The organism is Streptomyces sp. B6B3 (assembly GCF_039871525.1).
Lineage (GTDB): Bacteria > Actinomycetota > Actinomycetes > Streptomycetales > Streptomycetaceae > Streptomyces.
Genome location: NZ_JBDPLU010000032.1, coordinates 1 through 56860, shown reverse-complemented (window position 1 = coordinate 56860; position 56860 = coordinate 1). Strand labels below are relative to the sequence as shown.

The 56860-nt window shown below is 75.0% G+C and carries 49 protein-coding genes and 1 riboswitch (1 of these 50 cut by a window edge); of the genes, 33 read left to right on the top strand and 16 right to left on the bottom strand.

Annotated elements, in window-relative coordinates:
• The 4 genes in view from ABGB06_RS36735 to ABGB06_RS36720 are tightly spaced (at most 52 nt apart) and all read left to right on the top strand, a layout consistent with a single transcriptional unit that may run on beyond the window.
• Positions 1 to 665: the 3' portion of an SGNH/GDSL hydrolase family protein gene (locus ABGB06_RS36735; RefSeq protein WP_347599072.1), read on the top strand. 259 nt of this gene lie to the left of the window's left edge; the window shows 665 of its 924 coding nt (coding positions 260-924); its start codon lies beyond the left edge, outside the window; its stop codon occupies positions 663 to 665.
• Positions 666 to 717: 52 nt separating this feature from the next.
• A complete protein-coding gene (locus tag ABGB06_RS36730; protein WP_347599069.1) occupies positions 718 to 2259 on the top strand; it encodes a hypothetical protein in 1542 nt (513 codons plus the stop codon).
• Complete coding sequence (locus ABGB06_RS36725; protein ID WP_347599066.1) at positions 2256 to 3161, top strand: hypothetical protein; 906 nt, start codon at positions 2256 to 2258, stop codon at positions 3159 to 3161. Before ABGB06_RS36730 ends, ABGB06_RS36725 begins: the two co-directional genes overlap by 4 nt.
• Positions 3162 to 3193: 32 nt before the next feature.
• Entirely contained in the window at positions 3194 to 7906 is a 4713-nt protein-coding gene (locus ABGB06_RS36720; RefSeq protein ID WP_347599063.1) for a hypothetical protein, read from the top strand.
• Between the two features lie 49 nt (positions 7907 to 7955).
• Here ABGB06_RS36720 and ABGB06_RS36715 read toward each other — a convergent pair whose 3' ends face one another.
• A complete protein-coding gene (locus ABGB06_RS36715) occupies positions 7956 to 8219 on the bottom strand; it encodes a hypothetical protein (RefSeq protein ID WP_347599060.1) in 264 nt (87 codons plus the stop codon).
• 270 nt (positions 8220 to 8489) lie between these two features.
• Between ABGB06_RS36715 and ABGB06_RS36710 the strand changes: the two genes are divergently transcribed.
• Both ABGB06_RS36710 and ABGB06_RS36705 read left to right on the top strand, forming a co-directional pair.
• Positions 8490 to 10940, top strand: a complete 2451-nt coding sequence (locus ABGB06_RS36710; RefSeq protein ID WP_347599057.1) for a nitrate- and nitrite sensing domain-containing protein — start codon at positions 8490 to 8492, stop codon at positions 10938 to 10940.
• A 20-nt stretch (positions 10941 to 10960) separates the two neighbouring features.
• Positions 10961 to 11437, top strand: coding sequence for a roadblock/LC7 domain-containing protein (locus ABGB06_RS36705; RefSeq protein WP_347599054.1), 477 nt, complete (start codon positions 10961 to 10963; stop codon positions 11435 to 11437).
• Here the strand turns inward: ABGB06_RS36705 and ABGB06_RS36700 are convergent.
• Positions 11373 to 12293 (bottom strand): M15 family metallopeptidase, encoded by a 921-nt coding sequence (locus ABGB06_RS36700; protein WP_347599051.1) that lies wholly within the window; start codon positions 12291 to 12293, stop codon positions 11373 to 11375. The two genes, ABGB06_RS36705 and ABGB06_RS36700, sit on opposite strands and share 65 nt — an antisense overlap.
• A 216-nt stretch (positions 12294 to 12509) precedes the next feature.
• Here ABGB06_RS36700 and ABGB06_RS36695 point away from each other — a divergent pair, with 216 nt between their 5' ends.
• Both ABGB06_RS36695 and ABGB06_RS36690 read left to right on the top strand, forming a co-directional pair.
• Complete coding sequence (locus ABGB06_RS36695; protein WP_347599048.1) at positions 12510 to 14576, top strand: acetoacetate--CoA ligase; 2067 nt, start codon at positions 12510 to 12512, stop codon at positions 14574 to 14576.
• Between the two features lie 9 nt (positions 14577 to 14585).
• Positions 14586 to 15611: a hypothetical protein gene (locus ABGB06_RS36690; protein WP_347599045.1), complete on the top strand. Its 1026-nt coding sequence runs from the start codon at positions 14586 to 14588 to the stop codon at positions 15609 to 15611.
• A 7-nt stretch (positions 15612 to 15618) separates the two neighbouring features.
• Here the strand turns inward: ABGB06_RS36690 and ptsP are convergent, their stop codons facing one another.
• Complete coding sequence (gene ptsP, locus ABGB06_RS36685; protein WP_347599042.1) at positions 15619 to 17289, bottom strand: phosphoenolpyruvate--protein phosphotransferase; 1671 nt, start codon at positions 17287 to 17289, stop codon at positions 15619 to 15621.
• A 160-nt stretch (positions 17290 to 17449) separates the two neighbouring features.
• On the opposite strand from ptsP, the gene ABGB06_RS36680 reads away from it, so the two are divergent.
• The 6 genes from ABGB06_RS36680 to ABGB06_RS36655 all read left to right on the top strand — a co-directional run bounded on the left by ABGB06_RS36680 (position 17450) and on the right by ABGB06_RS36655 (position 24465).
• Positions 17450 to 18058 carry a CDP-alcohol phosphatidyltransferase family protein gene (locus tag ABGB06_RS36680; protein WP_347599039.1) on the top strand — a complete coding sequence of 203 codons (609 nt, stop codon included), beginning with the start codon at positions 17450 to 17452 and terminating at the stop codon, positions 18056 to 18058.
• A 139-nt stretch (positions 18059 to 18197) separates the two neighbouring features.
• Positions 18198 to 20693, top strand: coding sequence for a mannose-1-phosphate guanyltransferase (locus ABGB06_RS36675; RefSeq protein WP_347599036.1), 2496 nt, complete (start codon positions 18198 to 18200; stop codon positions 20691 to 20693).
• Positions 20694 to 20972: 279 nt separating this feature from the next.
• Positions 20973 to 21668 (top strand): FHA domain-containing protein, encoded by a 696-nt coding sequence (locus tag ABGB06_RS36670; RefSeq protein WP_347599033.1) that lies wholly within the window; start codon positions 20973 to 20975, stop codon positions 21666 to 21668.
• Positions 21669 to 21745: 77 nt separating this feature from the next.
• A complete protein-coding gene (locus ABGB06_RS36665) occupies positions 21746 to 22219 on the top strand; it encodes a bifunctional nuclease family protein (RefSeq protein ID WP_347599030.1) in 474 nt (157 codons plus the stop codon).
• A 224-nt stretch (positions 22220 to 22443) separates the two neighbouring features.
• Positions 22444 to 22962 carry a MerR family transcriptional regulator gene (locus tag ABGB06_RS36660; RefSeq protein WP_347599080.1) on the top strand — a complete coding sequence of 173 codons (519 nt, stop codon included), beginning with the start codon at positions 22444 to 22446 and terminating at the stop codon, positions 22960 to 22962.
• A 54-nt stretch (positions 22963 to 23016) separates the two neighbouring features.
• Positions 23017 to 24465, top strand: coding sequence for a DNA polymerase IV (locus tag ABGB06_RS36655; protein WP_347599027.1), 1449 nt, complete (start codon positions 23017 to 23019; stop codon positions 24463 to 24465).
• Here ABGB06_RS36655 and ABGB06_RS36650 read toward each other — a convergent pair.
• Positions 24381 to 24758: a PRC-barrel domain-containing protein gene (locus ABGB06_RS36650; protein ID WP_347599078.1), complete on the bottom strand. Its 378-nt coding sequence runs from the start codon at positions 24756 to 24758 to the stop codon at positions 24381 to 24383. The two genes, ABGB06_RS36655 and ABGB06_RS36650, sit on opposite strands and share 85 nt — an antisense overlap.
• A gap of 237 nt (positions 24759 to 24995) precedes the next feature.
• A riboswitch (glycine riboswitch) is annotated at positions 24996 to 25093 on the top strand.
• 186 nt (positions 25094 to 25279) lie between these two features.
• Between ABGB06_RS36650 and gcvP the strand changes: the two genes are divergently transcribed.
• Positions 25280 to 28189 (top strand): aminomethyl-transferring glycine dehydrogenase, encoded by a 2910-nt coding sequence (gene gcvP / locus ABGB06_RS36645; protein ID WP_347599024.1) that lies wholly within the window; start codon positions 25280 to 25282, stop codon positions 28187 to 28189.
• Between the two features lie 75 nt (positions 28190 to 28264).
• Here gcvP and ABGB06_RS36640 read toward each other — a convergent pair whose 3' ends face one another.
• Positions 28265 to 28822, bottom strand: a complete 558-nt coding sequence (locus ABGB06_RS36640) for a hypothetical protein (protein WP_347599021.1) — start codon at positions 28820 to 28822, stop codon at positions 28265 to 28267.
• A 305-nt stretch (positions 28823 to 29127) separates the two neighbouring features.
• On the opposite strand from ABGB06_RS36640, the gene ABGB06_RS36635 reads away from it, so the two are divergent.
• The gene (locus tag ABGB06_RS36635) at positions 29128 to 30624 is read left to right on the top strand and encodes a glutamate--cysteine ligase (RefSeq protein ID WP_347599018.1); all 1497 of its coding nucleotides are present in this window, start codon (positions 29128 to 29130) and stop codon (positions 30622 to 30624) included.
• Between the two features lie 92 nt (positions 30625 to 30716).
• Complete coding sequence (locus ABGB06_RS36630; protein ID WP_347599075.1) at positions 30717 to 31514, top strand: type II CAAX endopeptidase family protein; 798 nt, start codon at positions 30717 to 30719, stop codon at positions 31512 to 31514.
• Between the two features lie 28 nt (positions 31515 to 31542).
• Here ABGB06_RS36630 and ABGB06_RS36625 read toward each other — a convergent pair whose 3' ends face one another.
• Both ABGB06_RS36625 and ABGB06_RS36620 read right to left on the bottom strand, forming a co-directional pair.
• On the bottom strand, positions 31543 to 32181 hold the full coding sequence (locus ABGB06_RS36625; RefSeq protein WP_347599015.1) for a DUF4232 domain-containing protein: 639 nt from the start codon (positions 32179 to 32181) through the stop codon (positions 31543 to 31545).
• A 78-nt stretch (positions 32182 to 32259) separates the two neighbouring features.
• Entirely contained in the window at positions 32260 to 32979 is a 720-nt protein-coding gene (locus tag ABGB06_RS36620) for a pyridoxamine 5'-phosphate oxidase family protein (protein WP_347599012.1), read from the bottom strand.
• A gap of 64 nt (positions 32980 to 33043) precedes the next feature.
• Here ABGB06_RS36620 and ABGB06_RS36615 point away from each other — a divergent pair, with 64 nt between their 5' ends.
• Both ABGB06_RS36615 and ABGB06_RS36610 read left to right on the top strand, forming a co-directional pair.
• Entirely contained in the window at positions 33044 to 34375 is a 1332-nt protein-coding gene (locus ABGB06_RS36615; protein ID WP_347599009.1) for an aminotransferase class I/II-fold pyridoxal phosphate-dependent enzyme, read from the top strand.
• A gap of 55 nt (positions 34376 to 34430) precedes the next feature.
• Positions 34431 to 35330: a LysR family transcriptional regulator gene (locus tag ABGB06_RS36610; RefSeq protein WP_347599006.1), complete on the top strand. Its 900-nt coding sequence runs from the start codon at positions 34431 to 34433 to the stop codon at positions 35328 to 35330.
• Between the two features lie 113 nt (positions 35331 to 35443).
• Here ABGB06_RS36610 and ABGB06_RS36605 read toward each other — a convergent pair whose 3' ends face one another.
• The 4 genes from ABGB06_RS36605 to ABGB06_RS36590 form a co-directional block, all read right to left on the bottom strand.
• Positions 35444 to 36070, bottom strand: a complete 627-nt coding sequence (locus ABGB06_RS36605) for a helix-turn-helix domain-containing protein (RefSeq protein WP_347599003.1) — start codon at positions 36068 to 36070, stop codon at positions 35444 to 35446.
• A gap of 179 nt (positions 36071 to 36249) precedes the next feature.
• Entirely contained in the window at positions 36250 to 36942 is a 693-nt protein-coding gene (locus ABGB06_RS36600) for an HAD-IA family hydrolase (RefSeq protein ID WP_347599000.1), read from the bottom strand.
• A gap of 51 nt (positions 36943 to 36993) precedes the next feature.
• Positions 36994 to 37935 carry a M56 family metallopeptidase gene (locus tag ABGB06_RS36595; RefSeq protein WP_347598997.1) on the bottom strand — a complete coding sequence of 314 codons (942 nt, stop codon included), beginning with the start codon at positions 37933 to 37935 and terminating at the stop codon, positions 36994 to 36996.
• A 51-nt stretch (positions 37936 to 37986) separates the two neighbouring features.
• Positions 37987 to 38559, bottom strand: a complete 573-nt coding sequence (locus ABGB06_RS36590; RefSeq protein ID WP_347598994.1) for a DUF5134 domain-containing protein — start codon at positions 38557 to 38559, stop codon at positions 37987 to 37989.
• Between the two features lie 133 nt (positions 38560 to 38692).
• Between ABGB06_RS36590 and ABGB06_RS36585 the strand changes: the two genes are divergently transcribed.
• Entirely contained in the window at positions 38693 to 39259 is a 567-nt protein-coding gene (locus ABGB06_RS36585) for a GNAT family N-acetyltransferase (protein ID WP_347598992.1), read from the top strand.
• Here the strand turns inward: ABGB06_RS36585 and ABGB06_RS36580 are convergent.
• A complete protein-coding gene (locus tag ABGB06_RS36580; protein ID WP_347598989.1) occupies positions 39248 to 39958 on the bottom strand; it encodes a glycerophosphodiester phosphodiesterase family protein in 711 nt (236 codons plus the stop codon). The two genes, ABGB06_RS36585 and ABGB06_RS36580, sit on opposite strands and share 12 nt — an antisense overlap.
• A gap of 130 nt (positions 39959 to 40088) precedes the next feature.
• Between ABGB06_RS36580 and ABGB06_RS36575 the strand changes: the two genes are divergently transcribed.
• From ABGB06_RS36575 to ABGB06_RS36565, 3 genes are read left to right on the top strand one after another with little or no spacing between them, the layout of a single operon-like run.
• Positions 40089 to 41486: a DUF6421 family protein gene (locus ABGB06_RS36575; protein ID WP_347598987.1), complete on the top strand. Its 1398-nt coding sequence runs from the start codon at positions 40089 to 40091 to the stop codon at positions 41484 to 41486.
• A gap of 53 nt (positions 41487 to 41539) precedes the next feature.
• Positions 41540 to 42322, top strand: a complete 783-nt coding sequence (locus ABGB06_RS36570; protein ID WP_347598984.1) for an SDR family NAD(P)-dependent oxidoreductase — start codon at positions 41540 to 41542, stop codon at positions 42320 to 42322.
• Positions 42319 to 43389 (top strand): low specificity L-threonine aldolase, encoded by a 1071-nt coding sequence (locus tag ABGB06_RS36565; protein WP_347598981.1) that lies wholly within the window; start codon positions 42319 to 42321, stop codon positions 43387 to 43389. Before ABGB06_RS36570 ends, ABGB06_RS36565 begins: the two co-directional genes overlap by 4 nt.
• Positions 43390 to 43412: 23 nt before the next feature.
• Here ABGB06_RS36565 and ABGB06_RS36560 read toward each other — a convergent pair whose 3' ends face one another.
• The gene (locus ABGB06_RS36560) at positions 43413 to 44126 is read right to left on the bottom strand and encodes a lysophospholipid acyltransferase family protein (protein ID WP_347598978.1); all 714 of its coding nucleotides are present in this window, start codon (positions 44124 to 44126) and stop codon (positions 43413 to 43415) included.
• Between the two features lie 196 nt (positions 44127 to 44322).
• On the opposite strand from ABGB06_RS36560, the gene ABGB06_RS36555 reads away from it, so the two are divergent.
• From ABGB06_RS36555 to ABGB06_RS36545, 3 genes are all read left to right on the top strand, one after another.
• Positions 44323 to 44658, top strand: a complete 336-nt coding sequence (locus ABGB06_RS36555) for a thioredoxin family protein (protein ID WP_347598975.1) — start codon at positions 44323 to 44325, stop codon at positions 44656 to 44658.
• 175 nt (positions 44659 to 44833) lie between these two features.
• Entirely contained in the window at positions 44834 to 45631 is a 798-nt protein-coding gene (locus ABGB06_RS36550; RefSeq protein ID WP_347598972.1) for an electron transfer flavoprotein subunit beta/FixA family protein, read from the top strand.
• Between the two features lie 57 nt (positions 45632 to 45688).
• Positions 45689 to 46651: an electron transfer flavoprotein subunit alpha/FixB family protein gene (locus tag ABGB06_RS36545; RefSeq protein ID WP_347598969.1), complete on the top strand. Its 963-nt coding sequence runs from the start codon at positions 45689 to 45691 to the stop codon at positions 46649 to 46651.
• A gap of 27 nt (positions 46652 to 46678) precedes the next feature.
• On the opposite strand, the gene ABGB06_RS36540 is transcribed toward ABGB06_RS36545, so the two are convergent.
• Positions 46679 to 46891: a hypothetical protein gene (locus ABGB06_RS36540; protein WP_347598966.1), complete on the bottom strand. Its 213-nt coding sequence runs from the start codon at positions 46889 to 46891 to the stop codon at positions 46679 to 46681.
• A 231-nt stretch (positions 46892 to 47122) separates the two neighbouring features.
• Here ABGB06_RS36540 and ABGB06_RS36535 point away from each other — a divergent pair, with 231 nt between their 5' ends.
• From ABGB06_RS36535 to ABGB06_RS36525, 3 genes are read left to right on the top strand one after another with little or no spacing between them, the layout of a single operon-like run.
• The gene (locus ABGB06_RS36535) at positions 47123 to 48403 is read left to right on the top strand and encodes an aldolase/citrate lyase family protein (RefSeq protein WP_347598963.1); all 1281 of its coding nucleotides are present in this window, start codon (positions 47123 to 47125) and stop codon (positions 48401 to 48403) included.
• Positions 48404 to 48457: 54 nt separating this feature from the next.
• Positions 48458 to 49423, top strand: coding sequence for an ROK family protein (locus tag ABGB06_RS36530; RefSeq protein WP_347598960.1), 966 nt, complete (start codon positions 48458 to 48460; stop codon positions 49421 to 49423).
• A gap of 28 nt (positions 49424 to 49451) precedes the next feature.
• Positions 49452 to 50474 carry an NUDIX domain-containing protein gene (locus tag ABGB06_RS36525; RefSeq protein ID WP_347598957.1) on the top strand — a complete coding sequence of 341 codons (1023 nt, stop codon included), beginning with the start codon at positions 49452 to 49454 and terminating at the stop codon, positions 50472 to 50474.
• Between the two features lie 109 nt (positions 50475 to 50583).
• Here the strand turns inward: ABGB06_RS36525 and ABGB06_RS36520 are convergent, their stop codons facing one another.
• Complete coding sequence (locus tag ABGB06_RS36520) at positions 50584 to 51960, bottom strand: dipeptidase (RefSeq protein ID WP_347598954.1); 1377 nt, start codon at positions 51958 to 51960, stop codon at positions 50584 to 50586.
• A gap of 185 nt (positions 51961 to 52145) precedes the next feature.
• On the opposite strand from ABGB06_RS36520, the gene ABGB06_RS36515 reads away from it, so the two are divergent.
• The 4 genes from ABGB06_RS36515 (at position 52146) to ABGB06_RS36500 (ending at position 55952) form a co-directional block, all read left to right on the top strand.
• Positions 52146 to 53450: a geranylgeranyl reductase family protein gene (locus ABGB06_RS36515; protein WP_347598951.1), complete on the top strand. Its 1305-nt coding sequence runs from the start codon at positions 52146 to 52148 to the stop codon at positions 53448 to 53450.
• A gap of 101 nt (positions 53451 to 53551) precedes the next feature.
• Positions 53552 to 54829: a sensor histidine kinase gene (locus tag ABGB06_RS36510; protein ID WP_347598948.1), complete on the top strand. Its 1278-nt coding sequence runs from the start codon at positions 53552 to 53554 to the stop codon at positions 54827 to 54829.
• Complete coding sequence (locus tag ABGB06_RS36505) at positions 54826 to 55491, top strand: response regulator transcription factor (protein WP_347598945.1); 666 nt, start codon at positions 54826 to 54828, stop codon at positions 55489 to 55491. The genes ABGB06_RS36510 and ABGB06_RS36505 overlap by 4 nt, the downstream gene beginning before the upstream one ends.
• Before the next feature lie 65 nt (positions 55492 to 55556).
• Positions 55557 to 55952, top strand: a complete 396-nt coding sequence (locus tag ABGB06_RS36500; RefSeq protein ID WP_347598942.1) for a MarR family transcriptional regulator — start codon at positions 55557 to 55559, stop codon at positions 55950 to 55952.
• A 32-nt stretch (positions 55953 to 55984) separates the two neighbouring features.
• On the opposite strand, the gene ABGB06_RS36495 is transcribed toward ABGB06_RS36500, so the two are convergent.
• A complete protein-coding gene (locus ABGB06_RS36495) occupies positions 55985 to 56728 on the bottom strand; it encodes a maleylpyruvate isomerase family mycothiol-dependent enzyme (RefSeq protein WP_347598939.1) in 744 nt (247 codons plus the stop codon).
• Positions 56729 to 56860: the final 132 nt, after the last annotated feature.

Here is a 56860-nt window from a genome sequence, read left to right as displayed (position 1 = left end):
ACGACACCCTGCGCTCCGCCTTCGACATCGGGCACGCCGCCCGCGCCCTGGACAGCGCGATCGGCGCCCTGTCCGCCGACGGCGCCGTGGTCCTCACCGCGTGTCTCCCCGACCCCGGCCGGATGCTGCGCCTGCCGCACGCCCTCGGCGTGCCACTCGCCCGCCGGATGGCTGCGCTCAACGAGGTGGTGCACGCGCTGAGTCAGCGCCACGGCACGGTGCACGCGCACCTCGCCGGCCATCCGATGGTCGCCGATCCGGCGGCCTGGAGCGTCGACCGGCTGCACCCCAGCGAACTCGGACACCGGCTGCTGGCCCGGCAGTTCCACGCCCTGCTGACCGCCCACGGACGCGCCGCCGGGCCGCCGCCCTCGCCGCTCCCGGAACGGCCCCCGCCGGGCCGCGCGGCCGGCACCTGGTGGATGGCCACCCGCGGCACCCGCTGGGTGGTGGCCCGCTCCGTCGACCTGATCCCGGGCCTGGTGCGACTGGCATGCGTCGAGGCGAGGCACCGGCTCGCCGGCACCGAACACACCCTCGACCGCGCGGCCCGCGCGGCCACCGCCGCCGCGCTCCGCACCACCGGATGCCGGCCGGCGCACCCGGCCGAGGCGTCGACGTCCGCCGCCGCGGCACCGCCCGCGCGCGCCCCGGCCGCTGGCTGATCTGGCCCGCGTCGTCGCCGGGTTGTCAGTGGCACCGCCTAGTCTGTGGCACGTGACCGAGACCCTCCCGCCATCCGCCGGCGGGTCCCTGACGGCCCCGCGCCCGGCGCCGGGGCCCGCCGCCGACGAGGGGCTGGCCCGCCGGCTCCGCGCGCTGGCCTGCACCGCGCCACTGCACGACCTGGACGCCCGCAAGGCCAACCTCGCCGGCGAGTACAGCACGTACGCGATGGCGGAGGTGGCGCTCGCCGCCATCGATCTGGTCACCCTGAGCATGGACTTCGACACCGGCGCCGACCACGAGCGGATCGTCGCGCGGCTGGTGCCGCGCGTCGCCGCCCAGGCGCCGCGGCGGCCCGCCGCCGAGCACGAGCGGGTCGCCCGCTGGGTGCTGGACAGCCTGATCAACGTCGGCAGCGTCGACCGCGGCTTCCGCGCCGTGTACGGCACCTTCGCCCCCGACGGCGGATACGTGCGCCGGGACTACGACTTCAAGCTCGTCGAGGAGGTCCCGGGACCCGACGGCGAGGTGTACCTGCGCACCACCGACGAGGCGGTCAACGTCCTGGTCGGCGCGCTGGACACGGACGTCACCAGCGCCCAGATCGCGGCCGAGGTCAAGCTGGAGGTGCTGATCAGCCGCGGCCGGCTCGCCGACGCGCAGCTCGCCGCCGAGCAGGCCAGGTACCGCACCGTGCAGTACGCCGAGGCGCTGCGCCGCGCCCTGGAGACCACCCGACGGGACGTCCGCGCCGTCGACTGGCTGCAGGCCGTCCCCGACCTGATCACCGAGGCGCTCGACCACATCGCCGACCGGTACCGCCACGAGAACGCCATCCTGACCAACATCCGCCGCGCCCGCGACGAGGCCGCGGACCCCGGCCACCGGATGCGCGCCGCCGAGCTGGTGGACATCGTCAAGGACTGCATCCGCCGGCACACCCAGCTCCAGTCGCGCCTTCTGCAGGCCGGGCCGATGTTCCGCGCCGAGCAGGACCGGCAGGCGTTCCGGCCGCCCGCCGCCCGGGCCGGCACCGACCTGTACGGCCAGCTGCTCGCGCCGCTGCTGGACCTGCCCGTGGGCTCGGCCACCCGGGTCACCGACGCCTTCTTCGCCCGTGGCACGGCCCCGCGACCGCCCGGCGCCGTGCGCCTGGCCGATTTGGCGGAGCTGCTGCTCACCCCGCCGGCGCCGCGCGAGCATCTCGGCGCCGAGCTGCCGGATCCCGACCTGGTCGCCACCCCGGACGACAGCCGCTTCAGCGAGGAGCAGCTGGCCGCCGCCACCGAGCTGCTCACCCTGCCGTCCGACGCGCCCCGCCGCCTCTCCGGACTGCTCGCCGACGCCCGCCGCGCCGACCCCGACCTGCCCCATCTGGTCGCCCTGCTGGCCGTCCACGCGGCCAGTCCGCCGGTCGGCACGGCCTACCGCCAGGGCGAGCCGCGACTGCTCTTCGCGGTGGACGACGGCACCGCGCTCGACGACCCGGAGTTCGGCGGCGCCGACCTGGTCGTGGGCACCGCCCTGCTCGACGCGGCCGGCATGGCCGCAGGCCGCTCGGATCGTGCGGACCGTTCGGAGGGCGTCGGATGACCGGCCCCGTCCCCCAGCAGACCCGCGCCGAGGACGGGTTCGCCGCGGAGCCGGGGCCCGGCGGCGGCCGGCCGGCGCCCGCCCTCACACCGGCGGACGCCGCCGACGCCGCCCGCCTGGTCTCCCTCGGCCTGCAGCCCCGGCTCCAGCCCGCCCGCGACGTCGAGTACGCGACGCTGCTGCGGCGCCACCAGGAGGACCCCGGCTTCGCCCGGCTCGCGGACGCCGTCGCCACCGGCCTCGGCCTCGTCGTGCTCGAGGTCTCCACCCGGGCCGGCATGGTGCTGGCCGCCGCCGAGGACTCGGTGTTCGCCGTCCGCATGGGCGACTACGCCCGCCGCGCCGCGGCCGACCCCACGGACCGCTTCCTGCACGGCCTGGCCCATCTGGCCGTGGCCGCCCTCGCCTTCCCCCGCCCGGCCGACCTCGCCGACGACGGATACATCGGCCGCATCACGGTGAACGGCGTCGAGGCGTTCGTCCGCCAGGCGTGCCTCCGGCTCCAGGAGCGGTCCGCCGAGCGCGGGGAGAACACCGACCCCACCACCGACGCCCCCGGCCTGGAGGCCGCCTGGCGGGTGTTCGCGCGGCGCAGCGCCACCGGCGCCACCAAGGACGCCCGCCGCCTCGCCGGCTCGACCACCGGCATCGTCGGGAAGGCCGTCGCCTTTCTCACCGAGTGCGGCTTCCTGCAGCGCACCGGCGACGAGTCCGGCGGGGCCTACCGCACCACCGCCCGCTACCAGCTCCAGGTCCGCGACATGGCCGCCGGCGCCGCCATGACGGAGCTGCTCGAGCTCGGCATCGTCCCGGTCAGCGACGGCGGCGGCACGCTGCTGCCGGCCGCGGACACCGACGAGCTCGACCTCGTCGAGGGCGCCGGCCTGCCCTTCCACAGCTGACCCGCCCGCACGACCACGAGAGCCCTGTCGCCATGTACGAGCTGTCCCGGATCCGCCTCTACTCCATCGGCCCCGCCGGTGCCCGCTACGCGGACACCGTGCTGGACCTGCGAGGGGTCGGCGACCCGGTGCCCAGCCCCGCCCCGGCCCAGGCCGACTTCTTCGAGGACGAGCCCACCGGGCCGCCCCGCCGTCCGGCCCCCGCCGCCGTCCTCTTCCTGGAGAACGGCGGCGGCAAGTCGGTGCTGCTCAAGCTCATCTTCTCGGTGATGCTCCCCGGCCACCGGAACACCCTGGGCGGCGCCAGTTCCGGAGTGCTGCGCAAGTTCCTGCTGGCCGACGACTGCGGGCACGTCGCCCTGGAGTGGCAGCACACCCGCACCGGCGAGACGGTCGTCGTCGGCAAGGTGAGCGAGTGGCGCGGCCGTCAGGTCTCCGGCGACCCACGCCGGTTCACCGAGGCGTGGTACTCCTTCCGGCCGGGGCCGGGACTGGCCCTCGACTCGTTGCCCGTCGCCGAGTCCACGGCCCTGCGCCCCCGGGGCGACGGCGCCTCGGGGGCCCGCGGCCGGCGGCGCACCATGAAGGGCTTCCGCGACGTCCTCACGGAGACCGGCAAGGCGTACCCCAACCTGGACGTCGCCTGGGAGGAGGTGCACGAGCGCTGGATCGAGCACCTCGGGCGGCTCGGCCTCGACCCCGAGCTCTTCCGGTACCAGCGCGAGATGAACGCCGACGAGGGCGAGGCCGCCGGCCTGTTCGCGGTGAAGAACGACGCGGACTTCACCGACCTGCTGCTGCGCGCCGTCACCGACACCCGGGACACCGACGGGCTGGCCGACCTGCTGCACGGCTTCGCGCACAAGCTCGGCCGCCGCGCCGAGCTCACCGCGGAACGCGACTTCACCGCGGGCTCGCTCGACCTGCTGGCCCGGGTCACCCAGGCGGCCGCCGAGCGCGAGACCGCCCGCGGCGGACACCGGGAGGCCGAGCAGCGCGCCCGCGGCCTGGCGCGCCGGCTGACCGCCCGCGGCGAGGCGGAGCGCGAGCGCGCCGCCGCCCTCGCGGAGCGTGTGTCCGCCGCCGGCCGGGCGGTCGCCGAGGCGGACCGCTCGGTCGGCCGCGCCGCCCGGGTCGCCGCCGAGCTCGCCTACCGGCACGCCTCGTTGGCCCTCGCCGCCGCCGAGAAGTCCGCCACCGCGCAGCGCCGCGAGCTCGGCGACGCCCGCACCCTGCACGCCGCCTGGCAGGCGGCCGAGACCGTGCTGCAGCACCGCGCCGCGGCCGACCGCGCCGCCCGGGTCGCCGCCGCCATTCGGGACGCCGAGCGGGACGCCGCACCCGCACTCGCCGCCCGCGCCCGCGCCGCCGCCGCCCTGGTCCGGGCGCTGCTGGCCGCCGCCGAGGACGGGGAGCGGACGGCGGCCGGACACGAGGAGCGCTCCGCCGGACTGCAGGCCGCCGGCGAGGACGCGCACGGCGAGGCCACCACCGCGGCCACCGAGGCGCAGCGCGCCCGCAGCGAGGCGGAGCACCTGCGGCAGCGGCTGTCCGAGGTCGAACAGGAGACCGCCCAGGCGGTCCAGGCCGGATGGCTCAGGGACGAGGGTGCGCACGCCGACCCGGCGCGCGCCGCGCTGGCGGCCAGCGACGCCGAGCAGGCCGCCACCGCCGCCCTGGAGACCGCCGCGGAGGCCGCCCGGCAGACGGCGGACCGGGCCAGGGCGGCGACCGCCGACCACGCGCAGGCGGAGCTGGCCGCCGCCCGCGCCGCGGACGCCGCCGAGGCCGCCAGGGTGGCCTGGACCGGCGAGCACGCCACGGCCGCCGCCCTCGCCGCCGAGGAACGCCTCGCCGCGCTCCTCGGGTTGCCGCCCGCGGCCTCCCCGTCCGCGCTCCCGCCGCCCGCGCCGGACGGCGACGTCGACCAGGACGGCCGCCCGGGCCTCACCGCCGAGGACGTGGACCGCGAGGCGGAGACCCTCGCCCGCCTGCTGGAGGAGGGCGTCGCCGACGCCGAGCGCCAGCTTTTCGATCTGCGCACCGCCGCCGCCGACGACGCCCGCATCCTCGCCGCGCTCGGCGACGGCGGCCTGCTGCCGCCGGCCCCCGACGTGCTCGCCACCGTCGAGTTCCTCGGCGAGCACGGCATCCCCGCCCTGCCGGGGTGGCGCTACCTCGCCCAGGCCGTGCCCGCCGCCGACCACGCCACGGTGCTCGCCGCCCGCCCCGAACTGGTCGACGGCGTGGTGATCACCGACCCCGACAGCCACGCCCGAGCCCGGGACGTGCTCTCCGGCGCCGCCCTGCTGCCCCGCTCCGCCGTGGCCGTGGGCACCGCCGCCGCCCTGCTCGCCCCCACTCCGCCGCCCGGCACCGGGGACAGCGGCGTCTTCCTGGTGCCGCCGAACCCGGCCATGCACGACGAACGCGCCGCGGACGCCGAGCGCCACGCGCTGCGCGAGCGCACCGCCGACCGGGACGAGCGGATCCGGCGGCTCGCCGGCCGGATCGCCACCGACCGGCGGCTCGCCGCCCGGCTGGCCTCCTGGCGCGCCGGCTGCCCCGTCGGCCGCCTCGCTGAGCTCGCCGCCGCGGCCGAGCGCACGGCCGGCGAGGCAGCCGCCGCCCGGACGCGTCTGGCCGCCACCTCCGCAGCCCGCGCCGAGGCCGAACAGACCGCCGCCGAGACGGCGCGCGCCCGCGACGAGCGGCAGGAGGCCGCCCAGCGGGCCAGTCGCGGCGCCGACGCGCTGGCCGGCCTCGCCTTCCGGCTCAGGGAGCGGACCCGCTGGCGGACCCGGCTCACCGAGCTCGGGGAGGAGACCGCGGAGGCCGAGGAGCGGGCCGCCGCGTGCCTCGCCCGGGCCCGGGCCGCCGATGAGGACCGTCGTGCCGCCCAGCGCACCGCCGACGACGCCCGCCGCACCGCCCGCGCGCTGCGCGCCGAGCGCGCCGAGATCTCCGGCGTCCCCGACGAGGAGGCGTCCGGCGGGGCGCCCTCCGACGGTCCGTCCGCCGACACCGCGCCCGCCGCCGGCGCGCGCGCCTCCCTGCCCGCGCTCCGCGAGTCCTACCGCTCGGCCACCCAGCTCTACGAGAAGGTCGGCGTCGGCGCCGACCTGCGCGCCGAACAGGCCCGGGCCGAAGGCGACGAGAGCGCCGCCCGCGCCGCGCTCGACCGGCTCAGCGCGAAGGTGCGCACCCGCGCCGCCCGACTGCTGGACGGCCCCGAGGGCGCCGACGGGCCGTCCCGGCAGGCCGCCGCGGCCCGCGCCGAGTCGTTGGTGCAGCTGCTGGAGTCCCGGTCCGCCGCCGCCAGCGAGCAGCTCGGCCGGCTGCGCGGCGAGGCCGAGCGGCTGGCACCCGCCGAGGGCGAGGCGCATATCGAGCTGCCCGAGGACCACACCCCGGGCGACGCCGGCAGGGCACGGGAGCTGCTGCGCGCCGCCACCACCGAGCGGTCGGCCCGCGAGGCGGAGCTCGAGTCCGCCCGCGCCGCGCACGAGGACCTGCTCCGCGACCACGGACTGGCCCAGGACGCGGCCGGCGGCTTCGAGGAGGCCGCGGCGCTCCTGCGCGACCTGCTGCGCGAGCCGCAGCGGACCGGCCAGGACCAGGATCCCGGCGGCGACGGCCCCGAGGGCGCGGACAGCGGGGAGCGCCCGGCCGACACGTATCCGGGCGGCCTCGCCGAGGCCCGGCAGGACGCCACGGAGCACCGCCGCGCCCTGCGCGACCGCGCCGCGGTCCTGTCCTCCGCCGAGGCCGCCGTGCGCGAGGCCGCCGACCGCCTGGTGCGGCACGCCAACGCCACCCGCTTCGAGCAGGTACGCACGCCGGCCCGCCAGCAGATCCGCGAGCTGCCCGCCGCCTCCCTGCCCGACCACGCCGCCGCCTGGTCGGAGGCGTTCGCCCCCCGACTGCGGGTGCTCACCGACGAGCTGGCGCAGCTGGAGCGCAACCGCGAGGGCATCGTGGACCGGCTGCGCGGCCTCGTCGAGTCCTCGCTCGACACCCTGCGGGCCGCCCAGCGCCTGTCCCGGCTGCCGGAAGGGCTCGGCGAGTGGTCAGGCCAGGAGTTCCTGCGGATCCGCTTCGACGACCCCGACCAGGCCACCCTCACCGAGCGGCTCGGCGAGGTCGTCGACGACACCACCAGGGCCGCCGTCCAGAAGAACTCCGACCTGCGCCGCGACGGCATGTCGCTGCTGCTCCGCGGCGTGCATGCCGCCCTGCGCCCGCGCGGCGTCAGCGTGGAGATCCTCAAGCCCGACGCCGTGCTGCGCGCCGAACGGGTGCCGGTCGGGCAGATGGGGGACGTCTTCTCCGGCGGCCAGCTGCTCACCGCCGCCATCGCCCTGTACTGCACCATGGCCGCGCTGCGCGGGAACGACCGGGGCCGCGAGCGCCACCGGCACGCCGGCACCCTCTTCCTGGACAACCCGATCGGCCGCGCCAACGCCACCTATCTGCTGGAGCTCCAGCGCGCCGTGGCGGACGCCCTCGGCGTGCAGCTCCTCTACACCACGGGCCTGTTCGACACGACCGCCCTCGCCGAGTTCCCGCTGGTCATCCGGCTGCGGAACGACGCGGACCTGCGCGCCGGCCTGAAGTACATCAGCGTCGAGGAGCATCTGCGCCCGGGGCTGCCGCGCCCCGACGACCCGGACGCCGAGCCGGCACACGGCGAGATCACCGCGACCCGCGTCTTCCGCCAACCCGCCCCCGAGGGCGCGTCCTGACGAGGGCCTGGCCGGGGCCTGACGGCGGTCTGACGGGGGAGCGGCCCGGTCAGTCGCGGCCCAACGGCCGCCGCCGGGCCACGCTGCTGGGCACCGACACCACCCCGTGCCGCTGTCGCCACTGCTGCCGGGTGATCCAGATGTCCAGCACCGCCCACGTCGCCACCACCGTGCTGGCCACCGTCGACAGCGACATCCAGAACGCGAGCCAGGACCCGGCCAGGGTGCACAGCAGCACCACCACCAGCTGACTCAGGGTCAGCGCGAGGATGATGACGGCCCGTACCGCCGCGGCACGCACGGGATCCGGCATCCGGGGTCTCGCATACACTCCGCCGTCGCTCCCCCCACCGCTGAGATAAGCGGAAATGTCCTTTGCCCCTCCATGGTAGAACGACCCTTGCATGCCGGGCGCCGAGCAGCGAGGATGAGCCGCCCCGAGGTGAATCCGGCCGGCCGCCCGGGGCATTCCTGCCCCGCCGGACCTGCCGCGCGATGGACTCCCGGGACCCGTTACCAGTAGTAGGCTCGCGCTGTTGGACGGTGGGTCAGACCACCGCGCGGTGGGATCATAGGGGAGGGCATGCGCTTTCGCGGCAAGTCGATCCGGCGGAGGATAGGGGCGCTGGTGCTGGTGCCCCTGCTGTCGCTCGTGTCGGTCTGGGCGTACGCGACGGCCATCACCGTCGGCGACGCGCGACGACAGCTCGCCGCCTCGTCCGCCAGCGACGCTCTGCGGCCGGTCACCCTGGAGCTGCTCCAGGCGATCCAGCGCGAGCGCAGACAGACCCTCGTCTACCTCGGAGACACCCGCCGCACCGGCCTCGAGGCCATCCAACAGGCCACCGACGAGGCCGTGACGGACGTCGAGTACGCCGAGTCGGACGTCCGCGACGACCTCAGCGGGTCCGCCGAGGAGGCCCTCGGAAACCTGACGACCGCCCTGGACGACCTGGACCGGCTGCGCCTGCAGGTGCATGACAGCACCATCTCGCTCACCGGAGCGTTGGACGCGTACAACGCGATCGCCGCGCCCGGACTCCGGCTCGCCGCCGCGTTGGAGCCCGTCGCGGACGTGTCGATCGACCGGTACGGCCGGGCCATCGTCGGGATGGCCCAGGCGCGCGAGTACCTCTCCCAGGAGGACGCGATGATGGCCGGCGCGCTCTCCGCGGGCCGGATCACCCAGTCCGAACTGCGGTCCCTCACCGAGCGGATCGTGGAGCGGGAGCAGGCGTACGACCTCTACCTGCCGAACCTTCCGCTGGAGGACCGGCAGGACTACGCGAGCATGTGGGACAGCGGTTCCGGCCGGCTCCTGCGGAGCACCGAGCAGAGCCTGCAGGCGGGCGACCCCCGGACGGTGACCGCCGAGCAGTGGAAGCAGGCCACCTCGGACGCGCTGGAGGAACTGCACCAGCTGGGCGTGCGGGCGGAGGAGGGCTACCAGGAACAGGTGGGCCCGGAGAACTCGGCGCTCGTGCGGCGTGCCGTCCTGGTGGGCGGCGTCGGGTTCCTCGCGGTGCTGCTCTCCGTGTTCGTCGCGCTCCGCCTCGGCCGACGCCACCTGCGTGAGCTGCGCACCGTGGCGAGGGAGGCCGAGGACGCCGCCGAGGTTCGGCTGCCCGGGGTGATGCGGCGGCTGGAGGCCGGGGAGCGGGTCGACGTGGAGACCGAGGCGCCGTGGCTCGAGTACGGCCAGGACGACCTGGGCCGCGTCGGCCAGTCGCTCAACACCCTGCAACGGGCCGCGGTCTCGGCCGCCGTGGAGCGGTCGAGCACCCGACGCGGCATCTCCGAGGTGTTCGTCAACCTGGCCCGCCGCAACCAGGTGCTGCTGCACCGTCAGCTCAACCTGGTGGAGACCGTCGAACGCGGCGTCCAGGACTCCGGACAGCGCACCGACCTGGTCCGGCTGGGCCACCTGACCTCCCGCATGCGACGGCACGCGGACGGGCTCATGGTGCTCTCCGGCGCCGTCCCGCCCCGCCAGTGGAGCCGGCCCGAGCAGCTGATGGACGTGGTCAGGGCCGCCGCGGACGAGGTCGAGGAGTGCGAGCGCATCGAGCTGCGCCGGCTGCCCACGCTGGCGGTCGCCGGCGGCGCCGTCGCCGACCTCACCCACCTCGTCGCCGAGCTCATGGAGAACGCGACGATCTTCTCGCCGCCGCACACCGCGGTGCAGGTGTCGGGCGAACGGGTGCCGCACGGCTTCATCCTGGAGATCCACGACCGGGGCCTGGGCATGACGGCCGAGGCGCTCAAGGAGACCAACCAGCGGCTCGCCGAGCCGACCGACTTCGAGCTGACCGACACCGACCGGCTCGGCCTGTTCGTCGTCTCCCGGTTGGCCGAACGACACGGCGTGCGGGTGTCCTTGAGGGACTCCCCGTACGGCGGGACCACCGCGATCACGCTGATCCCCGGCGAACTGCTCAGCGAGACCGACGAGACCGAGCACGACGTGCTGCCGGGGCGCCAGTCCCCGCTGCCCGCCGAGCTCGACCTCCCGGTCGACGGCGGTCCGGTGGAGCTGGAGTCCTCCCCCCTCGGGCCGGATCCGGCACTGCCGTCGGGCGGCGGCCCGTTGGCCGCCGTCGAACACGCGGCGCCACCCGACCCCGAACCGCCGCCGCGGATACCCCGCCGGCCGCACCCACCGGTGCTGGTCAGCGACCACGGGCGGACGGTCGGCCAGCCGCCCGACAGCTCACCCGACACGGCGCCGGGCGGGCCGGTGCAGCACCAGCGGCCGGCCGAGGGTGAGGGCGGCACCGACACCACCAGCGCCGGCCTCCCCCGACGAGTACGGCGCGCCGGCCGGATGCCGGGGAACGGCCCGGGCACGGCCGGCACCGGAGCGGAGCCCGAGGGCGCGACGAGCGCCGGCGGCCATCCCGCCGCCGGTGCCACCGCGGACCTGGACGCCGAGGCCATACGCACCCGCATGGCGGCCCTGCAACGGGGTTGGCGACGCGGGCGGCAGCAGACAGACGTCCGGCAGGGGGAGACCCCGCCAGGACCACGACCATAGACAGACACAGAGGCGTACCGATGACCGCACCGGAGGCCGCGGCCCACGGCGGCACACCATCCCATCACGAGCATCAACGAGAGCAGCGGCAACAGGAGAGCGGCCAGCTCGACTGGCTTCTGGACGAGCTGGTCCAGCGCGTTCCCAGCGTGCACCACGCCCTCGTCCTCTCCAGCGACGGTCTCGCCCGCGGCGCCTCACGCACCCTCGGCCGGGAGGACAGCGAGCAACTCGCCGCCGTGGCCTCCGGGCTGCACAGCCTCGCCCGGGGCGTGGGCCGACACTTCGACACCGGGGGAGTGCGGCAGACCCTGGTCGAGCTCGACGACGCCTTCCTGATGGTGGCCTCGGCCGGCTCGGGCAGCGCGCTGGCCGTCTTCACGGACGCCGAGGCCGACATCGGCCAGGTCGCGTACGAGATGACCCTCCTGGTCAAACGGGTCGGCCCGCACCTGGCCACCGCCCAACGCGGCCCGCGCCCCGACGCCGGCGGCTGACCCGCCGGCGCGGTTCTTCTTCGTGCCGCTGCGCGGATGTCCCGAACGGGTGACAAGGCCGCGGACGGTGAACCGGCGTCCGGCGTCCGGCGTCGGTGACCAGTGACAGCGGCGGCCCGGGACCCACGGGGGTGGCTCCGGAGCCGCCGCTGTCGTGCGTTCCGCCGCCCGCCAGTTCGGTTCTGGCCACCGGGAAGTCGAAGGAGCGTTCGGGAAACGGCTCGGGTTCGTAGGAGAAGTGCCACCACTCCGTGGGTAGCGGCACGAAGCCCTCCGCCACCAGCGCCGCCCGCAGCGTCTCCCGCGCCGCCCGCTGCTCCGCGCCCACCGCCGTCGACCCCGGATGCGAACGCGGGTCGAAGAAGTCGAACGGCGTGCCCATGTCCACCGCGCCGCCCCCGGCGCGGACCAGCGTGACGTCGACGGTGCTGCCCCGGCTGTGGCCCGACCGCTCGGCCAGGTAGCCGCGCTCGAACAACTCGGCCTTCGGCACCCGCGGGTGGTACGCGGCGCGGGTGTCGTCCCGTTCCGGCTCCGTGGCCCAGCGCAGGAAGTGCCGCACCGCCCGCCGCGGCCGGTAGCAGTCGTAGACGCGCAGGCCCAGGCCGCGCGCGGCGAGCGCCCGTTCGGCCCGGCCCAGCGCCAGGGCCGCGTCCCGGGTCAGCAGGCACACCGGCTCCCGGTAGCCGTCGACCACCTCGCCCACGAAGTTGTCGCGGCCGGCGTACCGCATGTCCTCCGCGACGCCCGGGGCGACGTCGCGCAGCGCGACGAACTCAGGCGGCGCCCCGCCCCCGGCCCGGGCGACGACCGGCGCGCCGGACCCGGTGAGGACGCAGCCCAGCCACGCCGTCACCGCGACGAAGGCGGCGATCCGGGGCCCTCGCCGTGAGGGCCGTGGGAGAGCGGTGTGGGCACGGCGTACACGACGGCCAGATCGGGCAAATCCCCTCATAGGATCACTCCTACCAGCGTCGGCCCGGCCCGGCCACGGGAGAGCCCGGCCCGCCCTGGCGCACCCCGTGCGGAGCTGGCATCGTCCTGCCCACCTCGTCCGCGTCCCGGAGCCGCCATGACCTCAGCACGCCCCACCCCGCCGCCCACCCCCGAACCCCTGTGGCGGCCGGCCCCCGACCGCGTCGCGGCCGCCCGGCTGACCCGCTTCCACGAGTTCGCCGCGGCCGTCCACGGTGCCCCCGAACCGCTGCCCGACGACCCGGAGGCCAGCTACGCCGCGCTGCACCGCTGGTCGGTCACCGAACTCGGCACCTTCTGGGAGGCGGTCGCCGACTTCTTCGGCGTCGACTTCGCGGCCCCCCACCGGGTCGCGCTCGCCGACCGGGTCATGCCGGGCGCCCGCTGGTTCGACGGCGCCCGACTCAACTACGCCGAGCACGCGCTACGTCCGGGGCTGGACCCGGACAACGCCGCCCGCCCGGCGTTGCTGCGGGTGGACGAGCGGCATCGCCCCGAGCCCGTCAGCTGGGCCGAACTGCGCCGACAGACCGGCGCCCTGGCGTCCACGCTGCGCCGCCTGGGCGTGCGCCCCGGCGACCGGGTGGCCGGCTACCTGCCCAACATCCCGGAGGCCGTGGTCGCGCTGCTCGCCACCGCCGCGGTGGGTGGTGTGTGGACCTCCTGCGCTCCCGACTTCGGCGCGCGCGCCGTGCTGGACCGCTTCCAGCAGGTCGAGCCCGCCGTGCTGATCGCCGTCGACGGCTACCGCTACGGAGGCCGCGAGCACGACCGCACGGGCACCGTCGCCGAGCTGCGCGCGGGACTGCCCACGCTCCGCGCCGTCGTGCACGTGCCGCGGCTCGGCGCCCCGGCCCCCGTGGGCGCCCTGGAATGGTCCGCGGCGACCGAGTCGACCGGCGACGATGCCGAACCGGAGTTCGAGCCGCTGCCCTTCGACCACCCGCTGTGGGTCCTGTACTCCTCGGGCACCACCGGGCTGCCCAAGGCCATCGTGCAGTCCCAGGGCGGGATCCTGCTGGAGCACCTCAAACAGCTCGGCCTGCACTGCGATCTCGGCTCGGACGACCGGCTGTTCTGGTACACCTCCACCGGCTGGATGATGTGGAACTTCCTCGTCTCGGGTCTCCTCGTCGGCTCCTGCGTGGTGCTCTACGACGGCGCCCCCGGCTACCCGGACACCGCCGCCCAGTGGCGGGTCGCCGAGGCCACCCGGGCCACCCTCTACGGCACCTCGGCCGCCTACGTGATGGCCTGCGCCAAGGCCGGCGTGCGGCCGGGCCGCGACCTGGACCTCTCCGCGACCCGCTGCGTCGGCACCACCGGATCCCCGCTGCCGCCCGACGGCTTCCGCTGGTTGCACGACGAGGTCTCCGCAGACCTGTGGATCGCCTCGGTGAGCGGCGGCACGGACGTGTGCAGCTGCTTCGCCGGCGCCGTGCCGACCCTCCCGGTGTACGTCGGCGAGCTGCAGGCGCCCTGCCTCGGCACCGACCTGCGCTCCTTCGGCGCCGACGGCACCCCGCTGACCGACGAGGTCGGCGAACTGGTCGTCACCACGCCGATGCCCTCGATGCCCCTGCGGTTCTGGAACGACCCGGACGGCGACCGGTACCGCGAGAGCTACTTCGAGACGTACCCCGGCGTCTGGCGGCACGGCGACTGGACGACCCTGACCTCCCGGAACACGGTCGTCATCCACGGACGCTCGGACGCCACGCTGAACCGGCAGGGCGTGCGGATGGGTTCGGCGGACATCTACGAGGCCGTGGAACGGCTTCCGGAGATCCGCGAGTCGCTGGTGATCGGCCTCGAGCGGGACGGAGGCGAGTACTGGATGCCGCTGTTCGTCCACCTCGCCGAGGGCGCGACGCTGGACGACGCGCTGCGCGACCGGATCCGGCGGGTCATCAGGGAACGGCTGTCACCCCGCCACGTCCCCGACGAGGTCATCGAGGTCCCCGGGGTGCCGCACACCCTCACCGGCAAGCGCCTGGAGGTGCCGGTCAAGCGGCTGCTGCAGGGCGCAGCGATGGACACCGCGGTGAACCAGGGCTCCGTGGACGACCCGGAGGTGCTCGCGTTCTACGCCCGGCTGGCCCGCGAGCGGCGACTGTCAGTGGCGACGGATACGGTGAGTGACGAGTCGAATCCGAACCGTTGAGGGGGAGTCATGGCACACACCGGACGAGACGGCGGCACCCACCGCGGCACCGGCCCGGCGCCCGACGCAGGCCGGTCCGAGGAGACCGCCGGCACCCTGGCCGTCGTTCCCGACGAGGCCGGCTTCGCGCTGATGCGGCGGTATCCCAGCTTCCGCTTCGCCGACCATCCGGCCTATCTGCGCCACGCCGAGGCACAGCTGCGCTCGATGGCCCGACGGCACGGATACACCGGCGTCACGCTGTTCGACCCGGCGGACTTCGCGGAGTGGTGCGCGCGGGAGGCGCTCGACCCCGACAGCCCCGCCAGCCGCGCCCGGTACGCCGGCGAGGTCGCGGTCCACGGCGCGTCGGTCGCGTACCGGGGGCAGCCCCTCAGCCGGCTGCTGCCGCGGCTGCTGGCCGAGCACGACCGGTGGATCACCTGGGAGCTCGGCACCGACCTGCTCGCCGGGGCCGGTGGCTGCCCCGACTGCGGAGGGCCGCTGCCACACTGCGCCTTCCAACGGGCCACCGACGTCCTGGGTGCCGTTCTGGAGGACGCGGGAGCCGGCCGGCACCATCTGGTGTGCAGCCTCACCGCGGACACCGGGACGCTGACCGCGGGACTGCACGCGGACCTCGGGCCCGGCGCGGCCGTGCGGCTGCCGGAGCCGGACGCCCTGGTGCTGTGCACCGTGCTCGCCGCGGGACTGGCCACCGGACGGCCCGGCGGCCTGGTGCTGCGCTCGGGCCCGCCGCTGGCCCCCGCCCCCGATCCCGACCCTGTTTCCGACGCGGGCACCGACGCGGGCACCGACGCGGGCACCGACCGTCCGCCCGTCCGCGACCCCGCCGCCGGGTCCGCACGGGTCCGTGGCTGGAGCCTGCGGGGCGGCCTGCTGCGCCCGCTGAGCGCGGCGGGGGTCCGCGTCGCCTACCGGATCGACGCGCGCACCGGACGCCCGCTGCCGCCGGAGGACGGGGTGACGTACCAGGACGCCCCCGCGCTGCCCCCGGGCCGCTGCTCCGGCGGCCCGGAGCGCCCGGCCTCCTGACCGCCCGTCACCGGGCGGCGAGCGTGGCCTCCGCGGCGAGCCTGGCCTGCTCCGCGCTGTCCGCGGCCCGCGCCGCCGCGGCGGCGCGCTCGCACTGCGCCAGCGTGTGCTCGGCCAGCGCCGCGCGGACCCCGGCGAGCGCGACGGAGGCCATCGACAGGCTGGTGACGCCCAGCCCGGTCAGCACGCAGGCCAGCAGCGGATCCCCGGCCGCCTCGCCGCACACGCCGCAGCTCTTGCCCTCGGCCTTGGCCGCCTCCGCGGTCATCGCGACGAGGTCGAGCAGCGCCGGCTGCCACGGGTTCTGCAGCCGTGACACGGCGCCGGCCTGCCGGTCCGCGGCGAACGCGTACTGCGCCAGATCGTTGGTGCCCAGCGAGAGGAACTCCACCTCCTGGAGCACCGAGCGGGCGCGCAGCGCGGCGGCCGGGATCTCCACCATCGCCCCGGCCTTCGCCTTCAGCCCCGCGGCCCGGCAGGCGTCGGCGAACGCCCGGGCGTCGGCCCGGTCGGCCACCATCGGGGCCATCACCTCCAGGTACACCGGCAGCCCCTCGGCCGCTCGGGCCAGGGCCCGCAGCTGACCGGCGAGCACCTCGGGCCGCTCGAGCAGCGCCCGCAGCCCTCGCACGCCCAGCGCCGGGTTCGGCTCCTCGCCCCGGGTGAGATAGGGCAGCGGCTTGTCCGCCCCGGCGTCCAGCACCCGGACCACCACCCGCCCCTCGGGGAACGCCTCCAGCACCTGGCGGTAGGCCGTGCTCTGCACCTCCTCCGACGGGGCGCGCTCCCCGCCGTCCAGGAACAGGAACTCGGTGCGCAGCAGTCCGACCCCCTCGGCGCCGGCCTCGACCGCCGCGGCCACGTCCGCCGGGCCGCCGATGTTGGCCAGCAGCGGCACCCGATGGCCGTCCCGGGTGGCGCCGGGGCCGGTCACCGCCGCCCGCTCCGCCTCGCGCTCCCTGGCCAGACGGGCCCGCTCCGCCCGCTCCTCGGCGCTCGGGTTGACCAGGACCTCGCCGGTCGAGCCGTCCACGGCCACCACGGTGCCGTCCGCCAGCCGCGCCGCCTCGCGCAGCGCCACCACCGCCGGCACCCCGAGCGCCCGCGCCAGGATGGCGCTGTGGCTGGTCGGGCCGCCCTCCTCGGTGACGAAGCCGAGCACCAGCGCGGGATCGAGCAGCGCCGTGTCGGCGGGGGCCAGGTCCCTGGCCACCAGCACGTACGGCTCGTCGCCCTCCGGCACGCCCGGCATCGGCACCCCCAGCAGCCGCGCGACGATCCGGTCGCGCACGTCGTCCAGGTCCGCCACCCGGGCCGCCAGGTGGTCGCCGGCCGCCGCCAGCAGCTTCCGGTACCCGGCGAACGCGTCGTACACCGCCCGCTCAGCCCCGGCTCCGGCGGCGATCCGCCGCTCCACGTCGGTGATCAGCTCCGGGTCCTCCGCCATCATCGACTGGGCCCGCAGCACCTCCTGGGCCTGGCCGCCCGCCGCGTTCCCCCGGGCCATCAGGTCGGCGGCCACCCCCTCGGTGGCCTGGCGGGCCCGCTTCTGCTCGGCCGGCGCCTCGGCGGGGTCGATCCGCCGGGTCGGCGGCTCCACCGGCGCCGCCCCCATGCGCCGGACCTCGCCGATCGCCATGCCCGGGCTGACGCCGACACCTCGAAGCCTGGTAGTCATGTCACGTCCCACGTCCGTCGTCGTCAGGCGGCCGTCCCCCGTGAATGCCACACAGCAGCCTAAGTCATGCGCGCGCACGCGTCCGCTCGGCGGCCGGTAGGGTCAGGGGGCCACGAGGTGCACGGGGCGTACGGAGCAGGGATACACGGGAGGCTTCCGGGTGGAGGTCCAGGAAACGCGCATTCAGACCGACCGGGTCCTCACCATCCCGAACCTTCTGAGCATGGCCCGGCTGCTGGGCGTGCCGGTGTTCCTGTGGCTGGTGCTCTCGCCGGTTTTCGACGGACCCGAACTCGACGGCTGGGCCCTGCTGGTGCTCGCGGCGAGCGGCGTCAGCGACTATCTGGACGGCAAGCTGGCGCGCCGCTGGAACCAGATCAGCGCGCTCGGCCGGGTGCTCGACCCGGCCGCCGACCGGCTGTACATCCTCGCCACGCTGGTCGGCCTGACCTGGCGCGAGATCCTGCCGCTGTGGATCACCGTCGCCCTGCTCGCCAGGGAGGCGCTGCTCCTGGTCATGGTGTGGCTCCTGGACCGGCACGGATACGGCCCACCGCAGGTCAGCTTCCTCGGCAAGGCGGCCACCTTCAACCTCATGTACGCCTTCCCGCTGCTGCTGCTCAGTGACGGAAGTGGCACGGTCGCATCACTCGCTGCTATTTTCGGTTGGGCATTCGCCGGCTGGGGTACGGCACTCTACTGGTGGGCAGGGATCCTCTACGTGATCCAGGTCCGCCGCCTCCTGACGGCGGATACCACCACCGACTGAGCTCGCCCTGGCAGCGTCGCAGGGGGCCTGGCGCCCATCCCTGCCGCCGCACTCGGGGAGCCACGCCACCCGCGCCCGGGCCACTCCAGACGGGCGCAGTCGGAGTGACTGTCAACTCCCTGAGGAGGACACTTCCGATATGAAGGCCGTCGTAATGGCTGGTGGCGAGGGCACTCGGCTGCGCCCCATGACCGCGAGCATGCCGAAGCCGCTGTTGCCCGTGGCGAATCGTCCCATCATGGAGCACGTGCTCCGGCTGCTGAAGCGGCACGGCCTCACCGAGACCGTCGTCACCGTGCAGTTCCTGGCCTCGCTCGTGAAGAACTACTTCGGCGACGGTGAGGACCTCGGGATGGACCTCACCTACGCCCACGAGGAGAAGCCCCTGGGCACGGCGGGAAGTGTCAAGAACGCGGAGGAGGCGCTGAAGGACGAGCCCTTCCTGGTCATCTCGGGAGACGCCCTCACCGACTTCGACCTGTCCGACCTCATCCGCTTCCACCGGGAGCGCGGCGCCCTGGTCACCGTCTGCCTGACCCGGGTCCCCAACCCCCTGGAGTTCGGCATCACCATCGTCGACGACGACGGCCGGGTCGAGCGCTTCCTGGAGAAGCCCACCTGGGGCCAGGTGTTCTCGGACACCGTCAACACCGGCATCTACGTGATGGAGCCGCAGGTCTTCGACTACGTGGAGGCCGGCGTCTCGGTGGACTGGTCGGGGGACGTCTTCCCGCGCCTGATGAAGGAGGGCCACCCGGTCTACGGCTACATCGCCGAGGGGTACTGGGAGGACGTCGGCACCCACGAGAGCTACGTCAAGGCGCAGGCGGACGTCCTGGAGGGCAAGGTCGAGGTCGAGATCGACGGCTTCGAGATCTCGCCCGGCGTGTGGATCGCCGAGGGCGCGGAGGTGCACCCGGACGCCAAGCTCAGGGGACCGCTGTACATCGGCGACTACGCCAAGATCGAGGCCGGCGCCGAGATCCGCGAGCACTCCGTGATCGGCTCGAACGTGGTGGTGAAGTCCGACGCCTTCCTGCACCGCGCCGTGGTCCACGACAACGTCTACATCGGGCCGCAGACCAACCTGCGCGGCTGTGTCGTCGGCAAGAACACCGACGTGATGCGCGCGGCCCGGATCGAGGACGGCGCCGTCATCGGCGACGAGTGCCTGGTCGGCGAGGAGTCCATCGTCCAGGGCAACGTCCGCGTCTACCCGTTCAAGACCGTGGAGGCTGGCGCCTTCGTCAACACGTCGGTGATCTGGGAGTCCCGCGGCCAGGCCCAGCTCTTCGGCGCACGCGGCGTCTCCGGCATCCTCAACGTCGAGATCACCCCCGAGCTCGCCGTCCGGCTGGCCAGCGCCTACGCGACCACCCTCAAGAAGGGCTCCACGGTCACCACCGCCCGGGACCATTCCCGCGGTGCCCGGGCCCTGAAACGCGCCGTGATCTCCGCGCTGCAGGCCAGCGCCATCGACGTCCGCGACCTGGAGAACGTGCCGCTGCCCGTCGCGCGTCAGCAGACGGCCCGCGGCAGCGCCGGCGGGGTGATGATCCGCACCACCCCTGGCCGTCCCGACTCCGTCGACATCATGTTCTTCGACGAGCGCGGCGCCGACCTCTCCCAGGCCGGCCAGCGGAAGCTGGACCGGGTCTACGCCCGCCAGGAGTACCGCCGCGCCTTCCCCGGCGAGATCGGTGACCTGCGCTTCCCGGCCAGCGTCTTCGACGCCTACACCGGCTCCGTGCTGCGGGCCGTCGACGCCACGGGCGTCGCCGAGTCCGGCCTGAAGATCGTGGTGGACGCCGCGAACGGCAGCGCCGGCCTGGTGCTGCCCAGCCTGCTGGGCCGGCTCGGCGTCGACGCCCTGACCATCAACCCCGGCCTCGACGAGGCCCGGCCCACCGAGTCCGCCGACGCCCGCCGCGCCGGCCTGGTGCGGCTCGGCGAGATCGTCTCCTCGGCCCGCGCCGCCTTCGGGGTCCGCTTCGACCCGGTCGGCGAGCGACTCGCGCTGGTCGACGAGCGCGGCCGGATCATCGAGGACCAGCGGGCGCTGCTGGTCATGCTCGACCTGGTGGCCGCGGAGCGGCGCAGCGGCCGGGTGGCGCTGCCGGTGACCACCACCCGCATCGCCGAGCAGGTGGCCGCCTACCACGGCACGCAGGTGGAATGGACGACCACCTCGCCGCACGACCTGACCCACGCGGCGCACAAGGAGGGCTCCGTCTTCGGCGGCGACGGGCAGGGCGGCTTCATCGTCCCCGAGTTCTCCTCCGTCTTCGACGCCACGGCCGCCTTCGCGCGGCTCGTCGGGCTGGTCGCCCGCACCCAGCTCTCGCTCAGCCAGATCGACGCCCGGATCCCGCGGGCGCACGTGCTGCGGCGCGACATCGCGACGCCGTGGGCGGTCAAGGGCCTGGTCATGCGCAGCGTCGTCGAGGCGGCGGGGGAGCGTTCCGTGGACACCACCGACGGGGTGCGCGTGGTGGAGCCCGACGGCCGGTGGGTCCTGGTGCTGCCGGACCCGGCCGAGGCGGTCACCCACCTGTGGGCCGAGGGCCCGGACGACGCGGCGGCCTCGGAGCTGCTGGACACCTGGTCGGGCGTGGTGGACGGCGCCGACCGCTGACCTCCGGACGACGGGACCGCCCCCGGGGTCGGAGGGCGGTCCCAGCCGACCGTGCCGAGAAGGTCACCGTGCACGCCTTGCGGACGGCGGAGCAGCATGACTACGCTCAGTCGTCATCACGTCCGGATCTCGCCGCACAGGGGGCCGCCAACAACTGGTGGCGCTCCGTGAGGGAAACTGGACGAGGGCCGTGCACGTTGACGAGACGTGGTTCACGGCGCGTGAGAGACAATGGACGGCCCGTCCGCGCGGGGCGGGCTAGGTGCGAGGGGAACGCTGGTGAGTTTTTTCGCTCGGTTGTTCGGCAGGCGGCGGAGCGGCGTGCACAGCGCCGCACGGGCCCGTGCCCGCCAACATGGCGAGACGCCAGCGCCGGCGTCCGGAGCTGAGCCCGGCCGCCCGCTGTTCCGTGACGAGGTCGGGGCGCCCGGCGGCATAGGCTCCCAGGGGGCCGTCGGCTGTGCCAGGTGCGGCCACCGGAACCCGGCGACCAGCCGCTTCTGCTCCAACTGCGGCAACGCGCTGCGTCCCGGTGGCGAGGGATCCTCCGAGACCACCTCGACGATCTCGATCTCCGGTCTCGAGGCGTACGAGGCGGAGGCGACCGGCCAGCATCCGGCGCCCGCCCTCTCCTCCGAGGCCCAGGCCGCCGTCGACGCCCTGCCTCCCGGCTCGGCGTTGCTGATCGTGCGCCGCGGACCGAACTCCGGCAGCCGCTTCCTGCTCGACGGCGAGCTGACCACCGCTGGCCGCCACCCGCAGAGTGACATCTTCCTCGACGACGTCACGGTCTCCCGGCGGCACGTGGAGTTCCGACGCCAGGTCGAGGGCGGTTTCACCGTCAGTGACGTCGGCAGTCTCAACGGCACCTACGTGAACCGCGAGGCCATCGATTCGGCCGTGCTGGCCAACGGCGACGAGGTCCAGATCGGCAAGTACCGGCTGGTTTACTTCGCCAGTCGGTACGGTGCGTGAGCCCCGCGGGGCCGTTGGCGCGCCGCGCGGGGGTTCTCGACTATCCAAATGCACCGGGCACGTCCTAGGGTTGCTGTGTGAATCAGCTCGACGTCGTGGGCGTACGGGTGGAAATGCCCAACAATCAGCCCATCGTGCTACTCCGCGAAGTGGGTGGCGATCGCTACCTCCCGATCTGGATCGGGCCTGGTGAGGCGACCGCCATCGCGTTCGCCCAGCAGGGGATGACCCCTGCCCGACCGCTGACGCACGACCTGTTCAAGAACGTGCTGGAGGCGGTGGGGCAGGAGCTCAGTGCGGTGCGCATCACCGACCTGAGGGACGGGGTCTTCTATGCCGAGCTCGTGTTCGCCAGCGGGGTGGAGGTCAGCGCCCGTCCGTCCGACGCCATAGCGCTCGCGCTGCGCGTCGGCACGCCGATCTACGGCAGTGACGCCGTGCTCGACGACGCGGGGATCATCATCCCCGACGAGCAGGAGGACGAGGTGGAGAGGTTCCGCGAGTTCCTCGACCAGATCTCCCCGGAGGACTTCGGCACGAGCAACCAGTAGCGGCGCGTGGCGATCGTTGACGCGCCGCGTGTGCATCCCTAGCGTCGATGGGGCATGTCTTGGGAGGAGCGCTGTGTGCGTGCTCATCGTGACAGTTGGTGAGCGTCTCGGGCACGGTCGGGGCATGCGGAACGGAGGCCGGCGTGGCAGGTGACGGGGACAGAGGAGCGGCGGGCGGGGTGTCTGCGCTTCCCGGATCGCCACCCAGCGAGCTCCGGCAGACCGTGGCCCCGCAGGGACGCGGGGACCGGGAGCGGCTCGGCTACCGCGGCCCGAGCGCGTGTGCGGCCGCCGGCATCACCTACCGCCAGCTGGACTACTGGGCCCGCACCGGCCTGGTGCAGCCCAGCATCCGCCCGGCCCACGGCTCGGGCAGCCAGCGCCTGTACAGCTTCCGCGACGTGCTGGTGCTCAAGATCGTCAAGCGGCTGCTCGACACCGGGGTGTCCCTGCAGAGCATCCGCACCGCCGTCCGAGCCCTGCGCTGCGCCGAGCTCGCCGAGCTGTCGGGGATGACCCTGATGAGCGACGGCGCCGCCGTCTACCGCTGCGCGTCGCCCGAGGAGCTGGCCGAGCTGCTGCGCGGCGGCCGGGGCGTCTTCGGTATCGCGGTGGGCGCCGTCTGGGCCGACGTGGAGGCCGCGCTCGCGCAGCTGCCGGCCGAGCGCGCGGACACCGGGGAGCGGGTCACCGTCGACCATCCGGCCGACGAGCTCGCCCGCCGCCGGCACCGCACCGGCTGAGCCGCGGGACGTCGCGCGACGCCGTTGTCAGACCCGTACGGCACCATCGGAGGCGTGCGGGGCGAGCCGACGATTCTCCACCTCGACATGGACGCCTTCTACGCATCGGTGGAGCAGGCGGCCAAGCCGAGCCTGCGGGGAAAGCCCGTCATCGTCGGCGGCCTGGGCGCCCGAGGCGTCGTCGCCACCGCGTCGTACGAGGCACGGCGCTTCGGCGTGCGGTCGGCGCTCCCCACCGCCCAGGCGCGGCGGCTGTGCCCGAACGCCGCGTACCTCACCCCGCGCTTCGCGGTCTACCGGGAGATCAGCGGCACGGTGATGGCCCTGCTGGCCGAGCTGTCCCCGCTGGTCGAGCCGCTGAGCCTCGACGAGGCCTTCGTCGACCTGGCGGCCGGCGGCACCGCCGCCACGGGGGAGGAGGCCCGCGTGGCCGGCCGCCGGCTCCGCGAGCGCATCAGGGAGGCCACCGGGCTGACCGGCTCGGTCGGGCTGGCCGGCTCCAAGATGCTCGCCAAGATCGCGTCGGAGCAGGCCAAGCCCGACGGGCTGGTGCTCATCGAGCCGGGCACCGAGCGGGAGCTGCTCGCGCCCATGCCGGTGCGCATCCTTCCGGGCGTCGGACCGGCCACCGACGAGACGCTGCGGCGGGCCGGTATCAGCACCGTCGGGGACGCGGTCCGGGCCGGCGAGGCGGAGCTGCTGCGGCTGCTCGGCAAGGCCCACGGCACCTCGGTCCACGCGATGGCGCGGGGCATCGACGAGCGCCGCGTGGAGGCGGACCGGGACGCCAAGTCCGTCTCCGTCGAGGACACCTTCGCCACCGACCTCACCGACCGGGCCCGGGTCGGCTTCGAGGTGACCCGGCTGGCCCGCAGATGCGCCGAACGGCTGCGCGGCGCCGGCCGGTCGGGCCGCACGGTGGTGCTGAAGGTGCGCAGCTTCGACTTCAGCACGCTCACCCGGTCCGAGACGCTGCGCGGCCCGACCGACGACCCCGCGGTGATCCAGGAGGCGGCCCAGCGCCTGCTCGCCGGCGTGGACACGTCGGCCGGGGTGCGGCTGCTGGGCGTGGGCGTGAGCGGCCTCGCCGACTTCACCCAGGAGGACCTCTTCGCGCAGGCCACCCGGCTGGCACCGGAGCGAAGACCCGTGCCGGAGCGGGCCGACGCGACAGGGAGCGCCGCGGACGGCGGCGAGCCGACCCCCGGCGGCCGCCCGGCGGTCCCCGACTGGCCGCCGGGCGCGGACGTGCACCACGAGCAGCACGGCCCCGGATGGGTGCAGGGCAGCGGCGCGGGCCGGGTCACCGTGCGCTTCGAGCGGCCGGACTCGCCGCCCGGACGGGTCCGCACCTTCGCCGTCGACGATCCGCTGCTGCGCCGGTCCGCGGCGCTGCCGCTGGTCCCGGGCGGCGCGGCTCAGGCGTCCTCGGGCGGCGACGTGAGCCGCCCGAAGTCGCCGCCGGACGCCGCGGTCTCCGATCCGGGCACGTCCAGCCCGTAGTGGTGGTAGAGCTGTAGCTCCTGCTCGGGCGACAGGTGCCGGCCCACCCCGAAGTCCGGGGCCTGCCGGATCAGCGCCCGGTCGAACGGCACCCGCAACGCCTCTCCCACGACCTCGCTCGGCTCCAGCGGCACGAACGCGTCCCGGCTGAACAGCCCGGTGCGCACCGCCGCCCACTCCGGGGCTCCGGTCGCGTCGTCGAGATAGACCTCATCCACGGTGCCGATCTTGGTGCCGGCGCTGTCGAATGCCTTGCGTCCGATCAGGCTGCGCGGGTCGATGTCGGTCTGCACGGTCTCCTCCAACTGATCGCCACTGGCCAGTGGCATGCCTCCCCTCCCGGAAACCCCCGCTCCCCCCTTCTCTCAAGCATCCCTCCTATTACCCCACGAAAGGACATATTCCGCCCGGCGACCAGTCGAGACGGGCGGACGGGGAAACCGTTCGCGTCCGGAACCCCTCGGCCACCACCGGCGCCGACCGCCGGAACGCCTCGGAAAGAGCACGCTGGTAGGCTCGGAACCGGTCGAACACCTCGCGCGGGAGAGTCCCTCGGTCGACAGACCGAAGGCGCCGAAGGAGCAAATCCTCCCCGGAATCTCTCAGGCCCCCGTACCGCGCGAGCCAGACCGCTCTGGAAAGCAGGGCGGGCCCGCGACACCGGCCGCGGTCCTTTCCCTCACCGACGGTGCAAGCCGTGCCGGGCGCCCGGCACGGCGAAGCTCTCAGGTCACACGACAGAGGGGGAGGCCGCCCGGGGCACCCGGCCCCGGCGCCCCTTGGTCGCCCGTGACCGGGAGGAGCACTCAGGCAGATGACCGCCCATCGCATCCCGCTGACGACCCTCGAACAGGGCACTCCCTTCGCCGACCGGCACATCGGACCGGACGCCGAGGCGGAGGCGAAGATGCTCGCGCACGTCGGCTACGGCTCGCTGGAGGAACTGGCCACCGCGGCCGTGCCGGCCGCGATCAGGACCACCGAGGCGCTGCGGCTGCCGCCGGCCCGTAGCGAGGCCGAGGTGCTGGCCGAGCTGCGGGACCTCGCCCGCCGCAACACCGTCCTGCACTCCATGATCGGCCTCGGCTACCACGGCACCGTCACCCCGCCGGTCATCCGCCGGAACGTGCTGGAGAACCCCGCCTGGTACACCGCGTACACGCCCTACCAGCCGGAGATCTCGCAGGGCCGGCTGGAGGCGCTGCTGAACTTCCAGACCGTGGTGGCCGAGCTCACCGGCCTGCCCACGGCCGGCGCCTCGCTGCTGGACGAGGGCACCGCCGCCGCCGAGGCCATGGCGCTCGCCCGCCGCGTCGGCCGGGTGCGCGGCGGCGTGTTCCTCGTGGACGCCGACTGCCTGCCGCAGACCGTCGCCGTCCTCACCACCCGCGCCGAGCCCGCCGGCATCGAGGTGCTGGTGGCCGACCTGTCCGAGGGCATTCCCGCCGAGGCCGCCGAACGCGGGGTCTTCGGCGTGCTCCTCCAGTACCCGGGGGCGTCCGGCGCCCTCCGCGACCCGCGCGCCCTCGTCGAGCAGGCCCACGACCTCGGCGCCGTCGTCGTCCTGGCCGCCGACCTGCTGGCCCTCACCCTGCTCACCTCGCCCGGCGACCTCGGCGCCGACATCGCGGTGGGCTCCAGCCAGCGCTTCGGCGTCCCCATGGGCTTCGGCGGCCCGCACGCCGGCTTCATGGCGGTCCGCGACGCCTACACCCGGAGCCTGCCCGGCCGCCTGGTCGGCGTCTCCCGCGACGCCGCCGGCCGCTCCGCCTACCGGCTCGCCCTGCAGACCAGGGAGCAGCACATCCGCCGGGAGCGCGCCACCAGCAACATCTGCACCGCCCAGGTGCTGCTCGCCGTGATCGCCGGCATGTACGCGGTCTACCACGGTCCCGACGGGCTCGCCGCCATCGCCCGGCGCACCCACCGCTACGCGGCCCTGCTCGCCGCCGGCCTGACCGCCGCCGGGATCGAGGTGGCCCACGGCTCGTTCTTCGACACGGTCACCGCCCGGGTGCCCGGCCGGGCCGCGGCCGTGGTGACGGCGGCCCGCGAGGCCGGGATCAACCTCCGGCTGGCCGACCCCGACCACGTCGGCATCGCCTGCGCCGAGACCACCACCCGCGAGCGGCTGACCGAGGTCTGGACGGCCTTCGCCGCGGCCGGGGCGGGCACCGGCGCCGTTCCCGACGACCTCGACGCGCTGGACGCCGACACCCCCGACGCCCTGCCGGACACGCTGCTGCGCACCGACGAGTACCTCGGGCACCCGGTCTTCCACCGCCACCGCTCCGAGACGGCGTTGATGCGCTACCTGCGCCGCCTCGCCGACCGCGACTACGCGCTGGACCGGGGCATGATCCCGCTGGGCTCCTGCACCATGAAGCTGAACGCCGCCGTCGAGATGGAGCCGATCACCTGGCCGGAGTTCGCCGAGCTGCACCCGTTCGCGCCGCTGGACCAGGCCGAGGGGTACCTGACCCTGATCCGCGACCTGGAGCGCCGGCTGGCCGAGATCACCGGCTACGACGCCGTCTCCCTGCAGCCCAACGCCGGCTCCCAGGGCGAGCTCGCCGGCCTGCTGGCCGTCCGCGCCTACCACCGCGACCGCGGGGAGTCCCGCCGCACGGTCTGCCTCATCCCGTCCTCGGCGCACGGCACCAACGCCGCCAGCGCCGTGCTCGCCGGGATGCGCGTGGTGGTCGTGGCGACCGGCGAGAACGGCGACATCGACGCCGCCGACCTGCGGGCCAAGATCGATCGGCACCGGGACGAGCTCGCCGTGCTGATGGCCACCTACCCGTCCACCCACGGCGTCTTCGAGGCGGACATCGCCGACGTCTGCGCGGCCGTGCACGACGCCGGCGGCCAGGTGTACGTGGACGGCGCCAACCTCAACGCCCTGGTCGGCCTGGCCCGCCCCGGCCGCTTCGGCGCCGACGTCTCGCATCTGAACCTGCACAAGACCTTCTGCATCCCGCACGGCGGCGGCGGGCCCGGGGTCGGCCCGGTGGCGGTGCGCGGCCACCTCGCCCCCTACCTGCCGGGCCACCCGCTGCAGCCCGCCGCGGGCCCGGAGGGCGGCGTGGGACCGGTCTCCGCCGCGCCCTGGGGCTCGGCCGGCATCCTGCCCATCTCCTGGGCCTACCTGCGGCTGATGGGGGCCGAGGGGCTGCGCCGGGCCACCCAGCTCGCCGTGCTGAGCGCCAACTACGTCGCCCGGCGCCTCGAACCGCACTACCCGGTGCTCTACACGGGTCCCGAAGGGCTGGTCGCCCACGAGTGCGTCGTCGACGTCCGCCCGCTCACCAAGGCCACCGGCGTCAGCATCGACGACGTGGCGAAGCGGCTCATCGACTACGGCTTCCACGCGCCGACCATGTCGTTCCCGGTGCCCGGCACGCTCATGATCGAGCCGACCGAAAGCGAGGACCTGGCCGAGGTCGACCGGTTCTGCGAGGCCATGATCGCCATCCGCGCCGAGATCGACCGGGTCGCGTCGGGGGAGTGGCCGCGCGACGACAACCCCCTGGCCGGCGCGCCGCACACCGCCGACCAGCTGGCCGGCGACTGGCCGCACCCCTACACGCGGCAGGAGGCCGCCTTCCCCGCGAACACCGACCGCCAGGACAAGTACTGGCCCCCCGTGCGCCGCATCGACGGGGCCTTCGGCGACCGCAACCTGGTCTGCGCCTGCCCGCCGGTGTCGGACTACGCGACCTGAGCCACGGCGAGGAACCCCAGGGCCGTCCCGCCTCGTTGCGAGCCGGCCCCGGGGCCGCCTGCGGCCGGCCGGAGGTCAGGCCGGGGCGAGCCGTGGGGGCAGCAGCGGCAGCAGGGCGGCCGTGCTGATGGCCTGGTCGGCGGCGATGCCGGGCGGCGCCGGCGCCAGCGGCACCAGCAGGTCGTCGGGGCCGGGGCTGCCGGCACCCGGGTCGGCGTCGGGGTCCACGTGCAACCACAGGGTCAGCATGTACAGCTCGGGCAGGGACAGCAGTCGGGGCTGGTAGAGGGTCGGAAGCGCCTCCGCGCGGCGCACCGCCCGCTCGGACGAACTGATGTACGGACCTTCGCAGAAGTGGGAGAACGCCCATCCGTCCGCGGTGAGCATGGTCTCGGCGGCGCCGACGGCCCGGCCGCCGCGCTCCAGCAGAAAACGCCAGCCGACGAGCTGCGCGCGCGGCGGCTCGGCGGGCGAGGTGACCGGTGCCAGCCGGTGCAGGGGAAGCGGGAGCGCCGGGGTGAGTGCCGCCCGATTTCGGTGCAGCGGGTGGGGTGAATGCGCGGTCGTGGGCTGGAGCGCGGCGCGGATGCTGCGCTCGGCGGCGGCCGGAGCCGGAGGGATACGCAGGGACATGATGGGTCGCCTCTCGCTTAGGAGTAGGTCGCCTCTTGAGTGGGAGACACGCGTCTGGCGGAGCTTATACGAGGCATGTTGGCTCTACGTTTCAGGTACCCGACCCGGAGGATTTCGGCAAGAAGAAAACGAGTCGCCGGCTCCCCGCCCCGGAAGCGGCCGGGCGGCCGGATGCAGACCTGTGGCAACCTCGGGGTATTCCTCGGGTATATGCCGGTGGCGGTGCTCGGGGCGGCCGGCCGGCGTGTTACCTGGGCGGTCACGTGGGCAGGATCGTGGCAGCGTTCGACGCAGGAGGTGGGCCCATGGGAGAGAAGCTCGTCGCCGACCGGTTCGACCTGGCTGCCAGGGAGCGGTTCCGGGCCAGGCTGCGCGCGTGTCTGGACGGGCTGCGGAGGCTGCTGAGCGAGCAGCGCTTCGACGGGCCCCGTGCGCTGATGGGCGTGGAGATGGAACTGAATCTGGCCGATTCCCGTGGTGTTCCCCGAATGGTGAACGACGAGGTGCTGGCCCGAATGGCGAGCCGCGATTTCCAGACCGAGCTCGGGAAATTCACCCTGGAACTCAATGTGGCGCCGAGGCAGCTGGCCGGGCGCGTCTTTGACGATCTGGCCGAGGAGCTTCGGATCGCCCACGGATACGCCGACCGAATGGCCGGTGAATTCGGGGCGCAGATCGTGATGATAGGCGTTCTGCCCACCCTCACCGTCGACGAGATGGGGCCGGAGACGTTCACCCCCGTCGACCGGTACGCGTTGCTCAACGAGCAGATCATGGCGTCCCGCGGCGAGCGGATCTGCCTGGACCTGGCCGGCGCCGAGACGCTGACCAGCACGTTCGAGTCCATCGCCCCCGAGGCCGCCTGCACGTCGGTGCAGTTCCACCTGCAGGTCACGCCGGATCGTTTCGCGGACACCTGGAACGCGGCCCAGGCCCTGACCGCCGCCCAGGTGGCGGTCGGCGCCAACGCACCCTTCGTGTTCGGCCGCGAGCTGTGGCCCGAGTCCCGCCCGCCGGTGTTCCTCCAGGCCACCGACAGCCGGCCGCCGGAGCTCGCCGCCCAGGGCGTGCGCCCGCGCACCTGGTTCGGCGAGCGGTGGATCACCGGCGCGGACTGCCTCTTCGAGGAGAACCTCCGGTACTTCCCGGCGCTGCTGCCGATGTGCGAGGAGGAGGATCCGCTGGCCGTCCTGGACGCCGGCGGCGTGCCCGCCCTGGCCGAGCTCACCCTGCACAACGGCACCGTCTACCGCTGGAACCGCCCGGTCTACGACGTCGCCGACGGCGTACCGCACCTGCGCGTGGAGAACCGCGTGCTGTCCAGCGGCCCCACCATCACCGACACCGTGGCCAACGCCGCGTTCTACTACGGCCTGGTGCGGGCCCTGGCCGACCAGCCGGAGCCGGTCTGGGCCACCCTGCCGTTCGCCGCCGCCGAGGAGAACTTCCTGGCCGCCTGCCGGCACGGCATCGACGCCGAGGTGACCTGGCCGGTCGGGCCCCCGGCGGCCGGCCTGGCGCGGTTGCCGGTCACCCGTCTGGTCCGCGAGCACCTGCTGCCGCTCGCCGCGGAGGGCCTCGACGCCTGGCGCGTCGCCCCCGCCGACCGCGACCACTATCTGTCGATCATCGACGAGCGGTGCCGGCTGAGGGCCACCGGCGCGGGCTGGCAGACTCGGGTGTACCACCAGGAGGTGGCCGCCGGGGCGGACCGGACGACGGCGCTGCGGCGGCTCGTCGAGCGGTACAGCGCCCTGTCGCGCACGGACGCCCCCGTGCACGGCTGGCCGACCGCGGGCTAGCCGCCGGTCGCCGCGCCGCCCGGCCGCCTCCCCACCCCGGTGCGGGCGGCACCGGCATCGCGAACGGAGACACCGTGCGGGTCGAGTCGGAGCTGGCGGCGGCCGCGCCGCCGCGCGTCGGGCTGCCGGAGGGCGCGCTGCGCCGTGAGCTGCTGCTGGTGCTCGGCCTGTCCCTGGGGGCGAGCGGCGTCGCCGCGCTGATCAGCTTCACCGGCTCCCTGACCCGCCCCGGGGGTCTCGCCGACCAGTCGGCCACCCTCAACGGCTCGAACGCGCCCGGACGGCCCTGGCTGGACCTGGCGTGGCAGCTCTTCGGCATCACCACCGCCCTCGTCCCCGTGCTGCTCGTCGCCCATCTGCTGCTGCGCGAGCGGGCCGAACTGGCCGGTCCCGGCATGCGCGGCATCGGCTTCGACCTGCGCCGCCCGGGCTTCGACCTGGGCTGGGGCGCCGTGGTGGCGGCCGGCATCGGCGGCAGCGGGCTGCTGCTCTACCTGGGGGCGCACGCCGCCGGCGCGAACGTCACGGTGGTGCCCGAGTCGCTGCCCGACGTCTGGTGGAAGATCCCCGTGCTGATCCTCTCGGCGGTGCAGAACGCCGTGGTGGAGGAGGTGATCGTCGTCGGCTATCTGCTGCGTCGGCTCACCCAGCTGGGCTGGGGCCCGGTCGGGGTGCTGCTGGGCAGCTCGTTGCTGCGCGGCTCGTACCACCTCTACCAGGGCATCGGCGGCTTCTTCGGCAACGTCGCGATGGGCGTGATCTTCGTGTGGCTGTACCGGCGGTGGGGGCGGGTGATGCCGCTGGTCGTGGCGCACGCGCTGATCGACGTCGTGGCCTTCGTCGGCTACGCGCTGCTGGCCGGTCGGGTGGACTGGCTGCCCACCGCCTGAGGCGTCCCGCCGCCCGGTGGGCGTGGCGTCAGCCGGGCCCGTCGCCCGAGGCCAGCGGCAGCGCCTCGATCCGGCCGTCGCCGCAGACCTCGCCCAGCTCCCACGCGGCCCGGATGGCGCTGCGCTCGTCGGGCGGGATCACCCGCAGCGACGCCTGCTCGGGGCCGCAGCCCGTGGCCGGGTCGCCCTCGCCGGGCACCACGGACCAGTGCAGCCGTGACCAGACGCTCTCGCCGGGCTGGAGGGTGAGCGGGTCCGCGTGCTCGGAGCGGTCCCGCACGGTGGTGGTGGGGAGCTCGTCCCCGTCCGGCGTGGCGAGCTGGAGCCCGGGCCAGCCCTGCGTGCGGCAGGCGGTGTCCGAGGTGTTGGTGAGCACCAGCGCCGCGTACCGGTTGCCGGCGGCCGGGGACATCGCGTCCAGCGAGGCCGACAGCGCGTCGGTGGCGCACCATCCGGCCTCGTCCGAGGCCACCTCGGAGCCGGCGTCAGTGCCGGCCGTGGCGGACGGGTCGGACTGTTCTGAGGACGCCGTGGTGTCCGCCGCGCCCTGGGGTGGGGCGTCGCCGCCGGCGTCCGCCGAGGTGGGGGACGCGTGGGTGCCGCAGCCGGCGGCGAGCAGTGCGGCGACCGCCAGGGCCGCCGCGGAGCGTTGGGGGTGGGACGCCATGGGATCCTCCCGTGGGGATGCGTCGGGCCGGACCGGACGGTGCGGTGCGCGGCCGCGCCGGTCGGACGCCGCCACCCCTCACGGGTTCCCCGTCTCCGCGTCCCACACCCCGTCACCGGCGCGCGGCCGGGCGTAGTTCCGTAGGTAGGGCGGCGCCGGGGCCGCGTCCGCGGCGTCGGCGGCCGGCTCCGGCGGGCCGTGCACCGTGGTCACCGGCAGCACGCCGTGCCAGTGGGGGAGCGTCAGGTCCGCGTCGTCGTCGTTGGGCCCGCCCGCGCGCACCTTGGCGGACACCTCGGACAGCTCCAGCTCCAGCACCGCGGTGGCGGCGAGTTCCCGGTCACTGGGCGGGCGGCAGTCCGCGGAGCGGCCGGGCACCACGTGGTCCACCAACGCCGCCAGCGCGGTCAGCCGGTCCGCCGTGTCCGTCACCGTGCGGGCCGTGCCGTGCACCACCACCGAGCGGTAGTTGACGGAGTGGTGGAACGCCGAACGGGCCAGCAGCAGCCCGTCCACATGGGTGACGGTCAGGCACACCGGCAGGCCAGAGCCGCGCTCCGCCGCCAGCAGCGGGCGGGAACCGGTCGAACCGTGCAGGTAGAGCCGCTCGCCGACCCGGGCGTACAGCGTGGGCAGCACCACCGGGGCCCCGTCGCGGACGAAGCCGAGGTGACACAGGTAGCCCTCGTCGAGTATCGCGTGCACCGCCGCCCGGTCGTACGTCGCGCGGTGGCGGGAACGGGTCGGGGTGGTGCGCTCGGTCGCCGGATAGTCGACGGCGGCGCCGCTCGTGTCCATCGAGCCCTCCTGGGATCGCGGGTCGGGGTTGCGAGTGATTTTGCATTAGTGCAAAATAGTTTTTGTGTTAGGAGAATATCGGATCGCCGGTCGGCGTGCCGCCGATATCGCCGCCAGCGTCGAGGGCGGCGTCGCCCGCGGCGCCCTGCGTCCCGGCGAGGCGCTGCCGCCGCTGCGCGAGCTCGCCGCCCACCTGGGCGTCAACCCGAACACCGTCGCCGCCGCCTACCGCACCCTCCGCGAACGGGGCGTGATCGAGACGGCCGGACGGCGCGGCAGCCGGGTCCGGGCCCGGCCGGCCAGCACCCCCCGCGAGGCGATCCGGGTCGACGCCCCCGAGGGCGTCCGTGACCTCTCCCAGGGCAACCCCGACCCGGCCCTCCTGCCGCCGCTCGGCGCCGCGCTCGCCGAAGCCGCGGCCCGGCACGCCGCGTCCCCCGTGGGGTACGGCGCGCCGCCCGTCGACGAGGACCTCGCCCGGGCCGCCCGCGCGGGATTCGACGAGGACGGCGTGCCGGCCGGGCCCGTCGCCGTCGCCTCCGGGGCACTCGACGCGATCGAGCGGGTGCTCGCCGCCCACCTCCGCCCCGGCGACACGGTCGCCGTCGAGGACCCCGGCTGGGGCGCCCTGCTCGATCTGGTGCCCGCGCTCGGGCTGTCCACCGTCGGCCTTCCCGTGGACGACGAGGGGCCGCTGCCGGGGCCGGCCGAGCGCGCGCTGCGGGACGGCGCGCGCGCCCTGATCGTCACCGCCCGGGCGCAGAACCCCACCGGCGCCGCGCTCACCGCCGCGCGGGCGGCGGAGCTCCGCGCCCTGCTCGCCGAGCACCCGGACGCCCTGCTCATCGAGGACGACAACGGGCACGGCACCGTCGACCTCCCCCCGCACCCGCTCGCCGGGCACACGACCCACTGGGCGTTCGTCCGCTCCACCGCCAAGGCGTACGGGCCCGACCTGCGGCTCGCCGTGTTCACCGGGGACCCGGTCACCGTCGACCGGGTCCGCGGCCGGCAGCGCCTCGGCCCCGGCTGGACCAGCCACCTGCTGCAGCACACCGTCGCCCACCTGTGGCGCACCGGCGCCGTGGATCCGGCACACGTCGCGCGCTCCTACGCCGTGCGCCGGGACGCCCTGCGCGACGCCCTCGCGGCGCACGGCGTCCCGGCCTACGGCCGCACCGGCATGAACGTCTGGGTGCCCGTCCCCGACGAGGCCACCGCCGTGGCCCGGCTGCTGCGCGCCGGCTGGGCCGCCGCCCCGGGCGCCCGGTTCCGGCTGGCCGCCCCGCCCGGCCTGCGGCTCACCGTCTCCCCGCTGGGTCCGGACGACGTTCGCCCACTCGCCGACGCCGTGGTCGCGGCCGTCCGGCCGGCGCCGCCGCGCCGCTCCGGCTGAGCCCGCCCGTAGCGGCCGGGGCACGTTCGTTCGCCGAATGCGTAGCATTACTGATGTGTTGACCATCGACCGCCTCCGCGTCCTGCACGCCATCCGCAGCCACGGCTCGGTGACCGGCGCCGCCGCCGCCCTGCACGTGACCACCTCCGCGGTGTCCCAGCAGATGGCCAAACTGGAGCGGGAGACCGGCCAGCGGCTGCTGGCGAAGAACGGCCGCGGCGTGCGGCTCACCGACGTCGGGCGGCTGCTGGCCGAGCACGCCGAGCACATCCTGTCCCAGGTCGAGCTGGCCCAGGCCGAGTTGGAGGCGCACCGCGGACAGGCCGTCGGCGAACTGCTGCTCGGCGCGTTCGCCACCGCCTCCCGCGGGCTGCTGCCGCGGGCGCTGGCCGCGCTGCGCGTCGACCATCCCCGGCTCCGCGTCCGGCTGACCGAGACCGAACCGGCGGAGGCCGTGGCCGACCTGCTGCGCGGCGACCTCGACCTGGCCGTGGTGCAGGACTGGTACAACCGCCCGCTCGGCCTCCCCTCCGGACTGTCCCGGGCGCCGCTGTGCGACGACGTCGCCGACATCGCGATGCCCGCCGACCACCCGCTGGCCGGCCGGGACGAGGTGGACCTGGAGGACTTCGCCGAGGACCCCTGGGTCTCCTGGCCGCCCGGCGCCGTATGCCACGAGTGGCTGATGTTCACGCTGCGCCGCAAGGGCATCGAGCCGTACATCGCGCACACCGCCGCCGAACAGCACACCCAGCTCGCCCTCATCGCCGCCGGCCTCGGCGTCACCGTGGCGCCCCGGCTGGGCCGCGACCCGGTGCCGGCGGGCGTCGCCCTGGTCCCGGTGCGGCAGCCGATCACCCGCCACGTCTACGCCGTCTGGCGCGAGGACGCGGGCCGTCGGCCCGCCCTGAGCGCGGCCGTCGCCGCGCTCCGCGCCGCGGCCCCGACCGGCTGAGGCCGGGCCCAGCCGGACGCTGGCCCGCGGCGCGTGCCGGGTGGCCCCCGGTCGACCGGGGCCGGGGGAGGAGCACCGTCCGCCACCTCACGGCCCGACGGCGCCCATGGGCGCTAGGGGGAGGCCGGCGCACCGTCGGGAACCGGGGGATACCCCAGCTCCCACGGCAGCTCGTACCGGGCGAACAACTCGCCCCGCAGCCGGCAGTGCGGCATCGGCGCCCCGGGCAGCAACTGGGCCACCACGGCGCCCATCAACAGCGCCCGCAACATCGGGTAGTCGGTGTCCGGATCGCGCGAGCCGTGCCGCACCACCGTCTCCCGCAACAGCGCCGCCAGCCGCTGCTGCTCGACGCACTGGATGAAGCCCTCCTGCTGTAGCATCCCCGCCATGTGCGCCCGCATCAGCGTGGGGCGTTCCCTGGCCACCCCGAGGATCGCGTCGATGGCCCGGGCCAGCAGCTCCTGTCCGGCCCCGGGCCCGGTGGGGCGCGGCTCCCGGTCCAGCGCCTCGGCGAGGGTCAGGTGCATCAGCCGGTGCACCGCGGACTGCAGCAGCTGGCGCTTCCCCGGGAAGTAGTACGAGATCAGGCCCCGTGCGGCGCCCGCCCGGTCGGCGATGTCGCCCAGCGTCGTGGCCTCGTAGCCGCGCTCCGAGACGAGGTCGACGGTCGCCTGGAGCAGTCGCTGCCGGGAACGTCGCCGCAACTCTTCATTGACGGATGCGCTGCGAGGGGACATGCTGGACTCCCGCGTTGACTGGCTCCCAGCCAATATACTCAGCTGGCGCCCACGATCCGCCCTGGCCCGGACCGTTCCGGCCGGTGGTGCGTGGCCCGGCCGGCGGCGGTTTCGGGCGGAGCGGGGGACCGCCCGAAACCACCGCCGGGCCGGGCCGGTACGCGCGTCCGCGAGTGGCCTCAGCCGACCAGGTCCAGGACAGGACGCAGGCCCGCGGGCCGCGCGTCGACCGGCAGATGCTCGACGAGCCGCACCGCACAGCCCAACGCGGCCGCCCCGCCGTCGGCCGTCGCGTCGTCACCGACCATCAGCACCTCCTCCGGCGGCAGCCCGAGCACCGCACAGCCGAGGCGGAACAGCCGGGGGTCGGGCTTCTGCACCCCGTGTTCGAAGGACAGCGCGTAGCCGGCGACGTGCCGGTCCAGCTCGTGCGCCCGGAACACCGGGCGCAGATCCCAGCCGATGTTGCTGACCACGGCCACGGCCACGCCGCGCCCCGCCAGCCCACGCAGCACCTGGGCCGTATCCGGGTAGGGGTGCCACGCGGCCGGTTCGCGGTGCCGGTCGTACAGGGCGTCGTACAGGTCGGGGCGCGGCAGCGGCACCCGGCGCGCCAGGCCGGTGTACAGCGCGCGGTGCCGGGCGGCGTCCCGGTCCCGTTCCTGCCACAACCGCACCAGCCCGGCCGGGAGCGACCGTGGCGCCGACCCGCCCGGGAGCGCGCCCGCCGCCTCCAGCGCCGCCGCGTTCCGGGCGAGTTCCGCGGCGGACATCGCCACCCCCGCCCGGTCCAGCACGGTGCGCAGCCACGATTCGGCGGACTCGATCCGCATCAGGGTCCCGGAGAAATCGAACAGCACGCCCTTGGCCATGGCACGATCCTGCCCGCCGGCCGGCGGGCGGCGCCAGTACGCGCCGGGGGGTCAGCAGCCGAGCGCGCTCAGCCCGGGGGCGAACGCCACCAGCAGCGGCACGGCCGGGATCGCCGCGGCCGCCGCGGTCATCCGCACCCGGCGCGCCGTCGGCAGCCGCCGGCCCGGCGCCAGCAGCCGGCTGACCCGCTGGGGCACCAGCGCCCGGGTCCCCGCGGGGTCGCCGAACACCCCGCGGCCCTCGTTCAGCCCGACCAGCGCCAGCGCGGTGGTGAGCCGGCCGACCCGCCGGGACGCGGCGTCGTCGGCCGCGAGCTCCACCAACCGGTCCACCTGCTGACGGAACGCCGCGAACACCGGCACCCGCGGGAACCCGGCGGCCAACGCCCCGGCGCAGTAGCGCAGCCAGTGGTGCCGGGCGCGCGCGTGCCCCTGCTCGTGGGCGAGCACCGCGTCCAACTGCCGGGGCTCCAGGCGGCGCAGCGCGGCCGTGGTGATGACCAGCCGCGGGGTGTGACCCGCCAGAAGCCAGGCGTCGGGGCGCGCGTCCTCCAACACCACCAGGCGCCCGCCGGACTCCTCCTCGCCGGGCAGCCGCGGTACCCGGGCCAGCAGCTCCGCGCGCCGCCGGCGCCGGATCGCCCGCGCGGCGCGCACCTCGCGGCTGAGCATGACGGCCGTCCACAGGCCACCGCAGGCCAGCAGGCCCGCCAGGGTCGCCGCCCAGCGCTCGCCGTCGGGATGCAGCGCGTACGCCTCGACGACCTCCTGCGGAGCGGGGGCGAACACCTGCCCGCGCACCTCGTGCCAGCCCGCGGCGCCGGACAGCGCCATCGCCAGCACGCAGCACAGCAACACCGCCGCCACCACGCACTGCCACACCCACAGGGCCAGCACCGGCTCCCGCTCGGCCCAGCTGCCGCGGGCCAGCATCCGGGGAGCGAGCAGCGCCGTGCACCCGCCGAGCACCAGCAACGCGAGGGCGATCACCATGACCACAGCCTAGATCCCACCCGCCGGGCGCCGGCCGGGGAGGGCCTGCGGTCACAGGGTGACCAGCATGGCCAGCGTTCCCAGGCCCAGTGCCAGCCGGCACGCCGCCACCACCTCGGGCGCCCGCGGCGGCCGGCCCGCACCGGGCGGTCCCGGGGGCGGTCCGCCGCCCGCCGGCACCAGCCGGGGCGCCGTGCCCGTCAGCAGGTACATCGCCAGGTACACCAGGAGCAGCGCGGTCAGCGGCGGCAGACCCGCCGACGCGTGACCGCCCCCCGCCGCCGCGACCGTCATGGCCAGCGCCGCGTAGACCATGGCCAGCGACTCCAGCACGTGATGCGCCCGTTGCGCGCCCCCCGCGCCCGGCAGCACGGCCACCCACGCCGCGACGCCCGTGAAGAACGCCGCGAAGCCCGCCGACACGGACACCGACGCGAACGAACCGTGGGCGACCGGCACTCCGGGCACCGCCATCGCCGCCATGCCGAGCCCCATCGCGCCGTCCGCGACCGCCGACGGCCGTCCCGATCCCGGACCCCCGGCCGCCCAGCCCAGGCAGTACCCGCCGGTGCCGGCGCACAGCGCCACCAGCAGCCAGCCCACCAGCTCAGGACCGTGCCACACCCCGACCTCCCCGCACCGCCTCCGGGGAGACTTCCCGCGCGGCCCGCCGTCGCCCGCCGCCGCGGGGAGCGCACGGTTGCGTGGGGAGCGCGGGCGCGCGGGCGTCGCGCCGGAGGCGTTACGATCCCGAGTCATGACGGTGAGGACCGCGGCGACGGGCATCAGCTTCCGCGTCGCCACCGAGGTGGACGTGCCCGCGCTGGTCGAGCTCGTCGAGTCGGCCTATCGCGGCGACACCAGCCGGGTCGGCTGGACCACGGAGGCCGATCTGCTGGACGGGCAGCGCACCGACCCGGAGGAGGTGCGCGCGGTGATCGCGGCCCCCGGCAGCCTGCTGCTGGTCGCCGAGCGGAGTGCCGAACTGCTCGCCTGTTGCCAGCTGGAGCGCCTGCCGGAACCGGCGGCGGCCGCGTACTTCGGGATGTTCGCCGTGCGCCCCGAGCTGCAGGGCACCGGCGTGGGCCGGCTGGTGCTGGCCGAGGCCGAGCGCCGCGCCCGCGCCGACTGGGGCGCCGCGGAGATGCGGATGAAGGTCATCTCCGCCCGCGAGGACCTCATCGCCTGGTACGTGCGACGCGGCTACCGCCGCACCGGAGAGATCTCCCCGTTCCCGTACGGTGACGAGCGCTTCGGCATCCCGCTCCGCGGGGACCTGCGGTTCGAACTGCTCGTCAGGGACCTCGCCGGGTCAGCCGGCTGACGGAGCGTCCCCGGCCGCCTGGTCCCTGACCGCCCGCACGATCGCGGGCGAGTCGGTCACCACGCCGTCCAGTCCCAGCTCACGCACCCGGGCCAGGTCCGCGTCGGTGTTCACGGTCCAGCTGATCACCCGGATCCCGGCCGCGTGGCAGCGGCCGACGACGTCCTCGTCCAGGTGGACCAGCTCGCAGGACACCAGGCCCGCGCCCAGCTCCCGGGCGCGCTCCGGCGCGGTGTCCGTCGACTCCTGGGTGACCAGGCCCACCGGCACGTCGGGCAGTTCCTGCCGGAACTCGCGCAGCGCGTCGTCGTGGAACGAGATGACGGTGACGCGCTCGGCGAGCCCGGCCCGGTCCCGGATGACCCCGGCCAGCACCCGGGCCGCCGCGCGGTCCTTGATCTCCGCCTGCAGCGAGGTGCCGACCGCCTCCACCACCTCGGTGAACACCGGGATCCGCTCGCCCTGCCCGGCGTCCAGCGCGCGGAGCTCCGACAGGGTCAGGTCGCTGATCGACCCCGTGCCGTCGGTGGTCCGGTCCACCTCCGCGTCGTGCATGACCACGAGCGCGCCGTCCTTGCTCAGGTGCAGGTCGAGCTCGATGACGTCCAGGCCCTCGCGCTCGGCCCGGCGGAAGGAGCGCAGCGTGTTCTCCGGCTCCACGCTCATCAGGCCGCGGTGTCCAACGGTCAGCATCGGCATGCCGCCAACCCTAGGCCCTGCGTCGGAGCCCCGGTCCGCCGGCTCCGCCGTCCCTCCCCGGTCCGGTTGATCAAAGAAACTTCGCCAGCTACCGTGATCGTACGCAAGGAACTCCTGCGAAGGGCGGATAATGACGGAAACTCTTGCGTCCGCAGCGCACGACGAGAGAATCACCACGAGCGACAGCGTCACCGGACACCCGGCGTGGGCGGAGCTCAAGAGCGCCGTGGCGGCCATCCGCCCCGCCCAGTCCAAGGACGGTTCGATCGACTTCGAGGCCGACGGCGCCCCGCCCCGCGAGTCGGTGCGGCGGGAGGTGGAACGCGCCATCGCGGCCGTCCGCCGGCTGGCGCCGCTGCTGCCGCACGACGAGGCGTATCACCAGGCGCTGGAGAGCGACCTGCGGCGCTGGGCCGACGACGGCTTCGGGGTGCCGGACTTCCTGGACTCCCTGATGGCCTTCCAGCCCGCGCGGGCCCGCGCGGACGGCCGCCAGCACCTCGTCGTCTTCCCGATGTACACCCAGAACGGCAACCCGGACCGGAACCTCGAGGCCGTCGTGCTCCGGGTCGTCTGGCCCGAGTGGCTCGCCGAACTGGAGCGCACCCGCTACGACAACCCGATGTTCCTCGGCATCACCTTCGAGGACTTCACGGACGGCTACGACACCCATTCGGCCGTGCTCTTCCCGGAGACCATCGCCGTCCGCAAGGCCCCCGACCGCTTCACCTGGGGCGGCATCTTCTGCGACCGCGAGGCCGCCCGCTTCCGCCGCGTGGTCGGCGCCGCCTGCGAGGTCACCAGCCTCGGCCTGCCCGAGGAGGCCCACGGCCTGCTGACCGACCAGCAGCGCAGCCAACAGGCGTTCGTGCTGTGGGACATGATCCACGACCGGACGCACAGCCACGGTGACCTGCCGTTCGACCCGTTCATGATCAAACAGCGGCAGCCGTTCTGGATGTACGGCCTGGAGGAGCTGCGCTGCGACCTCACCGCCTTCCACGAGGCCGGCCGCCTGGCCGCGGACGGCGTCCCGCAGGGCCGCGACGTGCAGTACGCCGTGCTCCTCGAACGCCTCTTCCGCTTCCCGGTCACCGGTGCGCGCAACCGCAACTACGACGGCCTGGGCGGCCAGTTGCTCTTCGCCTACCTCCACCAGCACGACGCGCTCCGCTGGCGGGACAACAGGCTGACCATCGACTGGCAGCGGGCCCGCGAGACCACGGCGCGACTCCGCGAGGAGATCGAGACCCTCTACCGCCAGGGCATCGACCGACCGAAGCTCGTGCACTGGCTCAAGGCCTACGAACTGGTCTCCCGCTACCTGGCCCCGCACCCCGGCTCCACCTGGGCCAAGGGCCCCGACGCGCTGGACCTCGACCAGCCGCCGCGCAAACTGGTGGACGCCGTGCTCCCCGACGAGTTCCCCCTGAGCCTGTTCTACGAGGCGCTGGCGAAGAAGCTCCGCTCCGTGATCGAATCCACCCGGGGCATCACCGCCGCCACCCCCGCCCCGCAGGTGGCCTGAGCGCGACCCCAGATCCGCGGGACGACGCAGCGACGAACGAGGAGGTGACGACCATGAGCACCCCGTCTCCTGGTCGAGGAAGCGGCAACGGCAACGGCGGCCCGCTGGACGGCGCGGTCGTCGCGGTGGCCGGCGCCGGCGGCCCGGCCGGGCACGCCACGCTGCTGCGGCTGGCCGAGGCGGGCGCCACGGTCGTCGCCGCGGACGCCGACGCCGAACGGCTGGCCCAGGGCGTGGACGCCGCCCGCTTCGCCCACGGCGGCGCCACCGTCACCGGTGACACCGTCGACCTCCTGCACCTCGGCGCGGCGCAGGAGTGGGCCGCCCGGATCGAGAAGGACCTCGGCCGCGTCGACGGCCTGGTGCACCTGGTCGGCGGCTGGCGCGGCTCCGCCTCCTTCGGCGAGACCGACCTGGCCGACTGGGACGCCCTGCACGACCTGCTGGTGCGCACCGTGCAGCACACCTCGCTGGCCTTCGAGGGGCCGCTGCGACGCTCGGGGAACGGCCGCTACGTGCTGGTCAGTGCGGCCGGCGCGGCCCGCCCGACGGCCGGCAACGCGGCCTACGCCGCGGCCAAGTCGGCCGCCGAGGCCTGGACCCTCGCGCTCGCCGACGGCTTCCGCATGGCCGCCCCCGACGGCCCGCCGCCGGCCGCCGCCATCATCCTGATCGTCAAGGCCCTGGTCCACGACGCGCTGCGGGCCGAGCGGCCCAACGCCAGGTTCGCCGGCTTCACCGACGTCCGAGACCTGGCCGACGCCGCCTGCCAGTTGTGGAGCAGGTCCGCAGAAGAGGTGAACGGAACCCGACTGTGGCTCACCCCCCAGCCATGACCCCAGAACCGACCGACGCCCGCCGCCGCCACGACCCGACCGTCCGCGGCTTCGCCAGCGACAACTACGCCGGCGTGCACCCGGAGGTGCTCGCCGCCCTGGCCCTGGCCAACGGCGGCCACCAGCCGGCGTACGGCGGCGACGACTACACCGCCCATCTCCAGCAGGTCTTCCGCGCCCACCTCGGCCCGCACGCCGACGTCTACCCGGTGTTCAACGGCACCGGCGCCAACGTCGTCGCCCTCCAGGCGCTCACCGACCGGCGCGGCGCGGTCATCACCGCCGACACCGCGCACATCCACACCGACGAGTGCGGCGCACCCGAACGCGTCGGCGGGCTGAAGCTGCTCCCCGTGCCCACCCCGGACGGCAAGCTCACACCCGACCTCATCGACCGCGAGGCGTTCGGCTGGGACGACGAGCACCGGGCCACCCCCCAGGTGGTCTCCCTCACCCAGAGCACCGAACTGGGCACCTGCTACACCCCCGACGAGATACGCGCCGTCTGCGAGCACGCCCACGAGCGCGGCATGACCGTGCACCTCGACGGCGCCCGGATCGCCAACGCCGCCGCCTCGCTCGACGTGCCGCTCCGCGCCTTCACCACGGACGCCGGCGTCGACGTGCTGTCCTTCGGCGGCACCAAGAACGGCATGCTCTTCGGCGAGGCCGTCGTGGTGCTCAACCCGGACGCCGTCTCCGCGATGCTCCACCTCCGCAAGCTGTCCATGCAGCTCGCCGCCAAGATGCGCTTCGTGGCCGTCCAGTTCGAGGCGCTGCTCGCCGGCGATCTGTGGCTGCGCGGCGCGCGCCACGCCAACGCCATGGCCGCCCGCCTGGCCGAGGGCGTGCGCACCGTGCCGGGTGTGGAGATCCGCTACCTGGTCCAGGCCAACGCCGTGTTCGCCCGGCTGCCCCACGAGGCGGGGGAGCGGCTGCGCAAGCGCCACCGCTTCTACTTCTGGGACGAGGCCGCCGGCGAGGTGCGGTGGATGTGCTCCTTCGACACCACCGAGGCGGACGTGGACGGCTTCGTCGCCGCGCTGCGCGAGGAGATGGCCCGCTAGACCCGACCCGTCGCCCCGGCCGGCTACCTCGCCGGCTCCGGGGGAGGCGCGGTGCCGCCCAGATGGGCCGGCAACCACCAGGCGTCCTCCGACCCCTGCGGCCGCCCCGGATAGGCGCGCTGCGCCGCCTCCAGCAGCTCCTGCACCCGCCCGCGCAGCCGCCCGGTGAGCGACTCCGCCGGCTCCGCGGGATCCGCGGCCAGCGGCGCGCCCACCCGTATCGTGATCGGCACGTGCCGGCGGCGCAGGTCCCGCGGCCGGTCCTTGGTCCACAGCCGCTGGCTGCCCCACAGCGCGACCGGGAGCAGCGGCACCCCGGCCTGCTGGGCCATCCGCGCCGCCCCCGACTTGAACGGCGCCAGCGTGAACGAGGGCGAGATGGTCGCCTCGGGGAAGACGCCCACCACCTCGCCCGCGCGCAGCGCCTTCACCGCCTGCCGGAACGCGCCCTCGCCCCGCGCGCGGTCCACCGGGATGTGCCGCATCCCGCGCATCAGGGGCCCGGAGACGCGGTTCCGGAACACCGACTCCTTCGCCATGAACCGCACCAGGCGCCGGGCCGGTCGGGCGGCGAACCCGGCGAAGACGAAGTCGAGGTACCCGATGTGGTTGCTGGCCAGCACGGCACCACCGCGGCGCGGCACGTGCTCGGCGCCCCGGACGTCGAAGCGCAGGTCCAGCGCCCGGAACAGGGTCCGGGCGGCGGCGATGACCGGCGGGTACACCAGTTCTGGCATGGTGGGCACGCTCCTGACGGCTGCGGACGGCGGAGGCTACCCTTCCGTAACTTCCCGCGTTTCCGGATCGTGCCCACCCTGAGCGCGGGAATGCGCGCACGCCCCGGCGCGCTGCACCGGGCGACCCCGTCCACGCCGTCGGCGCCCGCCGCGGCGGACGAGCGGGACGCGGGGAAGACCAGGAACGGAGGCGAGGATGCGGGACGAACCGGCCGCGACCCCGGTGGCGGCCGAGACGCTGGGCGTCGAGCGGCTGGGGGAGCGGGCCACGCTCGTGCAGTTCTCGACCGCCTTCTGCCAGCCCTGCCGCGCCACCCGCCGCGTGCTGTCCGAGGTGGCCGCCCTGGTCGAGGGCGTGGCGCACGTCGAGATCGACGCCGAGTCCCGCCTCGACGTGGTGCGCGCCCTGGGCGTCACCGCCACCCCCACCGTCCTGGTCCTGGACGCGACCGGGAGCGTGGTGCGTCGCGCCACCGGACAGCCGCGCCGCGCCGACGTGATCGCCGCCCTCGGCGCCACACTGACCGGCTGACCGGCCTGGTCCGGGTCCTCGACCCCGCCGAATTCGCGCGATGATACGCACGTAGGCAATGTCACAGTGCGACATTCTTGTCCGCGGGGCATACCCTTGGGTGTACTGGCGAGTAACTATCCGGGATGATCTTCGGACACCCCGAGTACGGACCGATAGTGGTAGGAGAGCCGGCGTGAGCGTGAAAATCGTTGTCTGTGTGAAGTACGTGCCCGACGCCACCGGCGACCGGCGCTTCACGGCGGACCTGACCACCGACCGCGAGGCGGTGGACGGCCTGCTGTCCGAGCTCGACGAGTACGCCGTCGAGCAGGCGCTGCGCATCGCGGAGGACCGCCGGCAGGACGGCGAGGAGGCCGAGGTCGTGGTGCTGACCGTCGGACCGGAGGACGCGAACGACGCGCTGCGCAAGGCCCTGTCCATGGGCGCGGACCGCGCCGTCCACGTCGAGGACGACGCGCTGCACGGCACCGACGCCCTCGGCACCTCCCTGGTGCTGGCCAAGGCCATCGAGCACACCGGCTACGACCTGGTCATGTGCGGCATGGCCTCCACCGACGGCACCATGGGCGTGCTGCCCGCGATGCTCGCCGAGCGCCTCGGCGTCCCCCAGGCGACGCTGCTGTCCGAGCTCTCCGTCGCCGACGGCGCGGTCACCGGCCGCCGCGACGGCGACGCCGCCAGCGAGCGGGTGCGCGCCGCGCTGCCGGCCGTGGTCTCCGTCACCGACCAGTCGGGCGAGGCCCGTTACCCCTCCTTCAAGGGGATCATGGCCGCCAAGAAGAAGCCGGTGGAGACGCTCGACCTGGAGGATCTCGAGATCGAGGCGGAGGAGGTCGGCCTCGAGGGGGCCCGCACCGCCGTCGCCTCGGCCACCGAGCGCCCCCCGCGGACCGCGGGCGAGATCATCACGGACGAGGGCGAGGGCGGCAAGCGCCTGGCCGCCTTCCTGGCCGAGCGCAAGTTCGTCTGAGCGCCCGACCCGCACCGTCCCCCTCCCGACACCCACCCCTCGCAGGAGCGCGATCCCATGGCTGAAGTCCTCGTGTACGTCGACCACGTGGACGGCGACGTCCGCAAGCCCACGCTGGAACTGCTCACCCTCGCCCGCCGCCTCGGCGACCCCGTCGCGGTCCACCTGGGCGTCGGCGCCACCGCCGCCGCCGAGGTGCTCGCCGCGCACGGCGCCGTCCGGGTGCTGGCCGCCGACGCCGCCGAGTTCGCCGACTACCTGGTGGCGCCCAAGGTGGACGCGCTGCAGGCCGCCGTCGCCGCCGTGTCCCCTGAGGCCGTGCTGCTGCCGTCCTCCGCCGAGGCCAAGGAGATCGCCGCCCGCCTCGCCGTCAGGATCGGCTCCGGCATCATCACCGACGCCGTCGACGTGACGGCCGGCGACGACGGCCCGGTCGCCACCCAGTCGGTGTTCGCCGCCGCGTTCACCACCACCTCGCGGGTGACCCAGGGCACCCCGGTCATCACCGTGAAGCCCAACTCCGTCACCCCCGAGGCCGCCTCCGCCGCCGGCACCCTGGAGACCCTCGACGTCTCCTTCGGGCCGCTGGCCACCGGCACCCGCGTCGTCTCCCGCAGCCCGCGGGAGTCCACCGGACGGCCGGAGCTCACCGAGGCCGCGATCGTCGTCTCCGGCGGCCGAGGCGTCAACGGGGCGGAGAACTTCGCCCTCATCGAGGCCCTCGCCGACTCGCTCGGCGCCGCGGTCGGCGCCTCCCGCGCCGCCGTGGACGCCGGCTGGTACCCCCACACCAGCCAGGTGGGCCAGACCGGCAAGACGGTCTCCCCGCAGCTCTACCTCGCGGTGGGCATCTCCGGCGCCATCCAGCACCGCGCCGGCATGCAGACCTCGAAGACCATCGTGGCGGTCAACAAGGACGCCGAGGCGCCGATCTTCGAGCTCGTCGACTACGGCGTCGTCGGCGACCTCTTCGACGTGGTGCCCGCGCTGACCGAGGAGGTCAGGGCCCGCAAGGGCTGACCCCGCCCCGGCGCCCGCCGACCCCGGTCAGGTGACCGCGGCGGGCGCCGTGCCGCGCCGCCGGCGCACCGCGCCCCGCCGTCGCCGACCGGGCGTCGGCTCCTCCGTCCGCGCCGGCGCCGCCCGGCTCGCCAGGCGGTCCGCCACGTGCCCGGCCGGCACCGGCGGCGGGCCGCTGCCGTCGTCCAGCCGCGGGCCGCCCAGGAGCAGGCCGGCGACCAGGATCTGGTACTGATCCATCATGTCCTCCGAAGTGCGGATATGTGCGGATGTTTCTCCGCTGCACACGAGCCTCCGGCAACCGCATGACGCGACCTTTGCCCACCCGTCAATCCTGCGTGGCCGTTTGGCCCGACCCCGTGAACACCGGATGACCGCCCCGCCCGTTGTGTTTCGTCCGGACCCCGGTTAGCGTCTCTGACCAGGAGACTTCAACGGAATGTTGAGCTCGGCGAGCGGAGGAGCGAGCGGATGCCGCGACGCGACGGCGTGTCCACCAGCCTCCCGCCCACGGTCACCGACCGCCTCGCCGTCGCCCTCGCCCCCGTCGACGCCGCGCGGGCGCGCCGCTACCCCGGGCCCTCCGCCACCCGACAGCCGGTCCACACCGTCTACGTCCCCGCCGACGCCCTCACCGCCGACACGCCCCGCACCTGGGGCGAACGAGCCCTCGCCCTGCTGGACCGGCACGCCCCCGACGCCGCCGCCCTGGCCGCCGTGCTCGGCCTCCCCGACGACCGCGTCGCCCACGCCGTGCACGCCCGGGTGCGGGCCAAGCTCGCCACCGAGCCCGTGGAGGACCTGCGCATCGACTTCGAGGACGGCTACGGCGTCCGCCCCGACGCCGAGGAGGACGCCGCCGCGGCCCGCGCCGCCCGCATCGCCGCCGGGGCGCACCAGCGCGGCACCGCGCCCCCGTTCCTCGGCATCCGCATGAAGAGCCTCGAGCCGGACGTCCGCGACCGCGGCATCCGCACCCTGGACGTCTTCCTCACCACCCTGCTCGCCGCCGGACCACCGCCCGACGGGCTCCGCCTCACCCTCCCCAAGGTCAGCCACCCCGAGCAGGTCGCCGCCATGGCCCTGCTCTGCGCGGAGTTCGAACGGGCCGCCGGACTCGCCCCCGGGCGCATCGGCTTCGAGATCCAGATCGAGACCCCCCAGGCGGTCCTCGACCCGGACGGCCGCGCCACCGTCGCCCGGATGATCGACGCCGCCCCCGACCGGATCACCGGCCTGCACTTCGGCACCTACGACTACACCGCCGACTGCCAGATCGGCCCCGCCCACCAGTCCCTGGACCACCCCGCCGCCGACCACGCCAAGGCGGTCGTCCAGGTCGCCGCGGCCGGCACCGGGATCCAGCTCTCCGACGGCTCGACCAACGTCCTCCCCACCGGCCCCGCCGACCGGATCCACGACGCCTGGCGGCTGCACCACCGACTGGTCCGCCGCTCCCTCGCCCGCGCCTACTACCAGGGCTGGGACCTGCACCCCGGCCAGCTCCCCACCCGCTACGCCGCCGTCTACGCCTTCTACCGCGAGGCGCTGGAGCCCGCCGCCGCCCGCCTGTCCCGCTACGCCCGCCGCGTCACCGACGACATCCTCGACGAGCCCGCCACCGCCCGGTCCCTCAGCGGCCTCCTGCTGCGCGGGCGCGAGTGCGGCGCACTCGACGCGGCCGAGGTGACCCGGCTCAGCGGCCTCGACGACGCCGGGCTGGCCACCCTCGCCGGCCGCCGTGCGCCGTAGCGCCCCGCCAACCGACTGGACAATCCCGACCCTCACGGATCAGGCTTCCTGACCATGACCACGCACCTCGTCGCCGCCATCGACATCGGCGGCACCAAGATCGCGGGCGCCCTGGTGGACGCCGGCGGCGAACTGCTTCACCGCGTCCAGCGCCCGACCCCCGCCGGCGAGAGCGGGGAGCAGGTGCTGCGCGCCGCCACCGACGTCGTCAGCGGCCTGACCGCACACCCGCTGTGGTCCCGGGTGGGGGCCGTCGGCATCGGCAGCGCCGGACCCGTCGACGCGCGCAGCGGAACCGTCAGCCCCGTCAACATCCCCGGCTGGCGCGACTTCCCCCTCGTCGCCGGGATCCGCGAGACCACAGGAGCGCTACCCGTCACCCTCGTCGGCGACGGCGCCGCCATCGCCGCCGGCGAACACTGGCGCGGAGCCGCCCAGGGCCGCGACAACGCCCTGTGCATGGTCGTCTCCACCGGCGTCGGCGGCGGGCTCATCCTCGACGGCCGGCTCCGGCCCGGCCCCACCGGCAACGCCGGCCACATCGGCCACATCAGCGTCGACCTCGACGGAGACCTCTGCCCCTGCGGCGGACGCGGCTGCGTGGAGCGCATCGCCAGCGGCACCAACATCGCCCGCTACGCCCTGGACGCGGGCTGGCGCCCGGCCACCGCCGACGGCGACACCAGCGCCGCCGGTGTGGCCGCCGCCGCCCGGGACGGACACCCGGTGGCGCTGGCCGCCTTCACCAGATCCGCCCGCGCGCTGGCCGCCGGCATCGCCGCCACGGCGTCCCTGGTGGAGCTCGAGACCGTGGTCGTCGGCGGCGGTGTGAGCCAGTCCGGCGACGTCCTCTTCACGCCGCTGCGGGCCGCCCTGCGGGAGTTCGCGACCCTCCCCTTCGTCCGGAACCTCGAGGTCGTGCCGGCCCGACTGGGCACCGACGCGGGACTCGTCGGCGCGGCGGCCGCCTGCTGGAGCGAGTCGGACACGTTTCTGGCACGGGGTGCAGCGGGCACCTGACACACGGGCGAACGAAGGAGGGGGATCGGTGATCATCTGGCTCAACGGCGCGTTCGGGTCCGGCAAGACCACGGCCGCGCAGGAGCTGCTCGACCTGGTGCCGGGCAGCGCGCTCTACGACCCGGAACTCGTCGGTGCCGGGCTGCGGATGATGCTGTCCAAGGAGCGCCTGGCGCAGGTCGACGACTACCAGGACCTGCCGTCCTGGCGGCGGCTGGTGGTGGACACCGCCGCCGCGCTGCTGGCGGAGATGCCGGGGCCGCTGGTGGTGCCGATGACCCTGCTGCGCCAGGAGTACCGGGACGAGATCTTCGGCGGCCTCGCGGCCCGTCAGATCGCTACCCAGCACCTCCTGCTGCACGTTGAAGAAACGTTCCTTCGCGAGCGGATCGGTCGGCGCGCCGTGGTGGACGGCGAGGCGACCCGCGCCTGGCGTCTCGGCCACCTGCCGCACTACGCGGCCGCGTTGCCGTGGTTGACCGAGGACGCCCACACGGTGGACGCCTCCCGGCTGACCCCACGCCAGACCGCCGAACAGCTCGCGGACGCGGTCCGCAGCGGCGTCGGCACCTGCGACATCGTGCAGACCCCGGCACCGCGCGCCGAGACCCTGGCCGCCGGCGTGCTGCTGTTCGACGACCGGGACCGGGTGCTGCTGGTCGACCCGACCTACAAGCCCGGCTGGGAGTTCCCCGGCGGCGTGGTCGAGGCGGGGGAGCCGCCGGCGCGGGCGGCGGTCCGCGAGGTGGCCGAGGAACTGGGCCTGCACCTGACGCACGAGCCGGCGCTGCTCATCGTGGACTGGGAGCCGCCGCGCCCGCCTCGCTTCGGCGGGCTGCGGCTGCTGTTCGACGGCGGCCGGCTGGAGGCGGAGCGGGTGCGGGAGGTGCTGTTGCCCGGTGCCGAACTCCGGGGCTGGCGCTTCGCCGGCGAGAAGGAGGCCGAGAGCCTGCTCTCGCCCGGCCGGTTCGCCCGGCTGCGCTGGGCCCTGCGGGCGCGTGCGGAGGGGCGCCCGCTGAACCTGGAGGCCGGCATCCCGGTCGGGGCCTGAACCACGGCGACCCACGGCGACCCACCGCGACCGGCGCCGGCCGGATCCGGTCGTGCCACCCGGCCGACGCCGTCGCGTGCGCCGGCCGGGTCTCCGTCGCCGGCTCGGGTCAGCGGCGCGCGGACGCCGCGTAGCGCTGCAGGAAACGGGCCTCGGCCACCGACATCCGGGCGAGTTCGTCCGGCGAGACGCTCTCGTCCACCGCGTGGATCCGGGCCTCCGGTTCGCTCAGGCCGATGAGCAGGATCTCCGCCCGCGGATACAGCCCACCGAGCGTGCTGGTGAGCGGGATGGAACCGCCCTGCCCCACCACCGCCATCGACGCGCCGTCGTACGCCTCGCGCATCGCCTCCGCCATCGCGCCGTACGCCGGGCTGCCGGTGTCCGCCCGGAACGCCTGGCCCTCGCCCGCCGGTTCCACCGTCACCCGGGCGCCCCACGGGGCTCGGGACCGCAGGTGCGCGGCGAGCAGCCGCCCCGCCTCGCCCGCGTCGACGCCCGGCGGCACCCGCAGGCTCACCAGCGCTCGCGCGCTCGCCTGCACCGAGGGCGTGGCACCCACCACCGGTGGGCAGTCGATGCCCAACACGGTGACCGAGGGCCGCGCCCACACCCGGTCGGCGACCTCGCCCGAGCCGACCAGTCGCACCCCGTCCAGCACCCGGGCGTCCGCCCGGAACGCGTCCTCGGGATACGGCGTGCCCGCCCACGTCCCGGCCGGGTCCAGACCCTCGACGGCCGGCCCGCCGTCCTGGTCGGTCAGCGAGTCCAGCACCCGGATCAGCGCGGCCAGCGCGTCCGGCGCGGCCCCGCCGAACGCGCCGGAGTGCAGGTTGCCCTCCAGCGTGTCCACCCGCACCCGGCACGCCACCATGCCGCGCAGCACGGCCGTCACCGTGGGCTGACCCGCCCGCACGTTCCCGGTGTCGCCGATCACCACGGCGTCCGCCGCCAGCAGTTCGGGATGCGACTCGGCGTACCGCTCGAGCCCTCCGGTGCCCTGCTCCTCCGAGCCCTCGACGATGACCTTCACTCCGACCGGGACGCCGCCGTGCTCCCGCAGCGCGCGCAGCGCCAACAGGTGCATGAGCACGCCGCCCTTGCAGTCCGCCGCGCCCCGGCCGTACCAGCGGCCGTCCCGCTCGGTCAGCACGAACGGCGGCGAGGTCCAGTCGGCCGGGTCCAGCGGTGGCTGCACGTCGTAGTGCGCGTACAGCAGCACCGTCGGCGCGCCCGCCGGTCCCGGCAGATGCCCGTAGACCGACTGACTGCCGTCGGGCGTGTCCAGCAGCGCCACGTCCGAGAATCCCTCGGCGCGCAGGGCCGCGGCGATCCACTCGGCGGCGGCCGCGCACTCGCTCGCCGGGAACTGCAGGGGATCCGCCACCGAACGGAACGCCACCAGCTCCGCCAGCTCCCTACGGGCCCGGGGCATGAGCGCGGCGACGGCGTCGGTGATCGCGGCGGCCGGACTCGTCTGCTGCATGGAACGCTCCTCCTGCGGCCCGCGGCGCGGGCCGGTGAACATCTGTGCGGACAGGGGTGCTGGCGATGATCCCACAACAGTCGTGCCGGGCGGCCGTGACCGCCCCCGGCCCGGCCCGTGGCGGACGGCTTAGGATGCGGTCTCGGTGACCAGGCACGACACGCGACGGGGAGCGACAGCACATCGTGAGTAGCCACAGCAGCGCCAACGAGGGCGGGAACGAAGAGGTGTGGGACGTCGTCGTGGTGGGTGCCGGGCCCGCGGGGGCGTCCGCGGCCCGCGCGGCGGCCGAGGCCGGCCGGAGCGTGCTGCTGCTGGAGAAGGCTGACCTGCCGCGTTACAAGACCTGTGGCGGCGGCATCATCGGGCCGTCCCGCGACGCGCTGCCGCCCGGCTTCGAACTCCCGCTGCGCGACCGGGTGCACGCGGTGACGTTCTCCCACAACGGCCGCATGGCCCGCACCCGGCGCTCCAAGCACATGCTGTTCGGCCTGGTCAACCGCACCGACTTCGACCAGCGGTTGGCCGAGGCCGCCGTCGCGGCGGGCGCCCGGCTGCGCACCGGCGTCGCCGTCTCCCGGGTCGAGCAGCACGGCCCGGCCGTCCCCGACCGGCGCACCGTGGCCGTCGTGCTCGCCGACGGCTCGACGGTGCTGGCCCACGCGGTGGTCGGCGCGGACGGCAGCGCCAGCCGGATAGCGGCCCACGTCGGGGTGCGCCTCGACCAGGTCGACCTGGGCCTCGAGGCCGAGATCCCGGTGCCGCCCGAGGTCGCCGAGGACTGGGCGGGGCGGGTGCTGATCGACTGGGGCCCGCTGCCCGGCTCCTACGGCTGGGTCTTCCCGAAGGGGGACACCCTCACCGTCGGCGTCATCTCGGCCCGCGGCGAGGGCGCGGCCACCAAGCGGTACCTGGAGGACTTCACGGCGCGCCTCGGCCTGTCCGGCTTCACCCCCACCGTCTCCTCGGGCCACCTCACCCGCTGCCGCACCGACGACTCGCCGCTCTCCCGGGGACGCGTGCTGGTGTGTGGCGACGCCGCCGGGCTGCTGGAGCCGTGGACCCGGGAGGGCATCTCGTTCGCCCTGCGCTCCGGACGGCTCGCCGGCCAGTGGGCCGCCCGCATCGCGGAGGCCGGTGACGCCGTGGACGCCCGCCGCCAGGCGCTGAACTACACCTTCGCCATCAAGGCCGGCCTCGGCGTCGAGATGGGCGTGGGGCGGCGCATGCTGGCGCTCTTCCGCAGCCGACCCCGGATGCTGCACGCCACCATGATCGGGGTCCGCCCGGCGTGGAGCATCTTCACCCAGATCACCCGCGGCTCCACCACCCTCGCCGGCGTCGTCCGCACCCACCCCCTGGCCCGCAGGGCCCTGGCGGTCCTGGACCGGCCCTCGGCCAAGGACGCGGAACGGGAGCCGCGGAAGGCCGGCCGGGGTCCCGACGCCCAGGACACCAGCGCCGGCTCGGGAAGCAGCGTCGGAGCCTGACGCGACGCCCGGCGGCCCACCCGGCTACTGCGCCGGGAGTAGGCGCGGGGACGACGCACAGGTGACGCGCCACCGCACCGCCACGGGCTACGTTGACCGACATGACCGAGAGCCCTCCACGCCCGTACCCGGGCGGACCGCCGTGGCGGCGCTGGCTGGCCGGCCCGCCCGCCGCCGCGGGCCTGCCGTGGCTGTCCTCGGCCGCGATCCTGGTGGTCCAGCTGGTCGGCTCGAACTTCGCCGCCCGCGGGCAGACCGACCGCGCCGCCCTGGACGTCTTCGCGCGGGTGCTGCTGGTGCTCGGCCCCGCGTTCCTGCTGCTGCGCCGCCGCCACCCCCCGCTCGCCACCTACGGCACCTGCGCCGTCGCCCTGGTCTACCTCGGCTTCGGCTACCCCTACGGCCCGATCTACGCCGGCGTCGTCGTCGGCGCCTTCAACGCCGTGGTCACCGGCCACCGCTATGCCGCCTGGGGCGCCTTCGGCATGCTCTGGGGCGGGCAGCTGCTGGTCGGCCACTGGCTGTACCGCTGGCTGCCGCCCGATCACGACCAGGCCCTGGGCTGGGGGGCCGACGCCGGGACGGCCGCCTGGGCCGTCGCCGTCCTCGCCGTCTCCGAGCTGCTCCGCGCCCGCCGGGAACAGCTGGCCAGGGAGCGCGAGGAGCGGGAGACGGCCGAGCGGCGCCGCGCCGACGAGGAGCGACTGCGGATCGCCCGCGAACTGCACGACGTGCTCGCCCACAGCATCTCCGTCATCAACGTGCAGGCAGGGGTCGGCCTTGCCCTCCTGGACAGCGACCCCGACCAGGCCCGCAGGGCGCTGACGACCATCAAGGCCGCCAGCAAGGAGGCGCTGGGGGAGGTGCGTCAGGTGCTCGACACGCTCCGCACGCCGGGCGGCGCCGCCCCACGGGCGCCCGCGCCGGGCCTCGCGCGCCTGCCGGAGCTCGCCGCGCAGGCCTCCGGGGCCGGCCTGCGGGTGGAGACCGCGACGGAGGGCACCCCCTCGCCGCTGCCGCCGGGTGCGGACCTGGCCGCGTTCCGCATCGTCCAGGAGGCGCTGACCAACACCGTCCGCCACTCCGGCTCCCGCACCGCACGGGTGCGGCTGCGCTACACGGACGAGGGCCTCGAACTGCGGATCGACGACGACGGCCCGGCCACCGGCGACAGCACCGTCGGCGGCAACGGCCTGGTCGGCATGCGCGAGCGCGCCGCCGCCTTCGGCGGCACGGTCACCGCCGGCCCCCGCGAGGACGGCGGTTTCCGCGTCACCGCCCGGCTGCCGCTGACCCCGCCGGCCGGTGACCCGAACGCAGGCGGTGGCACCGACAGCAGAACCAAGAGCAGCACCGAAACGAACGGGGAGAGCACGTGATCCGGGTACTCCTGGCCGACGATCAGGTCCTGGTGCGGGCCGGCTTCCGCGCCCTGCTGGACGCCCAGCCGGACATCACCGTGGTCGGCGAGGCCGCCGACGGCGAGGAGGCGCTGGTCCAGGTCCGCGAGCACCGACCCGACCTCGTGTTGATGGACATCAGGATGCCGCTGCTCGACGGCCTTGCGGCCACCCGCCGGATCACCGAGGACAGCGGCCTGGACGGCGTCCGGGTGGTGATGCTGACCACCTTCGAGCTCGACGAGTACGTCTTCGAGGCCCTCCGCTCCGGCGCCTCGGGATTCCTGGTCAAGGACACCGAGCCCGACGAACTGCTGCGCGCCGTCCGGGCCGTGGTGGCCGGTGACGCCCTGCTGTCCCCGGGCGTCACCCGGCGCCTCATCGCCGAGTTCGCCGCCCGCTCCAAGGAGCCGGCGGACGCCGCGCTGCTCGCCGAGCTCACCGAGCGCGAGCGTGAGGTGATGGCCCTCGTCGGCATCGGACTGTCCAACGAGGAGATCGCCCGCCGCCTGGTCGTCTCGCCGCTCACCGCCAAGACCCACGTCAGCCGCGCCATGGTCAAGCTCGGCGCTCGGGACCGCGCACAACTGGTCGTCCTCGCCTACGAGTCGGGGCTGGTGCGACCAGGGTGGCTGGGATGAACAATAGATGCGAACGCAATTAATTCCTGCGCAACAAAAGGGCGATCATCTGGTAACGTGCCGCCATGCCCGGGATGAAGGCGGACGACGCGCTCGTGGCGCGGTGGCGGGAGACTCTCTGCCTGCACGCGAGGACCGTCTGCGAACTCGACCGAGCCCTCCAGCCACACGGCCTCGGCGCCAGCGACTTCGAGGTGCTCGACGTGCTCGCGTCGGACCAGGCGGAGGACGGCGGCTGCGCCTTCCGCGTCCAGGAGCTCATCGGCCGGGTCCACCTCAGCCAGAGCGCCCTGTCCCGCCTCGTCGGACGCCTGGAGCGGGAGGGCCTGGTCAGCCGCGCGATGTGCAGCGACGACCGCCGCGGCGTGCGCGTCACCCTCACCGAGGCCGGGCGCCGGCGGCACGAAGAGGCGCTGCCCGCGCAGCGGGCCGTGCTGGCCCGCATGCTGCCGGTCACCTGACCGTCGCCCGCCGACCGCCGCGCCGCGGCACCTCAGACCCCCGAGGTCGTCCGCCACAGCTCGGCCAGCGCGGCGTCCCCGCGGACCGCGAGCCCGTCCGCGAAGCGCCGGCGATTCCACAACGCCAGGTACAGCGCCTCGGCCGGGCCGCTGATCTCGCACTCCACCGGTGTGTCCGCGCCCGCCCGCTCGGCCCGCGGCGGCTCGTCCGAGATCACCACGCGCCAGTGCGCCTCCGGCCGGTCCGTGGCCCGTATCCCGAGCGTGCGCGGCCGCGCACTGCGCACCCGACTCCTCGGCCGGCCGTGGAAACCGGTCAGCAGCTCCGCCACCCCGTCCGCCGCCAGTTCCGCCGGCACCGCCGAAACGGGCGAGCCGGCGGCCAACTCCGCGTCCACCCGGTGCACGGTCGTCTCGTGCGCCTGCCGCCGGGCCCAGAAGTGTCGCGAGGTCGGCGATCCGGGCAGGAACGACCAGCACACCAGGTCCTCGGAAGCCTCCCGCAGAACGGCGAGGAGCGACCGGTGTCCGTCCCGGAACCAGTCGGCCAACTCCCCGTCCGGAACGCGCCCCACGGGCATCGGCAGGGGCTCCCTCCGCCGCTCGCCCACGAACGTGGCCGCCCACCGGTGCACGTTGCCCTGATGCGACACCAGGTCCCGCACCCGCCAGTCGGGGCACGACGGCACGGCCGCCCCGGGCCCGGCCCGCAGCGCCGCGCCGATCAACGCCTCGCCCTCGTCGGCCAGCCGGGCCAGGAAGTCACCCGTCTCCATCCGGTCCTCCTAATTCGTGAGTAGGCGGTTCCAGGCCGACCTCGTCAGGGGCCGCTGGATTGACTGATGTAGACGGGTTTCGCGGTGGCCGCGTGGGCGCCGGATGGACTCCTGAGTTCTCCCGGCCCGCTG

Excerpts from the sequence above, each read along its gene's own strand:
- ABGB06_RS36725 (WP_347599066.1), top strand. The coding sequence starts at position 2,256 with ATGACCGGCCCCGTCCCCCAGCAGACCCGCGCCGAGGACGGGTTCGCC.
- ABGB06_RS36720 (WP_347599063.1), top strand. The coding sequence starts at position 3,194 with ATGTACGAGCTGTCCCGGATCCGCCTCTACTCCATCGGCCCCGCCGGT.
- ABGB06_RS36715 (WP_347599060.1), bottom strand. The coding sequence starts at position 8,219 with ATGCCGGATCCCGTGCGTGCCGCGGCGGTACGGGCCGTCATCATCCTC.
- ABGB06_RS36710 (WP_347599057.1), top strand. The coding sequence starts at position 8,490 with ATGCGCTTTCGCGGCAAGTCGATCCGGCGGAGGATAGGGGCGCTGGTG.
- ABGB06_RS36705 (WP_347599054.1), top strand. The coding sequence starts at position 10,961 with ATGACCGCACCGGAGGCCGCGGCCCACGGCGGCACACCATCCCATCAC.
- ABGB06_RS36695 (WP_347599048.1), top strand. The coding sequence starts at position 12,510 with ATGACCTCAGCACGCCCCACCCCGCCGCCCACCCCCGAACCCCTGTGG.
- ABGB06_RS36690 (WP_347599045.1), top strand. The coding sequence starts at position 14,586 with ATGGCACACACCGGACGAGACGGCGGCACCCACCGCGGCACCGGCCCG.
- ptsP (WP_347599042.1), bottom strand. The coding sequence starts at position 17,289 with ATGACTACCAGGCTTCGAGGTGTCGGCGTCAGCCCGGGCATGGCGATC.
- ABGB06_RS36675 (WP_347599036.1), top strand. The coding sequence starts at position 18,198 with ATGAAGGCCGTCGTAATGGCTGGTGGCGAGGGCACTCGGCTGCGCCCC.
- gcvP (WP_347599024.1), top strand. The coding sequence starts at position 25,280 with ATGACCGCCCATCGCATCCCGCTGACGACCCTCGAACAGGGCACTCCC.
- ABGB06_RS36640 (WP_347599021.1), bottom strand. The coding sequence starts at position 28,822 with ATGTCCCTGCGTATCCCTCCGGCTCCGGCCGCCGCCGAGCGCAGCATC.
- ABGB06_RS36635 (WP_347599018.1), top strand. The coding sequence starts at position 29,128 with ATGGGAGAGAAGCTCGTCGCCGACCGGTTCGACCTGGCTGCCAGGGAG.
- ABGB06_RS36625 (WP_347599015.1), bottom strand. The coding sequence starts at position 32,181 with ATGGCGTCCCACCCCCAACGCTCCGCGGCGGCCCTGGCGGTCGCCGCA.
- ABGB06_RS36620 (WP_347599012.1), bottom strand. The coding sequence starts at position 32,979 with ATGGACACGAGCGGCGCCGCCGTCGACTATCCGGCGACCGAGCGCACC.
- ABGB06_RS36605 (WP_347599003.1), bottom strand. The coding sequence starts at position 36,070 with ATGTCCCCTCGCAGCGCATCCGTCAATGAAGAGTTGCGGCGACGTTCC.
- ABGB06_RS36600 (WP_347599000.1), bottom strand. The coding sequence starts at position 36,942 with ATGGCCAAGGGCGTGCTGTTCGATTTCTCCGGGACCCTGATGCGGATC.
- ABGB06_RS36595 (WP_347598997.1), bottom strand. The coding sequence starts at position 37,935 with ATGGTGATCGCCCTCGCGTTGCTGGTGCTCGGCGGGTGCACGGCGCTG.
- ABGB06_RS36585 (WP_347598992.1), top strand. The coding sequence starts at position 38,693 with ATGACGGTGAGGACCGCGGCGACGGGCATCAGCTTCCGCGTCGCCACC.
- ABGB06_RS36580 (WP_347598989.1), bottom strand. The coding sequence starts at position 39,958 with ATGCCGATGCTGACCGTTGGACACCGCGGCCTGATGAGCGTGGAGCCG.
- ABGB06_RS36575 (WP_347598987.1), top strand. The coding sequence starts at position 40,089 with ATGACGGAAACTCTTGCGTCCGCAGCGCACGACGAGAGAATCACCACG.
- ABGB06_RS36570 (WP_347598984.1), top strand. The coding sequence starts at position 41,540 with ATGAGCACCCCGTCTCCTGGTCGAGGAAGCGGCAACGGCAACGGCGGC.
- ABGB06_RS36565 (WP_347598981.1), top strand. The coding sequence starts at position 42,319 with ATGACCCCAGAACCGACCGACGCCCGCCGCCGCCACGACCCGACCGTC.
- ABGB06_RS36560 (WP_347598978.1), bottom strand. The coding sequence starts at position 44,126 with ATGCCAGAACTGGTGTACCCGCCGGTCATCGCCGCCGCCCGGACCCTG.
- ABGB06_RS36555 (WP_347598975.1), top strand. The coding sequence starts at position 44,323 with ATGCGGGACGAACCGGCCGCGACCCCGGTGGCGGCCGAGACGCTGGGC.
- ABGB06_RS36545 (WP_347598969.1), top strand. The coding sequence starts at position 45,689 with ATGGCTGAAGTCCTCGTGTACGTCGACCACGTGGACGGCGACGTCCGC.
- ABGB06_RS36540 (WP_347598966.1), bottom strand. The coding sequence starts at position 46,891 with ATGGATCAGTACCAGATCCTGGTCGCCGGCCTGCTCCTGGGCGGCCCG.
- ABGB06_RS36535 (WP_347598963.1), top strand. The coding sequence starts at position 47,123 with ATGCCGCGACGCGACGGCGTGTCCACCAGCCTCCCGCCCACGGTCACC.
- ABGB06_RS36530 (WP_347598960.1), top strand. The coding sequence starts at position 48,458 with ATGACCACGCACCTCGTCGCCGCCATCGACATCGGCGGCACCAAGATC.
- ABGB06_RS36520 (WP_347598954.1), bottom strand. The coding sequence starts at position 51,960 with ATGCAGCAGACGAGTCCGGCCGCCGCGATCACCGACGCCGTCGCCGCG.
- ABGB06_RS36510 (WP_347598948.1), top strand. The coding sequence starts at position 53,552 with ATGACCGAGAGCCCTCCACGCCCGTACCCGGGCGGACCGCCGTGGCGG.
- ABGB06_RS36500 (WP_347598942.1), top strand. The coding sequence starts at position 55,557 with ATGCCCGGGATGAAGGCGGACGACGCGCTCGTGGCGCGGTGGCGGGAG.
- ABGB06_RS36495 (WP_347598939.1), bottom strand. The coding sequence starts at position 56,728 with ATGGAGACGGGTGACTTCCTGGCCCGGCTGGCCGACGAGGGCGAGGCG.